We start from the raw sequence: 56262 nt of genomic DNA on the forward strand, positions 1-56262 counted from the left end.
ATCTCACAGAGTGACGAGGGTGGCGTCCGAAGGGAGCTGGAAATCCGATCCGCGAGCGAGGAAGTCCGCGACCAAAGCGGCCAGATCCTCGGCGCGGTCGCCCTGCACGTCGTGCGCCGCGTCGTGAAGAAGGACGAAGCTGCAGTCGGGCATGAGGCGGACGAAAGTGCGTCCGTTCTGGGGTGGTATGAAACCGTCCTTGTCGCCGAACACCACCAGCGTGCGAACGGAACTCTCAGGCAGGCGATCGGCGATCTTCTGCGAGTAGTCGGGGTCCGCCTGCGCGAGCCTGGAGATCAACGCGAACATCCGAGCCTGGGACTCGGGGGGACCCGGCTCGAAGACCGGTGGCCGCTCGGGGTGAACGCGAACCTTGCGCAGGGCTTCCTCGGGGGTGACGTCCACCTGTGAGGTGTCGGCACCTTCGCGGAAGGTGCCGGGTGCCTCGAGGACCAGTGAGGCCACCCGTTCCGGGTGATCGAGGGCGACGTTCAGGGCGATGTCGCCGCCGAGCGCGCTTCCGAGCAGGTGGAAGCTCTTCAGCCCGAGGTCCTGGGTCGCCTGGTAGACGGTGACGGCCAGGTCGGTGAGTGTCTGATCGCGGCCGTCGTCGGGCTCGTCGCCCCATCCGGGCAGCGCGAACAGGATGACGTCGTACGTCTCGGCGAGCCGGTCCAGCATGGGGGAGAAGCGGAAGCCCGCGGCGCTGTGGATGACGACGAGGGTGTCGCCCTCGCCGGCGCGGAAGTACCGGATGGTGTGGCCGTCGGCTTGGGCGACGCCTTCGGTGAAGGCGGCGCCGTACTGTGCGGATGCGGATGTCATGGGCCAACTTTCGAGGACGAGTTCCGTGGAATGGGTGGCCCCAGAGGGGCAGAGGGGCTTCCGGCCCGCCAGGCAGACGTGGGCCGGAAGACGTGTCGTACGGCGGTGTCAGCCCTGGAAGTGGCGCTCGATGCCGTTCCAGACCCCGTCGTAGTCCTCCTGAAGCGTCGGCAGGGTGAGGGCCGCGGCGGTCGGGATGACGGGCAGTCGGGTCTCGAACAGGAACGTGAGACCGTTGTCGATCTTGCGTGGCTCGAGCTCCGTCGTGCTGGCGGTCTCGTAGGTCTCGCGGTCGGGGCCGTGCGAGGCGAAGCAGTTGTGCAGGCTGGCGCCGCCCGGGAGGAAGCCTTCGGCCTTCGCGTCGTAGGTGCCGTGCACGAGCCCCACGAACTCGCTCATGACGTTGCGGTGGAACCACGGCGGACGGAAGGTGTTCTCGGCGACGAGCCAGCGGTCCGGGAAGATCGCGAAGTCGGCGTTCGCCGTACCGGGGATACCGCTGGGCGAGGTCAGCACGGTGTAGATCGACGGGTCCGGATGGTCGAACGAGATCGTGCCGATCACCATGAAGTTGCTCAGGTCGTACTTGTAGGGCGCGAGGCTGCCGTGCCAGCCGACGACGTCGAGCGGGGAGTGGTCGTAGTCGGCGACCCACAGGTTGCCGAGGTACTTGTTGAAGACCCGCACCTCCTCGTCCCGGTCCTCGAAGGCCGCCGTCGGGTACCGGAAGTCCCGGTGGTTGGCCAGGCCGTTGGCACCGATCGGGCCGAGCTCGGGCAGCCTGAAGATCTGGCCGTAGTTCTCCAGGACGTACCCACGAGCCACACCGTCGGGCAGCTCCACCTTGAAGCGGAGGCCGCGCGGGAGGACGAGGATCTCGCCGGGGGAGACGGCGAGGACGCCGAGTTCCGTGGCGACGCGCAGACCGCCCTGCTGCGGGACGATGAGCATCTCGCCGTCGCTGTTGACGAAGTACTCGCGGTCCATCGACCGGGCCGCGGCGTACATGTGGATGGCGACGCCCGACTGCGCGCGCACATCGCCGTTGCCGCCGAGGGTGAACAGCGACTCGACGAACGTCTTCGGCTCGGCCGGGAACTCGTAGGGATCCCAGCGCAGGCGATTGGGGGAAGGGGCGGCGTTCGCGATCGGGCTCGCGGTCAGGCCGCCGGCGTCGACCTGGCGGAACGGGGAGTGCTTGGCGGAGGGCCGGATGCGGTAGACCCAGGTACGCAGGTTGTCCTGGCGCGGTGCCGTGAACGCGGTGCCGCTCAGCTGCTCGGCGTAGAGGCCCAGCGGTGCCTTCTGCGGGCTGTTGCGGCCCTGCGGAAGGGCCCCTGGGACGGCTTCGGTGACGTGCTGGTTGCCGAAACCCGAGAGATACGCGAGGTCGCGGGTGGACGCCGGTCCGCTCATGTCGGTGAGTGATGTGTCAACAGTGGTCATGATGCCTCCATGAGATGTGGGGGCCTGGGACGGCCTCAGGTCGACTCCAGGACGCTGACGTAGTTGGCCACCGCGAGCCCGCCCATGTTGTGCACGGCGGCGCGACGGGCGCCCGGCAGCTGCATGTCACCGGCGGTGCCGGACAGTTGCATCGCGGCCATCACATGCTGGGAGACCCCGGTGGCGCCGACCGGGTGGCCCTTGCTCTTCAACCCGCCGGAGAGGTTCACCGGCAGGCTGCCGCCCCGGAAGACGGTGCCCTCGTCGAGAGCGGCACGGCCCTTCCCACGCGGTGCGATCCCGAGCACCTCGTACATCACCAGCTCGGCGATCGTGAAGCAGTCGTGCAGCTCGATCAGGTCGAGGTCACCGAGTTCCACGCCGGCCATGTCTTTCGCGCGGTTCCAGGCGGCGGCGCTGCCGGCGAACTCGACCGGGTCGCGTTTGCCGGCGGGCAGGAAGTCGTTCGCCTGGCCGAAGCCGATGAGCCGCACCGGGCTCTGGGCCGCGCTGCCGCTCGGCTCGGTCGCCAGGACGAGGGCGGCGGCGCCGTCGGAGACCGGCGAGCAGTCGGTGCGCCGCAACGGACCGGCGACGACGGGGTTCTTGGGCGAGGTCGTGGCGCAGAACTCGGGGGTGAGCTCCTTGTGGAGGTGAGCCCACGGATTGGCCAGACCGTTGCGGTGGTTCTTCGCGGCGATCTGCCCCAGAACGTCGTCCAGGGCGCCGTAGCGCTGCTGGTAGGCCTTGGCGACGTTGGCGAACAGCCCGGCGAAACCGGTACGGGACTCCTGGCCGGCGAGTTCGTAGTCGGCCCCGAGCAGGGCGGCGCCGACCTGCTCCGCCGGGGCGTGGGACATCTTCTCGGCGCCGATCACCAGGACGGTCCGAGCGGTGCCGGCGAGCAGGGACCTGACGCCGCCGTGGACGGCGGCCGAGCCGGAGGCGCAGGCGTTCTCGACCCGGGTCGCGGGTACGCCGAACAGGTCGTCGGAGATCTGGAGGGCGAGGGAAGAGGCGAAAGCGAGGGGCCAGAGGCCCGAGTTGAACTGGCCGAACCAGATCTCGTCGACGTCTCCGGCGTCGATGCCCGCGGAGACGATCGCGTCACGGGCGACGGCGACGACGAGGTCCTCGAGCGACTGGTCACGCAATGCGCCGAACCGCGTGTGACCCCAACCGGAGATGACGATGTCGGTTCCGAAGGTCTTGGCGAGAGTCATCAGGCAGCCGCCTCGTACGCGGAGCCGACGGTGAACTCGGCCTCGGTGACATCGCGGAGGTCGTCGACCGTCACCCCGCGTGCGGTCCGGGCCAGCAGCAGGCCACCCTCGACGACGTCGAAGACGGCGAGGTCGGTGACGACACGATCGACGACGCCGACACCGGTCAGCGGGAGGGTGCACTCGCGGACGATCTTGGGGGATCCGTCCTTGGCGAGGTGCGTCGTCAGGACGACCACGCGGCGAGCCCCGGCGACCAGATCCATGGCTCCGCCCATGCCCTTGACGACGGATCCCGGGATGCTCCAGTTGGCGAGGTCTCCGGAGCCCGACACCTGCATGGCGCCCAGGATCGTGAGGTCGACGTGTCCGCCGCGGATCATCGCGAAGGAGGCGGCCGAGTCGAAGACGCTGCCGCCGGGCAGCACGGTGACGGTCTGCTTGCCCGCGTTGATCAGGTCGGCGTCCTCGTCCCCTTCGTAGGGGAACGGGCCCATGCCCAGCAGGCCGTTCTCGCTCTGGAGGGTGACCTTCACACCGTCGGGGAGGTGGTTGGCGACCAGGGTGGGGATGCCGATGCCGAGGTTGACATAGGCGCCGTCTCTCAGTTCGGAGGCGGCGATGGCGGCCATCTCGTCACGCGACCATGCCATGACAGCTCCTTTTCTTCATGTCCGCTTCCTCACGTCCTCTTCTTCATGGGCGCCACGTGCTCAGGCGGACGTCTCGGTCCGCTGCCGCGTGGTGCGCTGCTCGATGTGCTTGAACCGGCTCGACGTCCGTACGACGCGTTGGACGTAGATGCTCGGCGTGACGACGTGGTCGGGATGGATCTCGCCCTCGTCGACAACCTCGTCGACCTCGGCCACGGTGACCCGGCCGGCCGTGGCGACGACCGGGTTGAAGTTGCGGGCGGTGTAGCGGTAGACGAGGTTGCCGGTGGTGTCCGCGCGGTGGGCGCGCACCAGCGCGAGGTCGGCGACCAGGCCGCGTTCGAGCACGTACTCGACTCCGTCGAAGACCTCGGTCTTCTTGCCCTCCGCGACCTTGGTACCCACTCCCGTGCGGGTGTAGAAGGCGGGGATCCCGGCTCCGCCCGCCCGGAGCCGTTCGGCCAGGGTGCCCTGCGGGTTGAATTCCACGTCGAGCACTCCGTCGAGGTACTGCTGCGCGAAGAGCTTGTTCTCGCCCACGTACGAGGCGATGACCTTGCTGACCTGGCCGCCCTCGATGAGGACGCCGAGGCCTATCCCGTCCACCCCCATGTTGTTGGAGATGACGGTGAGATCGCGGACGCCCGATGCGCGGACCGCCGCGATCAGGTCGTCGGGGATGCCGCTCAGGCCGAACCCGCCTACGGCCAGGGTCATCCCGTCGGACAGCAGATCGTGCAGCGCCTCGGTGGCGGTGGGGTGAATGACAGCCATGTCGGTTCCTTTCACGGCCGGTTCGTCGGCACAGCGGGTCGGGAACGGGGGAGTGGGGATCGGGAGACGCCCAAGGGGGCCGGGCGCGGTCGCGTGTCGACGCGGTGCGCGGAGCGCTCAGTGGCGCTCGGCGACCGGCTCGGAGGCGAGCACCTCTCCCCGCAGGCACAGCTCCTCCAGGAGTCCGAGGACCGTGCTGTGAGAGGTCGCCGTGCCGTAGACGTAACGGTCCGGCCGGACGACCGCCCACGAGATTCCCAGCCGGGAGGCCCAGTCCACGAGGGTGCCGTCGAGGTCGACCACGTCCGCCACCGCCGCGTCCCCGTTCCTGGTCGCCGTACGGCTGTTCCCGCGAGTGGTCGATCTCCTGACGACCACCTGTCGGGCCCCGAGTGCTCGGCACACGCTCTCCAGGAGGGGACCGGAGTCGTCGCCCGCGCCGGCCCCGGACTCGTCGTTCTCGATGCTCACGACGGCGAACCAGTCGCCCAGTACCTCGTCGAGGCGGACCCGGTCACCGCTCGCGTCCCTCACCCACGGCTGAGGGAACTGGGCGCCGGCCGCCACGTTCGGCGGCGACGCGATCAGTCCAGCTGACAGCGGCGGTATGACCTGCTGCCGAGTGGGGTCCGGACGCAGTCGGCGTTCCTCGCGGAGCCGGGTGTCCCGAGCCGAGGCGCGGTCGGGATCGAGCTCGCCGATGATCTTTCCGAACTCCTTGGCGAGCCCGACGACCTCGCCCACGTGCGGACGCATCTCGGCCTGGTAGGTGTCCAACACGTCTTCCGGCCAGCCGCGCTTGGCGACGGCGTCGAGTTTCCAGGCGAGTCCGGTCGCGTCCCGGATCCCGGCGCACATGCCCTGTCCGAGAAAGGGCGGCATCTGATGAGCCGCGTCACCGGCGAGCAGGATGCGTCCGCGTCGCCAGCTGTCGACGACGAGAGCGTGGAACCGGTAGACGGCGACCCGTGCGATCTCGAGAGCGTCGACATCGACGAAATGGGACAGGACCCTTCTCAGTACCGCGTGGTCTTTGAAGTCCTGCGGGTCTTCCGACGGGAGCACCTTGATCTCCCAGCGCCTGAGCGAGCCCGGTCCGATGATGAAGGTCCCCGGACGGGAGGGCTGGCAGTACTGCGTGGCCCTGGGCGGAAGCTCGGTGTCGGCGATCAGGTTGGCGTCGACGATCACCCACCACTCGTCGAAGTCGAGATCGGTGATCGTGGGTTCGACGAGTGAGCGGGTCCGGCTCCTCGCGCCGTCGCAGCCGACCAGGAACTCCGCCTCGACGTGTTCCGTCTCTCCGTCGCGCTCCAGGACGACCACGACGGAGTCCGTGTTCTCGGCCGCGTCGACGAGCGAGGTCCCCAGTCGTTGTTCGACGTTCCCGTAGCGCTCCAGCTCCCGCCTCAACCGGGCTTCGAGCCACGGCTGGTAGAAGAGGAAGTTCTGCTCCCAGCCCAGCGGGTTCGGAGGCGGGGCCGGATAGAACGTCTTGATGAGACCGCCGTCGACGCCGAGATAGTCCGATCCCGGATGAGGGATGCTCTCGTGTGCGACCTCGTCGGCGATGCCGATGGCCTGGAAGGTTCTCATCACCTCGTGATCGGCGGTGATCGCCCGGGGCAGCGGATAGACCTCGTGCGCGGGGTCCACGATCAGGACGTTCCAGCCTCTGCGCGCGAGGAGGTTGGCGAGAGTGACCCCGGTCGGGCCCATCCCCGCGATGACCGCGTCGAACCGCCTCATCGCCGCTTGTCCGCGGGCTCGTTGGTCTCGTTCTTCTTGCTCGTCGCCGCGATGCGGTGCTCAAGCGTGCCGAACACCGACTGCCCGTCGGCGGTGGCCTCCATCTCCAGCACGTCGCCGTGACGGAGCCAGGGGGTGCGTGCGGCGCCGTAGGTCTCGGTCTCCCAGTGACGCACCTCGGCGAGACACCCGAAGCCGTTCTCGGCGTCCTCGTTGGCGATCGTCCCCGCGCCGAGGATGGTGCCGGCGGCGAGGTCTCGCGTACGAGCGGCGTGGGCGATGAACTGCGGGTACGTGAAGTGCATGCCGATGCCTGAGTCGGGCTCGCCGACCATCGATCCGTTGACACTGGTCCGCACCCGGAGCTGGACGCGCTCACCGTCCCATCGGGGACCGAGTTCGTCGGGTGTCACCGCCGCGAGGGCGAAGCCGCTGGTCGGCTTCGCCTGGAGGAACCCGAAGCCCTTGGGGAGCTCCGTCTTCGTCAAGGCCCGCAGCGTGTAGTCGTTGAGCAGGACGAGCAGCTTGATGTGGGCCGCCGCCTCCTTGACGGGGGTGCCCATCGGGACGTCGTCGAGCAGGGCCGCGATCTCGGACTCGTAGTCGAGGCCGACCCCCTCGTCGGGGATGACCATCTCGTCCGACACCTTGAGGAAACGATCGGACGGACCCTGGTACATCACCGGGTCCGTGTCCCAGTTCGGCGGCATTTCAGCCCCCCGGGCGGCTCGCGCCTTGCGCATGTGGCCGAGGTAGCCGGCGCCGTCGAGGAATTGGTGGCTCCGCGGAAGCGGACTCGCCATCTCCAGGTCGGCCACCCGCAGTGCGCCGGTGACGCCGTCCGCGTCGAGGGCCTCGCTCAGCTTCCGCAGCGGCTCCTCCACCTCGGTCCAGTTCTCGAGCGCGGACTGGAGCGTCGAGGCGATCCCGGTCGCCGGAACGGCACGGGTCAGTGTGCGATCGAGGACGACGAGAGTGCCGTCACGGCCTCCTTCAACCAAACTGCCCAGCTTCACTGTGCGGTCCTTCCCCAGTCGGTCGGCTTTGTGCCCATTGAAGAGACCGGGAGCACGACTGTCAGGAGCAGTTTCCGATTATCGGAAAGCCGAAGTTCTTCACTCCTCGCGCACGTTCCCTGGCCTTTTGCATGGCTGGCCTTGACTCAGGGGGGACGGGGAGTCCACTATCCGGACTATGCCGCAGACAGGAGCCGTGGGCTCGCTCAAACGAGGAGTCGTCGTACTGAAGACTCTCGCGAGCGCCGGGCCCGGTGGGCTCGCGCTGACCCAGATCTCCGAGCGATGCGGCCTGCCCCACTCGTCCGCCCACCGGGTCCTGAGCCAGCTCCGCGAAGCTCATCTGGTGCACCAGGACTCACCCGACGGCATGTACTCACTCGGACCGCTCGCCTTCGAGCTCGGTGTCGCCGCCGCCCAGCAGTTCGACATCCGAGGCCGCAGCCGGCCCGCCCTGATCGCGCTCGCGACCGAATTGGGCGACACCGTCTTCCTCATGCTGCGCAGCGGGTCCGAAGCGGTGTGCCTGGAAGTCGAGAGCGGCCCGGCGCCCATTCAGGTCGTCACCCTGCGCATCGGCAGCCGCCGACCGCTCGGTGTGGGCGCCGCCGGTCTCGCCATCCTCGCGGCCATCGAGCAACCGGAACGCGACGACGTGCTGAGCGACGTCGTGGAAACGGTCGAGAACGACTGGGGGATCACCGAACAGACCCTCGACGAGCTCATCGTCCGGACCCGACGCCAGGGCTTTGCCCACATCGAGGACCAGATCACCGTCGGCGTCGCCGGGGTGGGCGTGCCGATCCTCGACCTGTTCGGGCAGCCGATCGGCAGCGTCGGAGTCGCGGCACCGATCAGTCGCATGCCGACGGCTCGGGTGCGCGACGTGGCCGACGCGGTGGGGCGCGCGGTCGGCCACATTCAGACGCGACTCTTCGCACACGGGTCACGAGTTCGGCCAACCAGGGGATCGTGACCTCGTTGAGCAAGCGGGCTGCCGCGTGATCCCGACGCGGCCCCTTGCGCAGACTCGACGCAGGCCCCAGGCGGGAATCCGGTGCCGAAGGTTCTGTTCCGCCGACCCCTTTGTGACGGCGACGTTCGCCCTCGCCGGCGTGGTGATCGCGGGTGCGCCGGCGTTGGAGCAGGGGGCGATGTCGGGCCGGACTGCAACGAGACACAGACCTGCCAGGATGTCACTGATGCCTCACTGCCGGTCAGTGGCGCATCGAGGTGATCTCGCTGGCGACGACCGACGGCCAGCGGGTCAGGATTCTCAGGACGCGCGCGTGCAGGTCGCCGATGTAGTCGCGGGCACGTGCGGCGGCGGCATCGCCATCGCGGCGTTCGAGGAGCTTGATCAACTCGCCGTTGATCGATGGATCGGGCATCGAGGTGTCGGCCTCGGTCATGATGAGCGCCAGGACCCGGGTGATGTCGTTCTGCAGCCGGTCGTGGACGCTGATGAGGTAGTCGTTGTCGGTCGCCGCGGCAAGAGAGGCGAAGGCCGCGGTGGCCGCCTCGACCCGCCGCATGGCCTGCTCGTCGGCCTCGTCGCTGCCGGGTTTCGCCGTGGAGAACGCGGTGATGATCTGCCGGCGCTGTTCGGCGGTGGCGTCCTGCACGCCGAGCCGGACGGTCTCGGGTCCCACGATCCGCCAGAGCGTGAACAGATCGTCGACGGACTTCAGGGTCAGCGGGGTCACCTGGTAGCCCTTGCGGGGCAGCGTCCGGACGAGCCCCTCGTGGCTGAGGCGGGTGAGCGCGTCGCGGATGGGCGAGATGCCGAAGCCGGTGCTCTCGGCGAGCGATCGTTCGGTGAGGCGCCGGCCGGGGATGATTCGGCAGGACACGATGTCGGCCCGGAGCTGTCGGTAGGCGGCGTCGCCGAGGGACACAGGTTCGGGCGAGGGCACTGACACGTTGCTCGCTCCCGGCGATCGAGAATCTCGGTGATATTCCAGGCCGATGATAGCGCTCACTGCGGGAGCACCGGGCGAGCTCCGGACGGGTACCGTGCGGATACCTCATCCCGGTTGCAGTGAGTGGTACACAGCCTCGGGCGATGGGGTGCCCCGTCGCCGACGCACGTTACCTGCCACAGGGTCCCCGTCCTTCTGCCGGCGGTCGCACGGGCGGTGCAGGGGGGCCATACCGGCGTAACCCAAACGAACGCCCTGCTACGGCGGTGGGTCTGAAGTGTCACAAACTGGGTCAGGGGGTAATCGGCGCGAATCGACGGAGCTCACGGCGTGCCAGCGACATCTTGTGGACCTCGTCCGGCCCGTCGGCGATACGCAGCATGCGGGCCTGGGCGTAGAGCTCGGCGAGGGGGAAGTCCTGGCTCACGCCACCGCCGCCGTGGGCCTGGATCGCCCGGTCGATGACCCAGGTGGCCATCCGCGGCGCGGCCACCTTGATGCCCGAGATCTCGATCGCCGCACCGCGGTTGCCGACGGTGTCCATCAGCCATGCCGTCTTCAGCACCAGCAGACGGGTCGTCTCGATGCGGATGCGTGCTTCCGCGACCCACTCCTGAAAGACGCCCTGATCGACGAGTGGCTTGCCGAAAGGGGTGCGCTGGTGGGCCCGGGTGCACATGAGGTCGAAGGCGCGTTCAGCCATACCGATCAGGCGCATGGCGTGGTGGATACGGCCGGGGCCGAGGCGTGCCTGGGCGATCGCGAAACCGCTGTGCAGTTCGCCCAGGAGGTTCTCTCGAGGGACCCATACGTCGTCGTAGACGATCTCGGCGTGTCCGCCGTGACCGCTGTCTGAGTATCCGAACACACTGGTCGATCGCAGGACCTTCACCCCGGGGGTGTCGAGCGGGACCACGACCATGCTGTGGGTGCGGTGGCGTTCTCCGTCCGGGTTCGAGCGGCCCATGACGATGGCCACCTTGCAGGCAGGGCTCATCGCGCCGCTGGACCACCACTTGCGGCCGTTGATCCGGAACCCGCCGCCGTCCTCGGTGATCCGGGTGTCGATGTTGTTGGCGTCGGAGCTGGCGACCAGGGGCTCGGTCATCGAGTAGGCGGAGCGGATGTCACCGTCGAGCAGGGGCTCGAGCCACTGCTTCCGAACCGCTGGCGTGGCGAACTGCGCGAGGATCTCCATGTTGCCGGTGTCGGGCGCGGAGCAGTTCAGCGCTTCGGGCATGATCCACGGGCTGCGGCCGGTGATCTCGGCGACATGGGCGTATTCGAGGTTGGTCAGTCCGGCGCCCGGCTCTCCGGGAAGGAACAAGTTCCACAGGTCACGGTCACGGGCGGCCTTCTTGAGCTTCGCCATGACCGGCGGGGTGTCCCATGGCCCGATCTCGGTCTTCTGCTGCGCATAGACCGGTTCCGCGGGGATGACGAACTCGTCCAGGAATCGGGTGGCTCGTAGCCTGAGCTCCCGAACCTTCTCGGTTTCCGTGAAATCCATGGTTGTTCCGTCGCGTCCTTTCGGTGGTGGGGTCGACGGTTCGCGCCCGCCTGCGGCGACTGCGGGTGGTCCCGGAGCTGCCGCCGCAGGATCTTGCCCGGTCGAGCCGGCCGAGGGTGGGCTCGCCGTCGAAGTAGCGGACCGCGACCTGATCGGGTGCGCGCTCGACGGACGCGCCGAACAACTCGAGCACGGTGTGGTTGCAAAGGATGATGCCGGCGTGGTTGTCGTATGCGATGAGCACGACCGGGCCGTGTACCCGGAAGCAGAAGGGCGCGCCCTCGTCCCATGTCCCGGTCCGGGCGAGGTGGGTGTTGTCGAGGTGATGTTTCACCTCTGCCCGGCGGTGGGCGCGCGGCTTTTCGGCGGGGCTTCCAGATCAGGGTTCGGTGAGCGCGAGGAGCGTCTCACGCCGACAGTGATACGTCAATAGTGTCGATCTGCCATATCAGGATCTCGTTTCATCGCCGGATGGGACGCGACGGCCCTGACCTGCCCGAGCGACTCGTGCCTGGTCAGCCGTCCGGTTGGGAACGGTCCACTTCTCGGCCCGCCTGGTATACCGCCCGGACGTTCCGTATCGCGGCGATGTCGTGCGCCGGGTCGCCGCCCACCGCGAGCAGGTCGGCGTCGTATCCGGGTGCGAGCCGTCCCTTGCGGTGCCCCAGCCCGCAGGATTCGGCCGCCAGCGAGGTCACGGACACGAGCGCGGCGGTGTTCGTGGCGACCTGCGAGGCGAAGTAGGCGAGGTCCCTGGGCAGGACGTCGTGCGGTTTGAACGGGGCAACCCCGGCGTCGGTGCAGCAGACGACTCGCACGCCTCGCGCGTGCATGGCCGCCATGTTCTCCCACATGGCTTCGAGGACCGCCAGCATCTCGGCGGGCATCCCGTCCATCGGTTCGAGGACGGTACATCCCACGAACACGCCCGCCTCGGCCATGGCGTCGACGGTTCTCGGATTCGGGCGCACCCCGGAGCGGGTGATGAAGGTGCAGTGTTCGATCCCGTCCACGCCGGCCGTGATCGCGTCGGCGATTCCGGACGCGCCGTGTGCGTGCGCCGTGACACGCAGGCCGAGTTCGTGCGCGGTTCGGGTGATCGCCCGCAGTTCGGCCGGGGTGTACTGCGCGCTGCCGGGGTCCGAACCGGCCGTGGTCATGCCGCCGGTGGCCATCACCTTGATCAGATCGACTCCGCGCCGGGCCCGTTCCTCCACCGCGCGGGCGGCCTGCTCGGCGCCGTCCGCCTCGCCGCCGAGATACCAGCAGTGCCCGCCGGTGCGGGTGATGGGCGGTCCCGAGGCGACGATGTGCGGGCCTCGCTCGTACTCCTCCCGCAGGCGCAGCGCGAGATACCCGCGGTCACCGAGGTCACGCACGGTGGTGACGCCCGCGCGCAGGGCCTGCCCGGCATGCGTGCGCATACGGGCCAGGACTGTCGCGTCGTCGTCGCCGAGCATCTGCGTCTCGGTGTGGCCCAGGGGGTCGAACGCCAGATGGCTGTGGGCGTCCACCAGCCCGGGCAGCAGGGTGACGTCGCCCAGATCGGTCAGGGGCACTCCGTCGGGCGGTACGGCGCCCGAGAGATCGACATCGGTGATCACCCCGTCCTCGACGAGGATCATGACGGGCCCGTCGTGCACGGTGTGTCCGTCGAAGAGGCGTTGGGCGCGGACGGCTGAGCGAGGTTTCATGGCGATGGTTCTTCCCTTCGGCAGTACGGATGTTCGGTGCTCGGTGCCGGGTGAAGCGGTCGGGGCGGACCGTGGGGAATCACGGGGGAACGGGGGCCCGTCGCCCTTGACATATCACAGCCGGGACTTCGAAACATAAGTGAGTGCTGACGAAGCCTCATGAGGAGCCGTGGCCGGACACCGGCGAAGACGGTGCAGCAAACCGTCGCCGCTACTGGCGGCGAACGCACCACATCGCGCGCGGCCGGGCAGGACTTCCGTGGCGTCGCCGAAGCCCGTCGGCCCGGCTGTGCACCTTCTGTGCCTGCGCAGCCGTCACCGGCCCCGAGTGCGAGGTTCCGGACCCGGGTCAGCGCACCTCGGCGTCGGCGGGCAGGGCGCCGGAGATGACCTCTGCGGCGAGGCGGACCTTCTCGCCGTACGGCGTAAGGAGTTCGGGAGACATGCGACTCTTCGGGCCCGAGATCGACAGCGAGGCGATCGGGCGGCCGTGCCCGGGGCGGATGGCGGCACCGACGGAGACGACGCCCTCCTCGACCTCCTCCTGGCAGACCGAGAATCCGGACTCGGCGATGCCGCGGAGCTCGGTCCGCAACCGGTCGGGGTCGGTGATCGTGTGCGGGGTGACCGCGTGCAGGCCGCCGGCGATGTACGCGTCCCTCTCCTCCTGTGGCAGAGCGGCGAGGACGGCTTTGCCGTTCGAGGTGGCGTGCAGTGGTCCCCGGGCCCCGAGGGGTGCCACGGCCCGGACCGGCTGGGGGCTGTCGATCCGTTCGACGAGGACGACTTCCCGGCCGGCGGGGACCATCAGGTGCACCGTTTCGCCCACTTCGGCACCGAGTTCCCTCATCGTCGGCAGGGCGGCGGACCGAAGCCCTCCTCGGGCGCCGACGGCGCTGCCGACGACAAAGGCGCGGACGCCGACCTGCCACCGGCCCGTGTCCGTCTGCTGCTCGATCCAGCCGGACTCCGCGAGTGTCGCCAGACTGCGCTGCACAGTGGTCTTCGGCAGGCCGAGGGTCCGGGTCAGTGCGCTCAGTCCGACCGGCTGATTGACCGCCACGGCCTCCAGGACCTGCAGTGCAGTGGTGACGCTGCGCATCGTCCTCCCCTCGTTTCCGGGTGTCTCGCTTGGTGCCCTCTTCCCGCGATCGTCCCACATCGGCCGGGGAGTGCGGCACAGACGCAGGGCTCGCCCAGGAGCCCTCGGATTCAGCCGGACCCGTCTAAACGCAGGGCCTGCGCGACAGCGCCGGCTCGCGGGATCCAGGAGGACCTGGCTCACCTGCTTGACGCTCCCGGAAGGCCGGGCCTAACGTGACCGTAGGTCCTCCAGGCGGTCTATTGGTCCGTATGGCGGACCGATCATAGGTGTGACAGGCCCGCACTCGCTGTACCCCGATCTCCCGCACTGCTCCATCTCCGGCTTCGGGCGTCCAGGCCGATCCGCGACATGGAGGGCATCGACCCGATCGCCTAGGCCTGCGCGGGATGACGCTCCGGCGTGGGCACCGGATCGCTGCCGGTCGGCCTCGAACCGGACAAGGACACCGTTGGCGACCTTGCCGACCTGGCATCGCCGGAAGGAGTCATCATGCCGAAACTGCCGGAGGCAGACCTGCGACATGCCGCGCGGTTCCGCTGCTACGTCCCCGCACCCGACGACCCGCGCGTCGCCGGCCTGCACGAGCACACGGCCCGGACGTTCGCCGAAGCCCGGCTGAGCATCCCGGTGCTCGCCGAGGTGGTACGCCAGTGGCGCGAGAGCGCAGGTGAACCGTACGTCGGCATCACCACCGACGGCCGCGTCCGTCACGGTGTCTACGAACTCGGGACGGTCCCCGATGCCGAACGTCCGCCCACCGAGGCGATGCTCCGCGCGGTCGAGGAGATCCGCCGCCGCACCACGCGGGAGCAGTGGCAGCGGCTGACCTATCCGCTGGAGGCCCCGCAGTGGCGGACCTGGAGCAACCCCGAGGTGCTGCTGTACGACAACGGCCTTCGCCTGGAGGAGGTGTCGGACCCGACCGCGGACGCGCTGCTGGGGCTGGTCAGGGCGACCCTCAGTGAGGACGGCTACGCCGTCGTACGCCATCTGATGCGGCTCAATGGTTTCCTCGGCGAGGTCACCGGCATGACCGGGGTGATGAACCCCGGCAGCTATCAGATCGCCGTCTTCGGCGAACCGTCCCCGGACCAGCCCTGGGGATGGCACCTGTACGGGCACCACGTGTGCGTCAACGCCCTCGTGGCGGGGGACCGGATGGCGATCGGTCCGGTCTTCCTCGGTGCCGAGCCGGACAGCACCGACATCGGCCCGGAGGCCGGCGTCCGGCCGCTGGGTGTCCGCGAACAGGTCGGACTGTCGTTCATCAACAGCCTGACTCCGCGACAGCTCAGTGTGGCCCGCACCTACCGGGTGGTGCGCGATCCACGGATGCCGGAGGGACGAGTGCACCCGGTGGAGGAACGTTTCCTCGCGGGCGCCTTCCAGGATAACCGCGTGATCCCGCTGGAGGGTATCTGCGCCACCGAACTGGACGGCGAGCAGCGGCAGTTGCTGCTCGCCGTCATCGAGCAGTACAGCGTCCTGCTGCCCGAAGGTCCACGGGCCGCCCGCATGCGCGAGGTGCGGGAGCATCTCCCGGAGACGTACCTGACCTGGATCGGCGGCATCGACGACGAGCAGCCGTTCTACTACCGGGTGCAGAGCCCGGTGGCGCTCGTCGAGTTCGACCACCACGCCGGCATGTATCTGACGAACCCGGTCCCGGCACGCTTCCACATCCACACCATCCTGCGGCTGCCCAATGGCAATGACTACGGCCGTCTGCTGTGGAAGTCCCCTTCCTGACAAGAACCCTGACGTCGACGTCGCCATGTTCGGTACGGGCCGGAGGTCGGCCGTGCCGACTTCCCACCTGGGGCAACGAGGCCGCAGGGTGGCCGTGTTGGAGAAGTTCCCGGCCCCTGCAACCTGCCTTGGACGAGTACGCTCGACGGCGGGATCGCCCATGTCCTGCAACACGCTGCCGACCGTCGACCCCGGCACGCCGTCCGGTGTCACGCTGGCCCCCGAGGGTGGCGCTCACCAGTCGATCACCACGCCCTCGCTGGGCATCAGCGGCCGCCGTGCCCGGCGACCCGGCCGCACATGAACGCCGCCGTCGGCACGTGACGCCGGTGCCTGTCGGCTGCGCCGGCATGCCAGGCCTGTGATTACCCTGGCTGACCTGTGGCGCCGTCCGGCACCTGCTCGCCGGAATGCGGCCGACGGGCCCGCCTCACTGTCGGTCGACCGCGGGCCCCCAAGCATCCCCAGGCCGCTTGACGCTGCTGGAATCCCGGGCCTAACTTTGCCGCAGGTCCTATATGCGGTCCACTGGTCCACATAGCGGACCGACTGATGCTCGATGAAGGGCGCAATGACAGCGACAACGGAATCCACCGCGGCCGGCCCGGCCTTCCTTGAGGGAGTGAGGGTCCTCGATGTGACGGGGGCCTTGGCCGGCCCGTACTGCACGACCATCCTGTCCGACCTCGGCGCGGACGTCCTCAAGATCGAACCGGTGGCGGGTGACCGAATGCGCACCCGACGGATGGGCCCGGACCGCAGACCCATCCCCTTCGACCTGACGCATCGCGACAAGGGAAGCCTCGCGGTCGACATGAAGTCCCCAGCGGGCGCCGAGATCGTGCGGTCGCTGGCGCGGCGCAGTGACATCCTGGTGGAGAACTTCCGGGCGGGCGCCATGGCGCGGCTCGGACTGGGCTACGAGGACCTGCGCCCGCAGTGCCCCGACCTCGTCTACTGCTCCATCTCCGGCTTCGGGCAGTTCGGACCGATGCGCGAGGCGAAGGGCATCGACCTGATCGCGCAGGCGTACAGCGGATTGATGTCGGTCACCGGGACCACTGACGGGCAGCTCGCCAAGGCCGGGTTCCCCGTGTCCGACGTGGGCACGGGCATGTGGGGCGCGATCGGCGTCCTGGCCGCCCTGCTGCGCGCACGCGCCGGTGGCGGCGGCGCGTACATCGACGTCGCGCTGGCGGACTCGGTGGCCGCCTGGTCGCTGTGGGAGGTCGCCGACTATGTGGCGACCGGCGTGGAACCGGCCCCGCTGGGCACGGCACACCGCCTGGCGGCACCCTACGAGGCGTTCACCTGCCAGGACGGCGCCACCCTCGTGCTCGGTGCGGTCGACCGGGCCTGGGAAGCCCTGTGCGCCGTTCTGGAGCTCGATCTGCGCGACGATCCACGCTTCGCCACGGAGTACGAACGCTTCCTGCACCGGGCGCCCCTGGCGGAGATCATCCAGGCGCGCTTCGCCACCGAGCCCCGGGATCACTGGATGAGCGCGCTTCGGTCTGCCGGAGTGCCGTGCGGCCCGGTCAACGGCATCGGCGACATCCTCACCGACGAGCAGTTCGCCGTACGCGGTCTGTTCGTGCACGACGAGGAGCGCTTCGCGCAGCCGACGATCGTGAACACTCCGATCGTCGCCGACGGGGCGCCGCGCGCCCGTGGCCATGCGCCCGAACTGGGCGCGGACACCGTCGTGGTCCTGGCCGAACTGGGATACGACGACGAGAGGATCGCCGCCCTGGTCGAGGAGGGTGTCGTCGGTGTGCACGATGCCGGCGCGTCCGCGTCCGGCGCCGCTCGCCTGAGGACGGAGGCGGCCACCCCGGCCGCCCGCGGCGTCGAGGCGCAGAGATGACATCAGGGAGGACGCTTTCATGACCACTGCGGCACGTATGTCAACGGTGGACTGGACGGACGGTCTCGGTCTCGCCCGGGTTCTGCACGGCGGCGCTCCGGTGGTGGCGCTGCGGCGGGACAGGGCGGCCAAGGCGCGCCTCGCACTGGTGGACAGCGACATCTTCGACGACCTGCCCGAGCTGCTCGAAGCAGCCGGGGGTGATCTGGCGGCCATCGAGGCCGGAGCCGTGATCGACGCGCCGGACGATCTGCTCCTGAGCCCGGTGGGACGGCCGGGCAAGGTCATCTGCATCGGCCAGAACTACCTCGCGCACGTGCGCGAGGGCGGCCGCGACGCGGGGCCCGCTCACCCCGACCTGTTTCCGAAGTGGCACACCTCGCTGGCGGCGCCCTTCGCCGAGCTGGCACTGCCCCCGGAGTCGGACCAGATCGACTACGAGAGCGAGCTCGCCGTGGTCATCGGCGCTCGCGCACGTCGGATCACGATCGACGACGCGGAGAGCGTCGTCTTCGGGTACACCGCGGCCAACGACGTCTCGGTCCGCGACTTCCAGTTCCACACGCAGGGGCGGATCGCCGGCAAGGCGTGGGATGGTCTCACCCCCCTCGGGCCGGTCGTGGTGCCCGCCGCCGGGCTCGGCGGCGCGCGCCCCGACCTCGCCCTCACCGGCACGCTCGACGGAGAGGTGCTCCAGGACGACCGCACCTCCCGACTCATCTTCGGGATACCCGAGTTGCTGACCTACATCACCACCGTGATGACCCTTGAACCCGGCGACGTGATCCTTACCGGCACCCCGTCCGGCGTGGGCTTCGTACGCGAGCCGAAAGTGCTCCTGCGTGACGGCTCGGAGTTCGAGGTACGCATCGAGGGGATCGGCGCGCTGCGTAACCGCTTCGTGGCCGAGAAGGCCGAATGACCGCGGCGACCGAGACCTCCTCGCCACGGATCCGCACCGATGTACGGGACGCCGTCGGCACCGTGGAGATCAGCAACCCGGCGCGGCGCAACGCGCTGTCCGTGGCGATGATGACCGAACTCGCCGTCGCGCTGAGGGCGATGGACGAGGACCCGGAGGTACGCGTGGTCGTCCTGCGCGGCGCCGGCGAACGAGCCTTCGTCTCCGGCGCGGACATCAGCGAGTTCCCGGGTCAGCAGGGCGAGACCGCACGACAGAAGGCGGACGACGCGGCCACGACGCTGTTCACGCAGCTGTCCACGCTTTCGGTGCCCGTCATCGCCCGCATCCACGGCTACTGCCTGGGAGCGGGTATGGCCCTTGCTCTCGGCGCGGACCTGCGCTGCGCGGACACCCACAGCGTCCTGGCCATCCCCGCCGCCCGCCTGGGCGTCGGGTACCCGCTGGAACAGACCGCCGCACTCGTCCAGACCGTGGGGCCGGCCGCGGCGAGCGACCTGCTGTTCACCGGACGTCGGCTCCCGGCCGCCGAGGCACACGCCATGGGCCTGGTGGACCGGGTCGTCGAACCCGACGAGCTGGGCAAGGTCGTCGACGAACTCGCTGCGACCATCGCGGCGAACGCGCCGCTGTCGGTCCGCGCCGCCAAGGCGTCCGTACAGGCCGTCCGCCGCCTGAGCGAGGGCGACGAAGCGGCAGGTAGCGCCGCGCTGGGCCGAGCGATCGAGGCCATCGTCCGCTGCCGCACCTCGAGCGACCTCCAGGAAGGCGCCCTCGCCTTCCTGGAGAAGCGGCCCCCGCGCTTCACCGGCCGCTGACATCCACTGCACGACCAACGACGGGAGCACCCGGAATGGGGACATCACTCAAGGGCCGGACCATCGTGATGTCCGGCGGCAGCCGCGGCATCGGGCTCGCCATCCTCACCGCCGCGGCCCGTCAGGGCGCCAACGCGGTGTTCCTGGCCAAGACCGACACACCCGACCCGAGGCTGCCGGGCACCGTGCACACGGCGGTCACCGAGATCGAGGCCGCCGGCGGATCCGCCGTCGCGGTGGTCGGTGATGTCCGTGAGGAGGCCGACGTCGAGCGCGCGGTCGCCACGGCGGTCGACCGGTTCGGAGGCGTCGACATCTGCGTCAACAACGCCAGCGCCCTCGATGTACGGGGCACCGAGGAACTGCCCCTCAAACGCTTCGACCTCATGCAGTCGATCAACAGCAGGGGCACGTTCCTGCTGACCCGGTCCTGCCTGCCGTACCTGAAGCACTCCGAACACGCCCACATCCTGACCCTGTCCCCACCGCTCAACCTCGACCCGCGCTGGCTCGGTGCCCACCCCGGCTACACCCTGTCCAAGTACGGCATGACACTGCTCACCCTCGGCTGGGCGGCCGAGTTCGCTCAGCACGGCATCGCCGCCAACTGCCTCTGGCCGCAGACCATGATCGCGACAGCCGCCGTGTCCAACGTCCTCGGCGGCGAGGAGGTCGCCTCCCGGTCCCGGAGCCCCGAGATCATGGCGGACGCGGCCCTCGCCATGCTCACCCGCGCGCCGCACGAACAGACCGGCCAGACCCTCGTCGACGCCGACGTCCTGGTCGAAGCCGGTGTCACGGACCTGGCACGGTACGGCGGCGGACAGAATCCGGAGCTCGACCTCTTCGTGGATCCGCCCCAGGTGGGATGACCGTCCGGGTGTGAGGGCGGAACCGGGCCGCGCGCCACTCGCGAGATCGCCGACGCTGCGCGCCCCGCCCGTACACCGCGATCGACGTGTCCGTCGAGTACGTCGGTGTTCCGCGGTGGACAGACCCGAAGCAGGCACTGTTCGGAGCGCGTGCTGCCGCGGCAGGAGCGGGGGCGTGGCCCGCGGCGGTCGGCGTGCGCGGGCCCGCCCATGCTGGTCACCGGCGGGTCATCGGCCTGTGTAGGTTGCCTTGCCGGGGCCGTCGCGGAGGAAGGAGGCGACCGCGTCGCGCAGGTCGTCGGTGGCGAACAGGGCGCCGGACACCGCCGGCACGGCGTCGTCCGCGGCCCGTACGCCGTCTCGGACCGCCGTCGCGATCAGCCTCTTGGTGGCTGCATGGGCGCAGGTGGGGCCCGCGGCGACGCGGCGCGCGTACTCCCGCGCGGCTTCCGCGAAGCCTTCGTCGGGAAGAACGCGGTTCACCACGTTCCACCGTTCCAGGGTTGCCGCCGGACAGCGCTCCCCTGTGTAGATCAGCTCACGGGCCCTGGCCGGCCCTGCGCGCTCGGCCAGGCGCTGGGGCCCTCCCATCGAGGGCGTCAGCCCTACGACGATCTCCACCAGCCCGAAGGACGCGGACTGAGCGGCCAGCAGGATGTCGCACGCCAGAGCGATCTCGAACGCCGCGGTGAGGGTCAGCCCGTGCGCGGCGAAGACCGTGGGAACCGGCAGATCCTCCAACGCCCGGGTGATCCGCAGCAGCCGCCGCCACAGTGACGCGGCATGCTGCACCGCATCCGGGCTTTCCGCGATCGCGGCGAACACCGCCACGTCGACGCCACCGGAGACGACTTTGCCCCGTGCCTCGACCAGCACCGCTCTGGCACGATCGGGACGTGCCGGATCGGTGACGGCGGCAAGCTCGTCGACGACCCGCTCCCAGGCGGTGAACACCGACTCGTCGAAGAGGTTCAGCGGCGGCTTGTCGACTACGACGACCGCGAGGTCACCGTCACTGTCGTACTCGATGCGGACCGGCGATGTCATGGGCGTCGTCCCTTCGGAGTCAGGTGTCATCGGTACCCCGGGTTGTGGTGTCCAGGCGCGCGAGGAGGTCGAACTGCGCCGCGGTACGGGGGCAGTTCGCAAGGGGCACCCTCAACCCGTATGGACGATGATTGGTCCATTGTACGGACCGTAGGTCCAGAAATGACCGGACGGAACGCTGAGCGGGACCGGTCGGGCAGGGCCCGGGGCGACGAGCGGAGATGCGGACCGCGGCCGCGCAGACGCCGTACCAGCGTCCGCGCGGCCGCGGTCTTCTTGTGGTGCCAGGGGGTGTGCGGGGCGGACAGAAGGGTTCGCCCCGTTGTCGTTCAGCGGCCGGTGACCTCGATGAAAGACGATCGCAGCGGGCCGCGCACGCTTGACTCGGGCTGTCACCTGGCCACTCAGTCATGTGCGCAGCCGGGACGCCGCCGCGCCGGCGGGTCAGGGTGTGGCGAACGACGGAGCTTCCGACCGCGCGTCGAGGCAGATGCGTGGCCGGAAGCCGACATCACGTCCGTCAGGACATGTGTGACTCGTCGCGTTCGACGTCCCGCCCGATCGAGGCCCGCAAGAAACCGGAGGCTGCCACGTCAGGCTGCCTTCACAGCTCGGGCGGCCTACCCGCCGACGGCACCGGCATCCTCGTCGAACACATCCCCGAGCGGGGGATCCGGCGGTGCTCCCCGCCCACGATCGTGTTGCGCAGGACCCCGAGGCGCTCGACCTCGACCTCTACCACGTCGCCGGGCCGCAGCAGCCAGTGTGGCGTGCGGGCGTAGCCGACTCCGGACGGGGTGCCGGTGGCCAGCAGGTCGCCGGGGCGCAGGGTGAGGGTGCGCGAGATGTGGGCCAGCGTCTCGCCCACCCGGTGGATCATCTGGCTGGTGGAGGCGTCCTGGACCGTTTCGCCGTTGACCCGGGTCCGCACCCGCAGCCCGTCCCGAAGATCACCCACCTCACCGGAGGGCACCATGGGACCGAGCGGGCCGGAGCGGTCGGCGTTCTTGCCGAGGATCCACTGGGAGGTCAGTTTCTGTGCCCGCCGCGCGGTGACGTCGTTGAACGTCGAGTAGCCGACCACCGCCGCGAGCGCCTCGGCGGGGTCCGCGTCCACCAGCGTCCTGCCCACCCAGGCCATGATCTCGCCCTCCCAGTCCAGACCGTCCTCGGTGGCGGGCACGGGGATCTCGGCCCCGCAGACCGTCAGCGACCGCGGCCACCGCGCGAACAGCGTGGGGTACTCGGGCAGTTCCTGGTCGCGGTAGGGCCCCTCGGCGGCGTGCTCGAGGTAGTTCAGCCCGACGCACAGCACCTGTGCGTCGGGCAGTACCGGCGGCACCATGCGTGCCTCACGCGTCGGCACCACCTGGCCGTTCGACGGTCGGGCCAGCCATGCTTCGGGATCGGCCCAGAACTCCCGCAAGCCGGCCACCATGGTGAGCTTCCGGCCGTCGGGTGACAGGTTCGCCACCTGTACCTCGTCTCCGTACGCGACTCCCACGACCTGCATCCGCACTCCTCGGCTCGGAAACGACTCGCTCCCACTCTAACCTTATAAAGGTTGTAACCTTTATGGTTCAATGTCGTCATGGTCACCGAGAAACGCGCCCTGCTGGCCGGTCTGAGTGCTCCGGGCGGCACGCGCGCCGAGCAACTCGCCGCGGCGATCGAGGGGCGCATGCGCGAACTGAGTCCCGGCACGTCGGTCGGCACCATCGAGGAGATCCGGCAGGAGTCCGGTCTGGCCCGCGCCACGGTCAGCGAAGCCATCCGGCTCCTGCGCGACCGTGGCGTACTGGAGATCCGCCCAGGCCGGGGCGGCGGCCTGTTCGTCGCCGACCAGAGCCCGGTGGTCCGGTTGCGGCACACGCTGCTCAGCGTCGCGGGGGAGCCGGGCACGGTCGCGGACGCCATCGAACTGCGCAACCATCTGGAGGAGTTGATCGCCATCGGCGCCGCCCGGTGCGCGGGCGCGGGCGACATCCCGGCGCTGCGGGCCTGCCTGGACGAGATGGCGGCCGCGCCGGACTGGGACGGCCTCATGCGGGCCAACTGGAAGCTGCACGAGCGCATCGCGCAGCTGTGCCCGAACTCGATGGCCCGCGCCGTCTACATCGGCACGCTCGGGCACCTCACGTCGTCCACCGCGCGCACCGCCGACCGGGACGCCGACGCCTACCGCGCGACGCGGCTGCGGATCCACGCCGAGCTGGTGGAGGCGATCGCAGCCGGGGACGAGGCCGCGGTCCGCGTGGCCGTCGCGCGTCACAACCACACCGACTGACCGCAGGGGAGCCGCCATGTCGCCGGCCGAGTACCGCAAGTACCTCTATGCACCCGACTCGCCGCGTCTTGCCTCGATCAGGGGCCTGGACGCCTACGCATACCGGGAGGCGGCCAAGGAGGACCCGTTTACCGGCGGGCTGATCCGCGGCTGGGAGCCCCTGCACCTCGCCGATTTCCGCGGCGTGACCGAGGACGGCACGCTACGGCCCGAGGTGCATACCTGGGAGCCGTCCCGCCCCGGTGAGGAGGCTCCCGTGGCCGACATGGTCGCCGCGGCGCGGGACCTGCTGGCGGAGCTGGACGAGGACGCCCGTGCCAGGCTGTCGCACCCGGTGGACGCGGTGCAGTGGCAGACCTGGGCCAACCCGGAGTTCCTGCAGTTCGACACCGGCCTCCGCCTGGAGTTCCAGCCCCCCGAGGTCCGGAAGAAGGCCCTCGCCCTGGTCGAGGCGTCGCTGAGTCCCGAGGGCTACCGCCTGGTGCACGACATGATGCTGATCAACGGCTTCCTCGGCGAGGTCGTGGGACTGGAGAGCATCCTCAACGAGTTCAGCTACAACGTCGCGCTGTACGGCGACCCGGACGCCGAAGCGCCGTGGGGCTGGCAGCTGTTCGGCCACCACTGCGCCGTCCACTGCCTGCTCGTCGAGGGGCGCATGGTCGTCAGCCCCGTCTTCCTCGGTGCCGAACCCAACGAGATCGACGACGGTCCCCGCGCCGGCACGGTGGCCCTCACCGACCGGATCCGGCTCGGCACGGATCTGATGGCCGCGCTGCCGACGGACCAGAGGGTCACCGCGACCGTGTACGAGCGGATGGTCGATCCCGCGATGCCGCCCGGCCGTATCCACCCCGGAGACGAACGGCACCTCGCCGGCGCCTTCCAGGACAACCGCGTGATCCCCGTCGAGGGCCTCCGCGCCGCTGACATGCCGGAGCGGGCCCGCGAACTGCTCCTGGACATCGCCGAGTCGTTCGTGTCGCTGCTGCCCGACGGCCCGCGCGCGGCCCGGATGCGCGAGATCCGCGAGCACCTCGACGCGACCTGGTTCAGCTGGATCGGCGGGCACGAGGTGGGCGACGTCTTCTACTACCGGCTCCAGTCGCCGGTGCTCATCGCCGAACTCGACCACCACTGCGGCGTGTTCCTGGACTACGACACTCCGAAACCGTTCCACATCCACACCGTGCTGCGTACACCGCACGGCAACGACTACGGCCGCGCCTACGTTCGCGCCTGGCAGGAACGGAACGTCTGAGCAGACGGTGGTGCACCCTCGACGCGGAGGTTTCTTCCTCTCGCTGCGCGGGGTCCTGGCAGCACCCCAGGGCTCGCGGGGAGCATGCGCGGAGGCGCTGGCACTCGGCCGCGGCCTGGTGGAAGAGGACGAGGAACCTCGCTCTGGTGAGGGCAGCCGCCGCGATGCCGGCGATCTCGGCATACGTTCGCCGCCGTACCCAGTCACCTTCGCTCACCACCATCCCGGCCGCCGGACCTGGCCAGTGTCTCGGACGGCGCGGCGCCGAAGCGTCGGCGGTAGGCGGCGGAGAAGCGGCTCAGATGGGTGAAGCCCCACCGCCCGGCCACTTCGGTGACCCCCGTGGCGCCCGTGAGGAGTTCGGCGTGGACACGGCCCAGACGGACGTTGCGCAGGTACGTCATCACCGTACCGACGACGTACGCCGGGTCCGAGATGACACCGGTGTGGGGCCTGACGGAGAACGGCGTCCAACGCACCGGCCAGGCCCCCCGCGTCCTGCCGGTCTCGGTGCTGTACGACCCCGCGCTCACCGCGACTCTGCCCGCGGCCGTCTCCGTGACCAGCGGCATCAACGCGATCCCGCACGCGGTCGAGGCCCTCTACGCGCCGGACGCCTCACCGATCATCGACCTGATGGCCGAGGAGAGGGCGTGCGCGCGCTGGCCGCCGCACTCCCGGACGTCGTCGCCGACGGCACCGGCCTGGACGCCCGCGCCCGTGCCCAGTACGGCGCCTGGCTGTGCGGCGCCTGCCTCGGGGTCACCACCATGTCCCTGCACCACAAGCTGTGCCACGCCCTCGGCGGCACCCTCGACCGGCCGCACGCCCCCACCCACACCGTGGTCCTCCCGCACGTCCTCGACTACCGGGCACCGTGGACAAACCAGGACGCGGCGCCCAAGGCGCCGGCAGCGCTGGGCCGCGCTCTCGGCACCCCCGCCGACCCGGCCACGTATCTGTGGGACCTCACCGGCCGGCTCGGCGCTCCGCGCGGAGGGCCTGGTGCCGAACGACATCATGACCGGCTCCGCGACGGCGATGCTCGACGAACTAGTCCGGGTGACCGACGCCTTGCGTCCACTGCGCGGGGCCGCGACGGAGTGATCCCCGAAGGCACACACCGTTGTCACGCCGCTGAGTGGCGGCCGTGGAAGCCGGGCGGACGCGGTCAGAGCTGGTACGGCCCGAAACGACGGGTTCCTGAGAACGGCGGATGACGCCTGACGCTCATCGTCGGCGCGGGGCAGGCGCCACCGGCCCTTCGTGCCTCACTCGGGTGGGCGCGGGCGGGCGAGCCCCAGGTCGTAGGCGAGGATGACGGCCTGGATGCGGTCGCGGGCTCCCAGCTTCGCCAGGACACGGCCGACATACGTCTTCACGGTGGACTCCGACAGCACCAGACGCTCGGCGATCTCACCGTTGGTCCAGCCCTGACCGATGGCGACGAAGATCTCGCGCTCGCGTTCGGTCAGCGAGCGAACCCTGGGGTCGTCGTCGGGTGTGCGGCTGGGCGAGGTCTGGGGCAGGTGATGGGCGTAGGCGTCCAGCAGCCGGCGGGTGAGTGCGGGGGCGATGACGGCGTCGCCTCCGGCGACCGCGCGGATCCCGGCGAGGAGTTCATCGGGTCGGGCGTCCTTGAGGAGGAACCCGCTGGCTCCGGCACGCAGGGCGGAGTGGGCGTATTCGTCGAGGTCGAAGGTGGTCAGGACGAGGACGCGGGAGCGGCCGCCGGAGGCGATGATGCGGCGGGTGGCCTCGATGCCGTCCATGCCGGGCATCCGGACGTCCATGAGGATCACGTCGGGGCGGAGTTCGGCGGCCATGCGGACGGCCTCGCCGCCGTGTTCCGCTTCACCGACGACCTCGGTGCCGGGGGAGCTCTCCAGGAGCATGCGGAAACCGAAGCGTTGCAGCGGCTGGTCGTCCACGATGAGGACGGTGGTCACTGCGTACCGCCCGCGTGGGCAGGACGGGGGAGACCGGTGATCGGGGTGAGGTCGAGGGCGACTCGCACCGCCCAGCCTCCGCCGGGAGCGGGTCCCGCGGTGACGGTCCCGTTGTACAGCGCGGCACGTTCTCTCATACCGGTCAGGCCTTGTCCTTGGTCGCGGGGGTGTTCCGGCCGGGTGGCTCCCGGACCCGGGCCGGTGTCCTGGACGTCGATGCGCAGTTCCATCTCCCGGGCGGTCACCGTCAGGTCGATCCGTGTGTCGCGACCCGCGTGTTTGAGGGCGTTGGTGAGTGCTTCCTGGACGATACGGTAGACGGTCAGCTGGACACCGCGGTCGAGGCTGTCCAGCTCGCCGCTGGTGCGGTAGACGACCTGCGGGCCGGCGGCGCGGATACGGGCGCACAGGGCGTCGATGTCCGCGAGGCGGGGCTGCGGGCTGAGCTGGGCGGTGTCGGAGGCGGCGTGGTGGTCGCGCAGGAGGCCGAGGGTGCGGCGCAGTTCACCCATTGCCTGGCGTCCGGTGTCACCGATCATGAGCAGGGCCTGCTTGCCGCGTTCGGGGGTGATGTCGGCCGCCCGTGCGCCGCCGTCGGCGAGGGTGATGATGACGGAGAGGTTGTGGCCGACGATGTCGTGCATCTCGCGGGCGACTCGGGTGCGTTCGGCGGCGGCGGCCAGTTGGCTGCGCTGGTCGCGTTCGATCTCCAGGCGGGCCGCGCGGTCGTGCAACGCCGCCAACTGGGCCCGGCGGACGCGTACGGCGAGACCCAGCGCGACCGCGGCGACGACGGTGGTGCCCAGGAAGAACAGCCCGTCCACGATCGACAGCTCGCCTCGCAGCCGCAGGGCGACCAGTCCCAGGGCGAGCCCCAACATGGCGCAGGCCACGGGCAGATGGCGCAGCCGCCCGTGCAGCGCGAGGTGGTAGAGAGCGATCAGCGCGGCCATGCCGGCGCGGAGCCAGACCCCCAGAGCGCACTCGACGAGGAACACCGTGACGATCACCGCGAACGTGGGGGCGGGCTTTCTGCGCCGCCACAGCAGGGGCAGCACCAGTCCCGCCTGCAGCGCGATCGTCCCCTGCCAGGGCAGGCGGGTGAAGTCGACGTCGAATTCCTCCGGGCGGTTGTGGGACAGCAGGTCGGGCACGCACAACAGAGGGATCAGGGCGACGACCACACCGGCGTCCAGCAGCCACGGACGATTCCGGTCGATCTGCCGCAGGCGCTGCCCGATACAGGACACCTGCCTGACCAGCGGGTGGTCCCAGATGGCCTCGATCCCTGCCGGTGACGGGTGGAAGGCTGTCCCCGGCGGGGTGATGTCGTCGGTGCTCATGGGTGCCCCCTTGTCGGTGGTGGCTCACAGCTGCCGGGCGGCACGGTGACCGGCCAGGCACCGGTACCGCACCGCCCGAAAGGGAGGGCCGCGTCACGCATCGGTGCGTACCAGACGGTACGCGGCGCCTGCCAGTGCCAGCGCGGTCCAGCCCACAAGGACCAGGAGAGCGGCGGTCGGCGAAAGGCTCGCCGCGTCGTGGGTCAGCGAGTACAGCGACTCGCCCGCGTTGCTGGGCAGGAGCTTGCTGACGTTGTCCTCCCACGAGTTGGGCAGCAGCGAGATCAGACCGGGCACCAGCATCAGTACGCCGACCAGGACGGCGATGCCGCCCGCCACGGAGCGGAACAGCGCGCCCAGCGCGGCACCGATCACACCGATCAGGCCCAGGTACAGGCCGGCGCCCAGCAGGCTGCGGACGACGCCGGAGTCGGACAGCGAGAGTTCCGCCGCGGTGCCGGACACCAGTTCGTTCCCGATCAGGAAGGCGACGACGGCGCCGATGGTGCCCAGGGCGAAGGTGGAAAGGCCGAACACCGCCGACTTCGACCACAGCACCGGCAGCCGGCGCGGGACGGCGGCGAGCGTGGAGCGGATCATGCCGGTGGAGTACTCGCCGGCGGTGACCATCACGCCCAGAATGCCGAACGCCATCTGCGCGACGGAGATACCGAACAGGGACAGGCCCAGCGCGTCGGCGTTGCTCAGGTCCCCGCCCGGGCCGCCGTCGTCGAGGCCGCTGCCGGACCCGTACTGCGCGGCGGCGATGACACCGAACGAGATCAGGAGCACCAGGCCCACGGCCAGGGTGATCCAGGTGGATCGAAGGGTCCACAGTTTGGCCCACTCCGAGCGCAGTACCCGAAGGCCGGTGACCTGGTACCGCGGGCGTGCCTGTTGTGGGGCCTCGGGCGAGGACGGGGTCGCGCTGCGGGTCTCGGTCATCGTGGTCATGCCGCCCTCCCAGGGGTGTCGATGGTGGAGGCGCCGTGGTACTCGACGGCGTCGTGGGTCAGTTCCATGAACGCCTGCTCCAGGGAGACGGTCCTGGAGCTGAGCTCGAACAGGGGGATGCCGTGCTCGGCGGCCTTGAGGCCGATGTCACGCGCGGACAGGCCGGTGACGTGCAGCTGCTCGGAGCCCACCTCGCCGGTGATCTCGACACCGGGGCCGGAGAGGACCTCCCGCAGACGGGCGGGCTGGTCGCAGGCCACGGTCACGGCGTCCCCGCCGTACTGGCGCACCAGCTCCCGCACGGTGGTGTCGGCCAGCAGACGTCCGCGTCCGACGATGATCAGGTGATCGGCGACCAGCGCCATCTCGCTCATGAGGTGGGAGGAGACGAAGACGGTACGGCCCTCCTCGGCAAGTCCGGTCAGGAGATTGCGGATCCACAGCACGCCGTCGGGGTCCAGCCCGTTGACCGGTTCGTCGAGCATGACGGTGGCAGGATCGCCCAGCAGCGCCGCGGCGATGCCCAGCCGCTGGCCCATGCCGAGGGAGAAGGCCCCGGCGCGCTTCCTGGCGACGGCCTGCAGCCCGGTCATCTCGATGACCTCCTCGACCCGGCGGCGCGGAATACCGTGGGTGTGGGCCTGCACCATCAGGTGGTCGAACGCGGACCGGCCCGGGTGGATCGACCTGGCCTCCAGAAGCGCGCCGATCTCCTGCAACGGCGCCGAATGCCGGGCATAGAGCTTGCCGTTGACCGTCACACTGCCGCTGGACGGCGCGTCCAGTCCGACGATCATGCGCATGGTGGTGGACTTGCCGGCCCCGTTCGGGCCGAGGAATCCGGTGACGGTGCCGGGCCTGACGACGAAGTCCAAGTGGTCGACCGCCGTCTTCTCGCCGTACCGCTTCGTCAGTTGCTGTGCCTCGATCATGGTCACTACCTCGCATCTGGCTACCGGCCCCTACCGGGCTTCGTCACCAGAAACGCTAGGAGTCCGGGAACCGCGAATCCTGGTACCCAGGAGAGCAATGGCACGGACGCGGTGGTACCGCGGTACCACCTGGCCTGGCACGTGCGTACCGCCCGGCCGCAGCCCGCCGCGGTCGGGACGGCCGTGTCCTGCGGGGCATGTCTGACGGTGTCGCACCGCTCCTGGTCGACACCGGCCTCCGCGTACCAGGTGGCCGGGCGGCATGACCTGCGGGCCGGACGGATGGCTCCGGCGTCATGAGGGATGCCACCGGCCCCGTGATCCGGGTCCTCCTCGCCGACGACCATCCCGTGGTCCGTGACGGGCTTGCCGCGATGCTCTCCACCCAGCCCGACCTCACGGTCGTCGGCGAAGCCGCCACCGGTGCCGAGGCACTGCACCAGACCGCATCACTCGCACCCGACGTCGTGCTGATGGACCTGCAGATGGCGTGGACGGCGCGACCGCGACCGCCGCCATCCGTGCCGCCCACCCCGAGGTGCGGGTAGTCGTCCTGACCACCTACGACACGGACGCCGACATCACCTCCGCCATCGACGCCGGCGCGGTCGTGGGCCCTGCCGGGACGTCGGGAAACGGCATGGAGAGTGGCGGGCGGCCAGGACCGCCGCATCGCGGTGCTGGGCACTGTCGGCGCACCGATGCCACTCCCATGCCTGCATCCACAGCAGGCTGCGAGACAAAATGACTCGAAAATTTCTGAGACGCCTTGCCTCATAACTGTTCTTCGATACATACTGTCTCACAGATGCAGCGCGAGAATCCCAAGGAGGAACCACATGTCCATGAACGAGAACGCCGTCGCCCTCCGCTTCGCCGACCGCGCCACCGCCTACCAGGCCCTCAGCGACCTCAAGCACCTCAGCTCCGCCACCGTCGAGGTCCGCGGCGCCGTGCTGATCGAGCGCCTGGAGGACGGCACGGTCCGCGTCCCCGAGGGTCTGGAGACCGAGGCCGGACGCAACACCGCCGTCGGCGGGCTCGTCGGATCGCTGGTCGGCATCCTCGGCGGCCCCCTCGGCGTCCTGACGGGCTGGGGCATCGGAGCGGCGATCGGCAGCGGCTACGACTACAAGCGCGCCGAGGAGGCCACGGGCACCGTCACCCTCTTCACCCAGCACATGCCGCCCGGCGGCACCCTGATCCTCGCCGAGGTCCGCGAGTCCGACCCCCAGGCCCTGGATCTGCTGGCCATGCGCTACGACGCCGTCCTGGAACGCCGCCCGTCCGACTCGGTACGCACCGAGCTCAAGGCCATGGAGGAGGCCGCCGACCACATCCGCAAGGAGGAGGCGAAGGCGAGGCGCGACCGCAAGCGCACCGAGACCGAGCAGAAGATCAAGGATGGCGTCGCACAGCTGAAGCAGAAGATCGCCGGCTAGCCGGCCCCTCGAGCGCGGGGTGACCCCCCCCCGCCCCGCATGGCGGGGGCGGGCCAAGCCGGGCCCGCCCTCGCCGCCGTCACTGTCCGGTCAGCACAGTCGCCTCGATCCCGGGGCCGGTGAATGCCGTGCCGAGTCGTCCGGCCTGGCCGGGCGGCGCACACTCAAGTCGATCCGGACCGGCCGACCACCACCACGTCCGCCGACTGTGGCAAGGCCTCGGAGAGTTCAACAGGCCACAATCAGAGCTTGCCCGCTACACGGACCGGCCGACCACCGCACCAAGATGACTACTTCATGGTTTGGTCGAATTCTTCCTGGTCAAGAGCGCGGTGGGGCAGAGGGGTGGGGTGATCCCGTTCGCGGCGCAGGCCGTCCAGGATGAGTGTGAGGTAGCGCTTCCACAGCTCGGGTGTGACGTTCCGGCTGTGCTGCGTGACGGCCCCGAGCATGAGCTGGATGAGAGGGAAGTCGGACGGTTCGATGTCATCGCGCAGTTGGCCGGCTTGCTGGGCGCGCGTGATGACAGCGCTGACTGCGGGGGTGAGGCGTTCCCGGGCAGCGGCTGCCCGGACTTTGGCATGTGTGCCTTCCAGTAGGACCTCTCGCAGCCCGCGGTCATCCGCGAAGTCCTGACCGGTGGCAAGGAAGAGCTGCACGAGGCCTTCCCACGGGTCTTCGTGGGCGAGGGCCTGTTCCGCCAGCGCGATCAAGCGCTGCAAGGTGTCTTCGAAGACCGCGTCGATCAGTTCCTCGCGGTTGGCGAAGCGGCGGTAGGCCGTGCCGACGCCGACGCCCGCATGGCGGGCGACGTCGTCGAGGGTGACATCCAGTCCCTGGCGGGCGAAAAGCTCACGGGCGGCCGCGATGATGCGCCGCCGGTTGCGTTCCGCGTCCGCCCGCAAGGGGCGTGCCGGGGGGCTCTCGGGGTGTGCGGTGGAGGCGGTTCGGCGGCTCATGACTCCTACCTTACCCGGTAACTGGAGATGACATCTCCAGTTTGATGCTACGGTGGACCCAGTAAGCGGAGATGTCTTCTCCACTTGACGCCTCGTATTCGGAGAGCCATGAGCACCCTCACCAGTGAAGAGAGCCCGCCGCAGGCAGAGCGGAGCGCGAGCCGGCATCACCACCGCTGGTTGATCCTGGCCGTCATCGCGACAGCCCAGCTGATGGTGGTCCTGGACGCCACCATCGTGAACATCGCCCTGCCCTCGACTCAGGCGGAGCTGGGCTTCTCCGACGACAGCCGCCAGTGGCTCGTCACCGCCTACTCACTGGCCTTCGGCAGCCTGCTGCTGATCGGTGGGCGTATCGCGGACCTCATCGGCCGCAAGGCCGCCCTGGTGGTCGGTCTCGTCGGCTTCGCGGGCGCGTCCGCACTGGCCGGTGCCGCGGCGAACTTCGAGGTCCTGGTGGCCGGGCGGGCGCTGCAGGGGGTCTTCGGTGCGCTGCTGGCCCCCACCGCACTGGCGCTGCTGACCACGACGTTCACCGACGCCAAGGAGCGCGCGAAGGCGTTCGGTATCTACGGTGCGGTTGCCGGCGCGGGCGGAGGGGTGGGGCTGTTGTTGGGCGGCGTCCTCACCGAGTATCTGAACTGGCGCTGGTGCCTGTACGTCAACCTGATCTTCGCTGCCGTCGCGCTGGTCGGCGCCATGGTGCTGCTGCCGCGACACCGCCGCGACACGGGCGTGAAGATCGATATACCCGGCACGGTCACCGTCACGGCAGGACTGTTCGCCCTGGTCTACGGATTCGCCCATGCCGAGACCGACGGCTGGAGCTCGACGGGCACCTGGGGCTTCCTCGTCGCCGGCGCGGCGCTGATCGCGGTGTTCGCATGGCTGCAGACCCGCGTCGCACATCCGCTGCTCCCGCTGCGGATCCTTCGGGACCGCGACCGCGGTGCCGCCTCCCTCGCCATGTTCATCTCGGCCGCCGGCATGTTCGGCTTCAACCTGTTCCTGACCTACTACCTTCAGCAGACCCTCCACTATTCGCCGGTCGAGACCGGCCTGGCATTCCTGCCCACGGTCGCCGCCGTCATGATCTCCTCGACGCTGGCCACCAGCGTTCTGACACCGCGCTTCGGCCCGAAGCCGATCGTCCCGTTCGGCATGGTCCTGGCCGCCGCGGGCCTGGTCTGGCTGACCGCGCTGGAGACCGACTCCACCTACGCTGCCCACGTCCTGCCGCCGTTGCTCGTCTTCGGCCTGGGGCTGGGCCTGGTCATGGCACCCTCGATGAGCGCCGCCACCTTTGGCATCGACCCGGCCGACGCCGGCGTCGGCTCCGCAAGCGTCAACACCATGCAGCAGGTCGGCGGCTCGATAGGCACCGCGCTGCTCAGCACCCTGGCCGCCGGCGCCGCCACCGACTACCTGGCAGGCAAGGCTCCCACCCCGGATGCGCTCGCCCAGTCCGCGCTGGAGAGCTACTCCACCGCCTACTGGTGGTCCGCCGCCTTCTTCGCGGCCGGCGCGATCCTCTGCGGCCTGCTCTTCCGCCGAGGCGTGCCCGAACACGATCCCGACGCCGCACCCACCGTCCACATGTGACCCCGCCCCCCCCCAGGACTCCACCCGAGAGGAAAGAGAGAAGTTCGTCATGAACACACCCCGCGCCTTAATCGTCGGCATGGGTATCGGCGGCCTGGCAACGGCCATGCGCCTGCGCGAGATCGACTGGGAGCCCTTACTCGTCGAACGCGCCTCGCACAGGCGTCCCGCCGGATACTTCGTCGGCCTGTTCGAGACCGGCCGCGCCACCGCGCAGCGGATGGGCGTGCTCGATGCCATCGGCAACCGGGCGGGCGCCGACGGCATCACCTACGACATCGATCGCTCGGGCCGGCGCCGTCCCGGCATGGGATACGGCGACCTGCCCGGCGAGCCCCGCCTGATCCTGCGCGGCGACATCGAGGCCGCCCTCTACGACGTCGTCGCTCCCCACATCGAGATCCGCTACGGCACCACACCGATCGCCATCGACGAACACCCCGACGCGGTGGACGTCACGCTGCGCACCACCGCGGGCGACGAGGCCACCGAGACCACCGAGCGCTTCGACCTCGTGGTGGGCGCTGACGGCCTGCGCTCCACCGTGCGCCGCCTGGCCTTCGGCCCGGACCAGGAGTTCATGCGGCCGCTCGGCCACATCATCGGCGCCACGATCCTCAAGGAACCCGTGCCCGGCTACCGGCCCCAGGACGGTGTCGTCCTGGCCGAACCCGGCCGCTCCGCATGGACCTTCCCCTTCACCGACCATCAGCCCGGCCTGCTGTTCAACTACCGCACCGACGACGAGGACGCCCAGTTCCGCCGCCCGCCCATCGAGTCACTGCGCCGCGCCTTCGGCCCCGAACCGACCGGGCCCGTGCTGGAACACCTCCTTGAGCAGTTCGAGCAGGCCGACGACTATCTCTTCGACTCCGTCCACCAGGTGGAGATGCCGACCTGGCACACCGACCGCGTCGTCCTGCTCGGCGACTCCGCATGGTGCCTGACCCTCTACTCCGGCATGGGCGCCTCAACCGCCCTGGCCGGCGCGGACCTGCTCGGCACCCTGCTGCAGCGAAGCCGCGGCAACACCGCCCGGGCCCTGCGCGAATGGGACCAGCGGCTGCGCCCCTTCATGGCCCTCCAGCAGCGCACCGGCCGTACACAGGGCCTGACGATGTTCGTCCCGCAGAGCCGTCGGGACAAGGCTGTGCGGACCTTCACCCAGGCACTGACGAGCCGTCCGGGCGGCAAGCGTGTGATGAAGACCCTGGCCGCCCGGCAGTTCAAGGAGAAGTCCATCGACATCGCCGCTGTCTGACCACGACCCCGACCGACGTCGGCTCAGTCCGTCCTCCCGGACGGCGACAGCCATCCCCCCCCACAGGAGACATGATGACCACGACGCACCCCACACTGATCAGCGCCGCCGATGAGCTCCCCGCCGACTCGTCCTACGCGACGGATTCCTGGTGGTTCACGGCCCGACTCCACGCCGGCGAGACCACCTTCTGGGTGAAGATCCACGCGATGACCCTGCAGGGCACCTGCCACAGCACCCTCGCACTGCTCCAGGAACCCGACGGCCACACCAGCGAGAAGCAGACGATCGAGGCCCTCGACGCCGTGTCGCTGTCCGCCGACTCCCTCCACATCCGGACATCGATCCTGGAGATGAGCGGGGACCTGGACGACCTGGAGATCACCGGCGCCACGGACTCCGCGTCGGTCCACCTCACCCTTCGGCGTGACGAGCAGCCCGTGCTCTACAACGGTGGCTCCGGACTCTTTCCCTTCTTCGGTGGGACCACCGGGCAGTACGCATTGCCGGGCCTGACCTCGACAGGCACCATCACCGCCGAGGGCACCACGTACCACGTCAGCGGGCGCACCTGGTTCGACCGCCAGTGGAGCACCGCGAGCACCGAGCCCCCGCGTTTCACCTGGCTCGGACTCGACCTCGGCACCGGCCGGTACCTGAGTGTCTGGGACACGACGGGCGACGGCACTTCCTGGCTCACCGAGCTCAAGGCCGACGGCACGCACACCATCACCAGTGCCCGGCGCACCGACCGCGCCAACGGCGCATGGCGGCTGACCATCCCCGACCTCGACGCGTCCCTCGAGATCACCCACCGCGGGCTGCCGGGCTCCCATGACGGCCTCTACGCCGGTGTGTGCTCCGTCGCCGGAACACTCGCAGGCGAAGACATCGCCGGACACGGCTATACGGACGTCATCGGGTAAAGCCCTCTTCACACATCCCCGGATGGACGATCCGCCCATCCGGGGATGTGGCGGACCGCCCACATGAGGAATCAGCGGATGCTGTGGTGCCTTCGCCGACGAGCGTCTGGCCGGTGAAGCCGGGTGAACCCGTTCAGGACCCCGAGCGCTCGGTAGGTCGGATCGTGGTCTTCGATGCGACCGAGACCGTGGTGGGCCGGCCTCGGCGGCCGGACGAGTGGCCCACCGACGGACGACAGGCGGGCGCGCGGCTGCGCGCCCGCCTTGGCCGACACCTCGGCGCTTGCCCAGCCGGGGTCAGGCGGTTTCGCGGGAGCCTTCCCGTTCGATGCCCAGTTGCTCGATGGCCGAGGTCATGTGTGTGTGCAGGATCTCCCGGGCCGCCGTCGCGTCTCCGCGCGCGATCGCGTCGGCGATGGGGGAGTGGGAGGTCACGGACATGGCCACGTCCCGGCGTTCGCCGGCGGCGCTCATGATCACCACACGCATCGGTCCCTCGAGTTGCCGCCAGGTCTTGAGCAGGACCGAGTTCCCGGACAGCTCGCACAACAGCAGGTGGAAGCCGAGGTCGGCCTCGACCTTCGCTGCGAGGTCCGCGCCCGATTCGAAGGCGTCGTGGAGTCGTTCCAGGGCCTTGTGCAGCGCTTCGGCCGCTTCCTGTCTGTGCGGCGACGCGATGATCTGCGCCACCGCGAGTCCTTCCAGCGCCTCCCGGACCTGGAAGAGTTCCCGCACCTCGGTCGGCGTCAGCTGGGACACGCGCAGCATGCCCCGTGCCCCCGCGGTGACGAGCCCCTCCTGCTGGAGGTGGCGAAGGGCCTCCCGTACCGTGCCGCGGCTCACCGACAGGTGCTCGGCGATCTCCACCTCTCCGAGATGGTCGCCGGGGCGGTACTGGCCGGTGGTGATGGCCGTCCGCAAGGCCACGAGCGCCCGCTCCCGGAGGGTGGTCGAGCGGGTGAGACTGGACAGCGCCTGACTGGACATGGTCGAACTCTCCTTCGACTCCATGAGTGATCAGAGTAGCCCGAATCGCTGCCGTCTGTTGACAGTCGGCAATTGCGCGTCTGATCTCCGCCGTAGGGCTTGACAGGTCTTGGCGTCGGCTTCAGCATCAACTCTCGACTGTTAACAGTCGACAGCCGACAGTGGGACCCGGGACGGTTTCCGCTCACGATCAAGGAGGATCGGCATGGCTGAGTCCAAGGCGCCGGGCCAGGCGGCGCAGGGATCGCCCGAGCGTCTGCGAGTCGCCGTCGGGTGCGGTGTGGGCGCGACCATCGAGACGTACGACTTCATCGGCTTCGGTACGGCCGCGGCCCTCTACTTCGGGGACGTGTTCTTCCCGGACTCCGACCCGCTCTCCGCCACCCTGCTGTCCTTCGCGACCCTGGGGATCGGCTTCGCGGCACGCCCGCTGGGCGGCATCATCGCCGGCCACCTCGGAGACCGCATCGGCCGCAAACCCGTACTGGTCGGGTCCCTGCTGCTCATGGGCATCGCGACCGTGCTGATCGGGTGTCTGCCCACCTATCAGATGGTCGGGATCTGGGCGCCGATCCTGCTGGTGGCCGTCCGGGTGGTCCAGGGGCTCGCCTTCGGCGCCGAGTGGGGCGGCGCCATCCTGATGACCTTCGAGCACGCCCCCTGGAAACGGCGCGGTCTGTACACGGGCATCACCCAGGCCGGCTTCCCGGTCGGTCTGCTGCTCGCCAATCTCGCCTTCCTGTTCAGCAGGCACACCCTGGACGACACCTGGGCCTGGCGTGTGCCGTTCCTGCTCAGCGCCGTCCTGATCGCCGTGGGCATCTTCATCCGGCTCAAGATCGACGAATCACCCCAGTTCGAGGCGCTCAAGGAGTCCGGCGAGGTCGTCAAGAACCCGCTGCTGGAGGTGATCCGGGAGGACTGGCGCAACGTACTGCGGGCGTTCTGTCTGCGCATCACGGAAACCGCCGGATACGCCGTGTCGGTCACCTTCGTCCTGTCCTACCTGGACGACGGCGACGCCCCCGACGTCACCAGCACCACCACGCTCACCGCTCTGGTGACCGCCGCGGCCGTAGGCATCGCCGCCACCACGCTCTGGGGGCACCTGTCGGACCGGGTCGGCCGCCGCCCGGTGTACCTGCTGGGCTGCGCGGTGAGTCTCGCCTGGGGCATCCCGCTCTTCCTGCTCGTCAACACCGAAGCCGCCGCACTCATCCTGCTCGCCTTCCTGATCAGCTACGCCGTCTGCCAGAACTCGCTGGCCGGCGTCCAAGGGGCCTGGTTCTGCGAGCTGTTCGCCACCAGGACCCGCACCGCAGGAACGTCCCTGGCCTACCAGCTGTCCGCGGTGGTCTCCGGATTCACGCCCATGATCGCCACGGCGCTCTACTCCGCCACCGGATGGACCGGCCCCGCGGTCCTCTTCACCTGCTACGGGTTGCTGGGCCTCGTGGCGACGCTGGTGACACGCGAGACATGGGGCCCGGAACAGCGCCGGGAAGCGGACAGGGCCATGACCGCTCCCACCACACCCGCCCTGCCCACCGCTCACTGACAGAGATGAGGATCAACGTGATGTCCACCCCGGCACCCGAGACGGTGGTGTCGCCGACCCGGCGTATCAGCTCCCTGAAGGACTCCGCCCACCGCATCCGTATGCACGCGCTGGACATGGGCGAGACCCAGGGCCAGGGCTACATCGGGCAGGCGCTGGGCGTGGCCGACATCCTGGCCGTCGTCTACCAGGACGTCCTCAACCACCGGCCCGCCGAGCCGGACTGGCCGCAGCGCGACCGGTTCCTGCTGTCGATCGGCCACTACGCCATCGCCCTGTACGCGGCACTCGCCGAGGCCGGCGTACTGGACGTCGGTGAACTCGCCACCTACGGCAGCGACGACTCACGCCTGCCCATGTCCGGCATGGCCTCCTACACACCCGGCATGGAGATCTCCGGCGGCTCCCTCGGCCACGGTCTCGGCGTCGCCACCGGCATGGCGCTCGGCCTCCGTCACCAAGGCAGCGACGCACGCGTCTACAACCTGCTCTCCGACGGCGAGTTGGACGAGGGCTCCACCTGGGAGGCGGCCCTCGCCTGCGCCCACCACGGCCTGGACAACGTCACCGCCATCGTCGACGTCAACGCCCTCCAGGCGGACGGCCCCACCAAGGGCGTACTGCGCACCGAGCCGGTCACGGCCAAGTGGGAGGCGTTCGGCTGGCACGCGATCCGCGTGGACGGCAACGACATCGAGGCACTCGTCGCCGCCTTCGACGACCTGCGCGGCCACCGCGGTTCACCGGCCGTGCTGATCTGCGACACCCGGATCGGATGCGGCGTACCCATGCTGGAGACCCGGGAGAAGGCGCACTTCATGCGGGTCGAGGAACACGAATGGCAACTGGCCCGTGAGCAGTTGACGGAGCGTCACTACGCGGCCGCCCAGAAGGAGGGAACCGTTCGATGAACACCAGGGCCCCGCAACGCAGGCTCACCACCTCCGCGATGATCGCCTCCATCGCCGAAGAGGGCCAGCGCACCACCAAGGCACCCTTCGGGCACGCCCTGGCCCGGCTCGCCGACGAACGCCCCGACGTGGTCGGCCTCTCCGCCGACCTGGCCAAGTACACCGACATGCACGTCTTCCGCGAGGCCCACCCCGACCGCTTCTTCCAGATGGGCATGGCGGAACAGGTGATGCTGGGCGCGGCAGCGGGCCTGGCCGAGGTCGGCCTGACGCCCTTCGCCTCCACCTACTCCGTCTTCGCCACCCGCCGCGCCTACGACTTCCTCTGCCTCGACATCGCCGAGCCGCAGCTGGGCGTCAACGTCATCGGCGCCCTGCCCGGCCTGACCACCGGCTACGGTCCCAGCCACCAGGCGACCGAAGACCTGGCCATCCTGCGCGGCATGCCCGGCCTGACCATCGTGGACCCCGCGGACTCGATCGACATCGAACAGGCCGTGCCGGCCCTGGCCGCGCACCCCGGCCCCACCTACATGCGGCTGCTGCGCGGAGCCGTCCCCACGGTCCTGGACGAGTACGACTACCGGTTCGAACTCGGCAAGGCTGCCCTGCTGCGCGGCGGACGCGACGTGCTGTTCGTCTCCACCGGCCTGATGACGGTACGGGCCCTGACCGCGGCCGAGGAACTCGCGGCCGACCACGTCGACGTCGCCGTCCTCCACGTGCCGACGATCAAACCGTTCGACCGCGAGACAGTGCTGCGGGAGACGGCGGGGGGACGCCTGGTGGTGACGTTGGAGAACCACAGCGTCGTGGGAGGCCTCGCCGAATCCGTTGCCTCCTGCCTCGCCTTCGCCCAGCAGACGGCACGCATCGTCCCGATCGGGCTGCCGGACGAATTCCTCGCCGCAGGCGCGCTGCCGACGCTCCACGACCGCTACGGCCTCTCCGTCGCGGCGATCAAGGAACGCGTCCGCGGCGAACTCTGATCCCCGTCACCTCCTCCCCTCACTCCTCAGGAGCACGCCATGGCCACCCCCTCCACCCCTCGCACCGCCGTCATCACCGGCGCGGGCTCCCGCCGCGGCATCGGACGTGCCACGGCGCACGCCCTGGCCGTTGCCGGCTACCACATCGCCGTCCTCGACCTGGACAAGGAGGCCGCGGAGGACACCGCCCGGGAAGTCGCAGCCCGGCACGGCGTGGAGGCCCTGGGCCTCGCGGCGGACATCACCGAGCCCGACGCCGTCGACGCCGCGATCGGGGAGATCGAGGCGGCACTCCCACCGATCGGCGCCCTGGTCAACAACGCGGGAATCACGTCCCCGACCCGCTTCCTCGACGTCGCGCCCGCCGAGTGGGACCGGATCTTCGAGGTCAACGTCCGCGGGAGCTTCCTGGTCACCCACCGCGTGGCTGCCGGGATGGCCGAGCGCGGGTTCGGCCGCATCGTCTTCCTGTCGTCCGTCTCGGCCGAGCGCGGAGGCGGGGTGTTCGGCGGAGTGGCCTACTCGGCGGCCAAGGCCGCCCTCCTGGGCTTCGCCCGGGCCCTCGCCCGCGAACTCGGCCCGTCCGGAATCACGGTCAACTCCGTCGCCCCCGGCCTGATCGACACCGACATCACGCAGGGGAAGCTGGACGAGGAGCGCAAGGCAGCGATGATCGCGGATGTTCCGGTCCGCCGCATCGGCGAGGTCGAGGACGTGGCCGACGTCATCGCCTTCCTGGCCCGGCCGGAGGCCGGCTACCTCACCGGCGTGACGTACGACGTCAACGGAGGGTCCCACATGCACTGACCGAGCCCCGGCCGGGACACGAAGAGGCAACATCACCAACTGGACCACTCCGACGTCGACAAGGCCCCACAGGGGATCGCCACCGCAACCCCTCGCGTCCCCGCAGCTGCTCCCTCGTCCTCTCCGGCGGCAGCCGCGTCCTCTGTCTGTTGCCGCCGTCTGAGGCCGGGAGCTCGGCTCCGCACGGCGTAAAGGCCCAGGTCTCCGGCCTGGGGCTCTACGTGCCGGAGATGTCTGCCGGTCCGTCGTTCTCGGCAGCCAGGGGGCCAGTGCGGCGTCGACCTCGCCCGCAACGGTGTCGTCCTCCAGCCGTTCGCCGAACATGGAGCGGCGGAAGAACAGGGGGCCGACGATGCGGGCCATGAGCTGCCTGGCATGTACCTGGACACCGGGGCGGAGTTCGCCGCGCAGGACGGCGGCCGTGAGCGCGTCCCTGAAGTGCTGGTCGGCTCGGCCGAACACGTCCTCGCGGATGCGCTGTGCGTTCTCGTCGCGCCCGGCTCGTTCGACGACGGTGGCCATGATGGTTGCGGAGGCCGGCTGGTTGAGCCAGTCGGCCTGCCGTTGGAGCTGGGCCGTCAACTGGTCGCGGATCGGGCTGTCGTCGAAGGCGAGAAGCGGGCGGACGCTGTCAGTGAGTGTGTCGATGAGGAGGGTCTGCTGGTCGGGCCAGTGCCGGTAGACGGTGGCGCGGCCGATTCCGGCACGTCGGGCGACAGCGGCGTGGGTGACGTTTTCGGGGCCGCCTTCGGCAAGGAGTTCGGTGGCGGCGGCCAGGGCGGCGGCGCGGCTGCGCAGGGCGCGGGGGTCGTCGTTGGTCCGGGGCATCGGGCACCTCTTCCATGAATCTCCGAGACGGTTTGACTCATACATTCCTTCGATACATACTGTCTCACAGTTGATCGGACACGCGCCTGGCCGATCGAGCACGCCAGCCGCAGATCCGCCGTGGGTCTGCCGCAGGGTCCGAGGAGACGGTTCATGCCCCAGAACGAGAACGTCATCACTCTTCGCTTCACCGACCGAGCCGCCGCCTACCAGGCGCTCAGCGGACTGAAGTACCTCAACGCCGCCAACGCCGAGGTCCGTGGCGCCGTGCTGATCGAGCGCCTGGAGGGCGGCGCGGTGCGCGTCACCGAGGGGGTGCACGGCGTGGCGGGGCGGGACGCGGGGGCCGATGTCTGCCTCGCGCAGGCCCCGACCGACGGCGCGGTCGTCCTCGCCGACGTCTGCGAAGTCGGCACCGACACCATGGACATGCTGGCGCTGTGGTACGGCGCAGTCCTGAAGCGCCTCCCGGCCGCCGACTCCGTACGCGGTGGGCTGCAAGCGGTGGCAGGGGCCGCCGACGGCATCGCGGACAGAGAAGGGGCGGGCCGGCGCGACGGCGGGCGTGCCGAAGTCGTGGGGAGGTCCTCCGACGGCGTCGCGGTGCTGAGGCGGATGAGCGCCGCGTAGCCGGGCACGGTGACTGACGGCATCGTCCAGCGTTGGTCGGTCACGCGTTCGGCAGCCAGGGCGCAAGCGCGGCGTCGACCAGGCTGACCACCAGCTCCTTCTCAAGCTGTACGCCGAGCAAGAAGCGCTGGAAGAGCAGCGGGCCGGCGATGCGGGCGATGAGGTCGGTGGCGTGATCCTCGGTACCGGGGCGGAGTTCACCGCGTTCGACGGCGGCAGCCAGCGCGCGGGTGAAGTCCTCGTCGGCCCGGCCGAAGATCTCCTCGCGGATGCGCCGTGCGTCCTCGTCTCGCTCGGCCCGCTGGATGACGGTGGCGAGGACCGACACGGCGCTCGGCTGGTTGAGCCGATGAGTCATCTGTTCCATCTGGTTCAACAGCTGGTCGCGGACGGGGCTGTCGTCGAAGGCGAGCAGCGGGCGGACGTCGTTGGCGAGTGCGTCGATGAGGAGGGTCGGCTGGTCGGGCCAGTGCCGGTAGACGGTGGCGCGGCCGATTCCGGCTCGCTGGGCGACGGTGGCGTGGGTGACGTTTTCGGGGCCGCCTTCCACGAGGAGTTCGGTGGCGGCGGCCAGGGCGGCGGCGCGACTGCGGAGGGCGCGGGGATCGTCGTTGGTCCGGGGCATCTGAAAACCTCTTCTTCGGAACCTTGTGAGACTTGTTGATTCACAATTTTCTTCGATACGTACTGTCTCACAGGTGGGGTGGGAGTCCGGCTGAGAGCCCGCACCGCGCGGCCGTCCACCGGCGTACGGAGCCGACGCCCGTCCCGGTGTCCGGGCGCGCACGCACGGCCGTTGCGGCGAACGCATGCTCCGTGCACCCAGCTCCGCCTCGCCCGGCCCTCGCCGAGGACCTCCGTCGCCCCTGTGTTCTTCCTGAGCCGCTACGGCCGCACCACCGTCGTCAGGGCCAGTGCCGTGTCCGGGGCACTCGGTCTGCTCCTTGTGATCGCCTCCGACAACGCCGCCCTCGCCGGAGCCGCCGTACTGCTGTGGGGGCTGGGTGCCTCGCTCGGCTTCCCCCTCGCGCTCTCGGCCGCCGGGGAGTCCGGCCCCGACCCGCCCGGGTCAGCCTGGTCGCCGTCATCGGCTACGTCGCCTTCCTCGTCGGGCCGCCCGGCCTCGGCTTCCTCGGCGAGCACATAGGTCTGCGCCCCGCCATGCTCGTCGTCCTCGCCTGCGTCGGCTGCGCGGCCTTCCTCGCCCCCGCGGTCGAGGCCCGGCCCCGCGTCGCCGACACGGTGTCCGTCCGCGACGCCGGCGCACCGGCCACCGCCGATGAGGCTTGACCTGGGCAGTCCGGCGTACGCACCCGGTCAGACGGTCGTGGGCAGGAGTCCGAGGAGTTCGCCGACGCCGTCGAGGGTGAGGTGCGGTGTCTGTTCCGGTGGCAGTGCCGGGTACCGGTCCGCCGGGTGGACACCGGTGGTCACCGCGATGGCGAGCGCGTCGGCGCGATGGGCCATCGTCATCTCCAGTTCCGGGTCGTCCCCGACGACGGCGAGCGCCTGCGGGGCGGTGCCGAGCCGTTTCGCCGCGCAACCGAGGCCGATCAGCGAGGGCTTGCCGACGACCTGTTCGGCGACGCCCGTGACGCTGCTGATCATGGCGCAGATGGCCCGGGACGTGCCCAGTGCCCTGCCCTCGGCGCTGGCGAAGAACACCGACTGCGAGCAGCTGTACAGGGAGGCACCGTGGAAGACGGCGTGGCAGGCGGCCTCGAGGTCGTCCATGGTGAACTCCCGATACCAGCCGGCCAGTACGGCGTCGGCTTCCGGCCTGCCCCTGGGCGCGACGATCTCGATGCCCGCGCGGCGCAGCGGCTCCTTCAGCCCTCGCCGCCGAGCACCATGACACTACGGTGGCCCTTGGCCAGCAAGTGGTCGACGGCGCTGGTGGCGGGGGTGAGCACGGCATCGTCGGGCAGGTCGAAGCCGATGCGGCGCAGTACCTGTGCGTAGCCCTCGGGTGTGCGGGTGGTGCCGTTGGTGAAGATGAGCCAGGGCAGACCGCGGGCGATGAGCGCGGCGGTGAGCTCCGGGGCGCCGCGGAGGGGAGTGAGCCCGTGGTTGCGTCGGTCGCCCAGGACGCAGCACCGCTCGGTGCAGTGGGACGTTCGTACTGACCCCGTCGACCGTGCACTGGGTGAGGGCCCCGCGCAGCCGGGTCAGTGCCTCGGCGCGGTCGCGGCCGTGGACGATCAGCTTCGCGAGCAGGGAGTCGTAGTACGGCGGTACCGTGGCGCCCGCCTGGAGGTGGGTGTCGATCCGGATGCCGTCGCCGAGTGGCCAGACCGCCTCGGTCACGGTGCCCGGACTCGGCTGGAAGCCGCGGGCCCAGTTCTCGGCGTTGATGCGGCACTCGACGGCGTGACCGGTGAACGTGACGTCCGCCTGGCCGAAGGAGAGCGGTCGGCCTTCGGCGCGGCGAGTTGCTCGGCCACGAGGTCCAGTCCGGTGATGGCCTCGGTGACCGGGTGCTCGACCTGGATGCGGGCGTTCATCTCCAGGAAGTAGAAGGTGCCCCGGTCGACGTCGACGAGGAACTCGACCGTGCCCAGTCCCCGGTACTCCAGATGCTTGCCGAGGGCCACCGCGGCGTGGTGCATCTCCTCGCGCAGTACCGGATCGAGAGCGGGCGCCGGCGCCTCCTCGATGAGCTTCTGGTAGCGGCGCTGCACCGAACAATCGCGGGTGCCGAGGTGGACGACGTTCTCGCCGTCCGCGATGAGCTGCACCTCCACGTGCCGTCCGGTCGCGACGAAGCGTTCGAGGTAGACGCGGGGGTCGCCGAAGGCGGCGCCCGCCTCGGCCACGGCCAGATCGATGGTGGCGGCCAGGTCCGCCGGATCGTGCACTTGTTTCATGCCCCGGCCGCCACCGCCGCCGACGGCCTTGATCAGCAGGGGGAAGCCGATCTCCGCGGCGAGCCGCGCCGCGTCGGTCGTGTCCGTGAGCGGCCCGCCGGGCACTACCGGCAACCCGGCCACGACGGCGTGCCGACGCGCTTCCAACTTGTCGCCCACAGCGGCGAGTTGCCGTACGGTCGGGCCGATGAACACGATGCCCGCGTCGGCGCAGGCGCGGGCCAGCCGCTGGTTCTCGGAGAGGAAGCCGTAGCCCGGGTGGACGGCGTCCACCCCGGAGGTCTTGGCTGCCGCGAGCACCGCGTCCACGTCCAGGTAGCTGGCCGAGGGCGAGGCGGGGCCGAGGCGGACCACCCGGTCGGCCAGCCTGGCCGGTACGGAGGCGAGGTCGGCGTCGGACGCGGCGAGCACCGTCTCGATGCCGAGCCGTCGGCAGGTACGCAGGATGCGCAGGGCGATCTCGCCCCGGTTGGCGATCAGAACACGTCGCAGTATCACGGTGCCGCCCCGTCGGCCGTCGTGTCGATGAACATCAGTACGGCTCCCCGCTCGGCGAAGTCGCCGTCGTCCAGGAGGATGTCCGCCACCGTGCCTACGGCACCCGCGTACACGGAGTTCATCAGCTTCATCGTCTCGACGATCCCGACGACCGTCGTCTCGGTGACCCGGTCCCCGGCTTCCACGAAAGGGCGAGCCCCGGGTTTCGGCGAGGGGTAGAAGGCGCCGGGCAAGGGTGTGCGCACCTCGGTCAGGCCCTCTCGGCCGGGCGTCTCCCGGCCGGCCGGAGCCGCGTCGTCCCGAGCCGGCCGCTCCGGCGCCTCACTGCCGTCGACCGGCACCGGCTCGGCGGTCGTGCGCGTGGACTGTGTCCACGCGCCGTCGTCGCCCCGGCGCAGCGACAGCTCGAACCGTCCGGTGCGCAGATGGAGGCGGTCGATGTCCATGCCGTCGATGATCCGCAGGATGTCCTGGACGTCCTCGCCGGTGAGGCTCACTTCGTGCCTCCGCCGGAGTTCGCGCCGCCGAACAGCGACAGCACATGATCGAACGCCCTGGCCTTGGGCCCGGCCACCGGAGCCTTCTCACGGCCGGCCCAGACCGTCTCGGGCCGGCTTTGGAGCAGGAAGATGTTCTGTCCGGGGACGAGGTTGCGGGAGATCGCCCACTCGATGTCCTGCGGGTCCCGTAGTGGGACTCGACCCGCCGGCCGAGCCGTACGAGCTCGTGGATCTCCTCGCACCGGATCGAGGAGTTTGCCGCGGCGGCCGCGCCGCAACGACACGGACCGGGCGGCGACGAGACCTGAGCACGGCGAGAGATCCGGGCTCCGTACGGCGACCTGCCACCGACCGGCACCGGCCCCACTCCAGGGTGCCTACCGCAAGTTCTACGCGGCAGGCCCCCCTGGCACGGCCGAGCGGTCTCTGCGGTACTCGCGCGGGCTGACACCGTGGCGGCTCTTGAAGGCGCGAGTGAAGTGCGAGGCGTCCTTGAAGCCGACCGCGTAGGCGATGTCCGTGACGGTTCGGCCCGTCCGGCCCGGATCGGCGAGCAGCCTGGCGGCGATGTCGAGCCGCTGTCCCTGGATCCAGCGGGACGGTGACGTGTCCTCGTTTCGGAAGATCGCATGGAGGTAGCGGACGGAGATTCCCAGCGCCTGGGCGACCATGTCGGGTGACAGGTCGGGCTCGGCGATGTGGTCGGCGATGTACCGGCGAGCGCGGCTCATATGGGCTGTTCTGGGCGCGCCGAGCCGGCCGTCGGAGTCGCTCTCGTCGTACAGGGCCGTGGCCAGCAGTTCCAGCAGCGTGGCGCCGATCCGTGTGCTCACGTCGAGGGACAGCGCGGACGCGTGGCTGCTCACGGAGCGGAAGAACGGTGCGAAGAGCGCGCCCACTCCCTGATCGCCCGGCACCGGCGTGGCCATCGCGTCTCGCGCCAGCGGGCAGTGCGCGTCGAACAGTGGACGGGGCACCTTCAGTACCAGCAGTTCGAACGGGTCGCCACAGACGATCCGGCAGGGCCGGGCGCTGTCGTAGACGGTGAAGTCGCCCGGCCGCAGGACCGCGTCCCGCCCCTGCTGAATCACCGTGACAGAGCCCCGGACGGCCAGGTTCACCAGGAAGTCGTCGTCGCCGGACCTGCGGATCAGTGCCGGCGACCGGAACACCGTGTGCGGGTCGGAGATCACCCTCGCGACGCCCAGGCCGCCCAGCGTCTGGGCCGTGACCTGCCCCAGGAAGCCGCTGGAGGAGCCCCGTGGCACGTCCATCTCGTACTCGACGAACGTTGTGCAGACCACCTCACGCCAGTAGTCCAGCTGAGCGCGCCTGTCGAGCGTCGCGGTGGAGAAGTTGAACGTCATACCGGTGCCACCTTGCTTCGCACCTCCGAAAGACCCCCCTGCGGGTGCGCTCAGGTTCAAGGAACCGTGCCGCCGCAGTCAAGCCCGGGGAGTGGGCAGGACCGTACGTTCGCAACCACACACCACCAAGGCAATGAGGCAGGGTGACATGACCACATCCGAAGAGATCATGGCGCAGTACGTCGCGACCGAGGCGCGCGTGGACCGCATGCGGGACAAGTACGCCTTGGAAGAGGGGTACATCAGCGAGGACAGCAGCCCCTGGGTGCCCTTCGTGCCGGGCGTGTTCATCAAGCACCTCACCTTCGACGTGCGCGGCAGCAGCGCCGCCAACGTGCTGTGGGTGCAGGAGGGCGGCACGCTCGGCCGCCACCGTCACCGTGGCCCGGTCTCCGGCTACGTGATCGAGGGCAGCTGGCGCTACCTGGAGTACGACTGGGTCGCGACACCCGGGGACTTCGTCCGGGAGAGCCCGGGGCGCAGTCACACCCTCTACTCCGAGCACGGCATGAAGACGATGTTCTGGCTCAACGGGCCGCTGGAGTTCCTCGACGAGGAGGACCGCGTCATGGAGACGGTCGACGTGTTCTGGTTCATCGACCACTACGAGACCTACTGCCGCGAGAACGGCTTGAAGATCAACGAACGGCTCTATCTCTGAGCAGGCCGAGGCGTACCCGGCCCCTCCCGACGACGCGTTCGTCTGCCGGGCGGGCCGGGTCCGGGCACCACCGTCTGCCGGTCCTGAACCGCCGGATCACACCCTCGTTTCCCGGCCGACAGCGCGGTCACCGCAGCCTCACCGGAAGCGTCGTCCGTCGTGGGGCGAACCGGTCGAGGCCGGTGACCCTTCATGCCCCGGCCCCGAAGTCGACCAGGACCTCTCTCGCGGGACAGCCGTGCCGCTCAAGCTGCCCTGAACCAGGTTCCCAGCGCTTCGTGTAGGCCATCGCCCGTGGTGCCCTGCCAGGCGACGTAGCAGTCGGGCCGGAGCAGCAGCGCGGTGTCGAGTTCTGGGATGGTTATGGTGTCGACTTGCGACGCCCAGGGGCCGTGGTTACTTAACGGGCTAATCGATGTATATGCGACAGGCGGTGGCGCAAGGGTGGACCGGCATGGCTCGTCGTTAGCTGTCTTCCTCGTCCAGCTCCGCCATGGGCGGATGGCCCCGGCCAAACGCACGAGCAGCACCGCAACCACGAGAGCTACCTAAGGTGGACCGTTTGTCATCGGATCGCGATCCGATGTCAGTGGCGTGCGCTTGGATGGGCCGCATGACTGTTCACGACGTTGCCGAGGCTCTTCCTGACATCCCGACGCTGCGGGACCGGTGTCGGTCGATAGCCATGCTGGAGACTGTGCTGAACCCTGACAGTGAGCGCTACTACTCATTCAGCCGGGCCTGGTCCGAGACGGAGGAGATCGCCTCCATGCGTAACGGCTCGGGGGACGAGTTCGACGTCATCTTCTCTCCGGCCGGTGCGTATGTTCGAGGCTTCGACCACGAGTCCGTGATGAGCCCATATGTCGACGACGCGCCCTGGCCAGGCGTAGTGGACTCGGTCCCCGAGGTGTTCCGCAGCTGCGTCGAAGAGCCGGCCTTCACAGACGACGGAATGCCCAGGGTGACGGCCTGCATATGGCGTGAGGCGGGAAGCGAGCACTGGCAGGCCGGAGAGATCGACTTCCCTGAAGACAACGCCGACCCTGACGGCTCGGGTTGGCTGTTCCACCTGCTGGTCGACCCATCACCGGAGGCATTCCAGAAGTTCGCGGAGGACTACTACGAGATCCCGGTCGACATCCACGCGGTGCGCCACGTATATGCCCTTCGCCCGCTGACCCAAGAGGTGGTCACCGCTTTGAACCACAAGGCATCCCTGGCGGGCATCGCCGACGCAGCCGCCGCGATCGGCTATGCCATAGCAACGGGCTCCGCTCCCTGACCTGAACCTGCTGAGAATGCTTCGCGGAGCGTCAGCAGGCGGCGGTGCGGCAGCACCGACCGGGACCTCTTCAACGCGTCGACCAGGTGCCCCCCTGCCCCCAGCCCCCTCGGTCCAACATCAATGGCAGGAACGTAGTGGTTGTCCAACTTCTCTGGCAATCGGTCCACGTTCAATGTCAGAGGACAACCACGGAGAAGGTGAAGACGTCCCGGCGGGCCGCGCTCCGAGTGATCGTGGTGCCGCCGCCGGCGCCCACGAAGTGCCCATGGCCGTACGGCCGGAGGGCACGGTATGCCTGCGGCCGGACAGCGACGTGCTCTGCGTACTCGGACTATTCGGACTTGATGGCGGTGAGCATGTTCAGCCGACTCGCGCTGCGGGCGGGCCACTGGGCTGCCAGCAGGCCGATCAGCGCCGGCAGCAGCAGGAAGAGGCCGAACCGTTCCCACGGCAGCACCAGCGCGTATCCAGCGACGTCCGTCTTCACGATCTCGCCCACGGCCCAGCCCAGGAAGGTACCGACGCCGATGCCGAGGACCGCGCCGAAGAGGGAGATGACCACGGCCTCCAGCTGGATCATCCGGGTCACGCCCCGCCGGTCGAGCCCGACGGCGCGCAGCATGCCGACCTCCCGCTGTCGTTCGAAGACCGACATGGCGAGGGTGTTCACCACTCCCAGCACCGCGATGACCAGGGAGATCGCGAGCAGCCCGTACAGAACGTTCAGCAGGGTGTCGAGGTACCCGCTGAACTCGTCGCGGATGTCCTGCCGGTCGCCGATCTTGACCCCCGGGTTCCCGGCCAGGGCCGCTGCGAGTGCCCTCTCGTTCGTGCTGCCGTCCGTCTTGACGTAGATCTTCAAGATCGACGTCTGGGCCGCGTGGGGTTCGATCACGTCCATGGAGGCGACGACCGGCAGAATCACTGTGTTGTGCTCGAACACCGCCCCGATGGTCAGCCTGCCCTTCCTGGCGTCTTCGTACTCCACCGGCAGAGCGTCCCCGACCTTCCAGCCGTGGGACCGCGCGACGTCGTCGGCGACGGCGATCTGCCCCTTCGCGAGCGTGTCCGCCGAGCCGGAGAGCACCGTGAGGCGGAAGGCCTTCTCGAAGTCCGCGGGGGTGACGCCGGAGACGTCCTGCTGGCTGCCGCCGATCTGCATCCACGCCTGCTGCTCCTGCGACACCGCCGTGACGCCCTTGACCTTGCGCAGGGCGGTGACGTCCGAGGTGTCCAGGCCCGAACCGCTGTCCGTGATCATGTAGTCGGCTTTGACCATGTCCGTGGTCACCTTGTCCACCGCGTGACCGAGGCTGGCGGCGAGCACGGTCAGGGTGCTGACCAGCGTGAGCCCTACGGCCAGCGCGGAGGCGGTGGCGCCGGTACGGCGCGGGCTGCGTACGGCGTTCTGGCCCGCGAGCTTGCCGGACACCCCGAAACCGCGCCTCAGCAGCGGCTGTACGACCGCGATCACAGGCCGGGACAGCGAGGGGATCAGCACGAGGACACCGGTCACCGCGAGGAAGGCCCCGAGCCCGACGAGCGCTTTGCCGCTGGAGTCGCCGATCCCGGCGCCGGCGACGACGCTCGCCGAGCCGGACAGTGCCATGACGCCGCCGAGCAGGTTGCGCACCAGCAGGGACCTGGTGGTGGCGGGCAGATGGGCGCTGCTGATCGCCGCGACCGGCGGGATCTTCGCGGCGCGGCGGGCGGGCAGCCAGGCGGACAACACGGTGACCAGGACACCGACGACAGCGGCGACCAGGACGGTTGTCGACGTGACGACCAGCGGCCCGTCCGGGTTCTTCGAGCCGAAGACGCCGACGGTGGAATGCGCCACGGTGGCCATGGCGGCACCGAGTCCGAGCCCGGCGGCGGCGCCGACGGCGCCGACCACCGTCGCTTCGATCAGTACGGACCGGGTGACCTGCCTGCGGGAGGCGCCGACCGCGCGCAGCAGCGCGAGTTCGCGGGTGCGCTGGGCGGCCAGCATGGTGAAGGTGTTGGCGATCAGGAAGACGCTGACGAAGGACGCCACGGCGGCGAAGGCGAGCAGGATCGCGGTGATCGTCGACGCGTCACCCGCGCCTCCCTTGGCCCTCTCCTCGGCGAGTTGCCGGCCCGTCTTGACGTCCGCGTCGTCCGGAAGCAGCTTCCTGATGGTGGAGGCCAGTTCGGTGCTCGACGTGCCCGGGTCGGCGGTGACGGTGACGTACTCGAAGAAGCCGGGCCGCAGGAAGAGCCGTTGAGCGGTCGGCGTGTCGAGCAGGACCAGACCGTCCCCCAAGGCCACCGAGGTGTCGTCGGTGGTGAAGATGCCGGAGAGCTCGTACGTCTTCGCCGGACCGTTGAGGACGACGCGTACGGTGTCACCGACGTGGTAGCCGCCCTTCTCTGCGGTGTCCTTGTCGAGCGCGACCTGCCCGGGCTCGGCGGGCCCGCTGCCGTCGGTGAACACGTAGAGCGGATCCTTGCCGTCCTTGCCCGGAGCGAAGTTCGCGCCCTGGCTGGACGAGCCACCGCCGATGAGCCTGCCGTCCTTGTCGGCGACGTCGGCGATTCCGCCGACCCGCCCGGCCGCGTCGGCGACCCCGTCGACCCGGGCGATCTCGTCGAACGTCTTCGCCCTGATGCCGGGGACCTTGTCGGAGGGGTCGTAGGAACGGATTTCGACGTCTACGTGGGCGTAGCTCTTGGCTGTCTGGCTGCGATAGGCGTTGCTGAGGGTGTCGCTGAAGACCAGGCTGCCGGAGACGAACGCGACGCCGAGCATGACGGCGAGCACGGTCATCAGCAGTCTGGCCTTGTGCGCGAGCACATTGCGCAGGGCTGTACGGAACATGGTGGTGTCTGTCCTGGTGAGGGGAGGGGAGGACGAGGGCTGATCGTGAAGTGCGTGCCGGTTCGTGAGCCCGGTTCGCTCCGGCTCAGCTCGTACGGAACCTGGGGGCGTCGAAGGACTTCATGAGATCGAGAACCCCGTCCGCGGTGGGCTCGTACATCTCGTCGACGATGCGCCCGTCGGCGAGGAAGACGACCCGGTCCGCGTAGGAGGCGGCGACCGGATCATGGGTGACCATGACGACGGTCTGGCCCAACTCCCGTACGGAGTCGCGCAGGAACCCGAGGACCTCGGCACCCGCACGCGAGTCCAGATTTCCCGTCGGCTCGTCGCCGAAGACGATGTCCGGCTTGGAGGCGAGCGCCCGGGCGACAGCGACACGCTGCTGCTGGCCGCCGGAGAGCTGGGCGGGCCGGTGACTGAGCCGGTCCGACAGGCCGACCATCTGGATGACGGTCTCCAGCCACTCCTTGTCCGGCGTCCGGCCCGCGATGTCCATCGGGAGCGTGATGTTCTCGAGCGCGGTGAGGGCCGGCAGCAGATTGAACGCCTGGAAGATGAAGCCGACCCTGTCTCGGCGGAGTTTGGTGAGCTGCCTGTCCGACAGGGACCCCAGCTCGACGTCACCAACACGGACCGAGCCGGAGGAGAAGCTGTCCAGCCCCGCCACGCAGTGCATCAGCGTGGACTTGCCGGAACCGGAGGGGCCCATGATCGCTGTGAACTGGGACTGCCCGAAGTCGACACTGACCTGGTCGAGGGCCACCACCCGCGTATCGCCCTGCCCGTAGACCTTGGACAGCTCGGTGGCGCGGGCGGCGGCGGGGGTGGCGGTGCGGGGGCCAGGGGGCGGGACGGTGGGCACGGGGGGCTACTCCGATCGAGGCAGGGGGAGCGCGGGGCGCGGGCCGCGATGCGGACGCGGATCGCCTTGGACGGTCACAGGGCCAAGGGAGTCCGGGCCCTACCCCGCAGGGAACTTCTCCATCGTCCGGTTCGCGAGGGTCCCGCGTATCGGTCGAAGAGCCGACCACCTGAGGCTGACGTGAGCAGCCGCTCTCGTCAGCCTCAGGTATGGCGTCGCGTCAGCCGGGAGGATGACGTGCGGTGGAAATCGCCCGAAGACGGGTCTGCCCTGGGCCCGTTCATCCCCGCCGGCGCAGGAGTGCCCCCATACGACAGATCGCCATGCCGTCACCGCCTCGGCCGTTCGGTCGACGCAGGCCAAGCCGAGCGGTGCAATCCTCATCCACACGTCGGCCATTCGGTCGATGCGCGGCCAACCGAGCGATGCGATCCTCATTCGAACGGCGGGCGAAGGCGTGCCCCGGGCGGTTTCGGCGTCCTGCTCGTGATGCTCGGCTCCGGACTCGTCGGAGGTTCGAGGGTCCCGCCGCTGCTGGCCGGCCGGCTCGACCAGGGCCTGCCGCCTTCGACGGTGAGCGCCCGACCGCCCCTCTCAAAGTCGGTCCGGTCGTCTCGCGGCGGGGAGGAGGGCCACGACCTCCCAGCCGTGGTCATCGCGTGGGCCGGCGCGCAGCGTGCCGCCGAGGGCGGCGACGCGTTCGGTGAGGCCGACGATGCCGAAGCCTCCGCCGCGGGCGGCGTACGGCACAGGGACGCCGCCGCGGCCGTTGTCGCCCACCGTCACCCGCAGGGTGTCGTCCGAGTGAGCGAGGCCGACGGTGACCTCGGTGGCGTCGGCGGCGTGGCGACGTACGTTCGTGAGGGCTTCCTGGACGACTCGGAAGGCGGCGGCCTGCACTTCGGGGGGCAGGGTCCCGGGCACCGGGTCGAGGTGGAGTTCGGCCTTGGGGCCGGTCGGAACACCGAACCCGTCGACCAGTTCCGCAAGGGCTGTCAAGTCGCCGAGCGGGCGGTTCCCGCCCGGCTTGAGGCGGGCCGTTTCCTCCGGGCCGCCGCGCAGGATGCCGACGGTCACGCGCATGGAGTCGAGCGCCTGGGTCGCGGCGTGCTCGATGCCCGCCAGGACCGGGTCCAGGCGGTCGGTTTCGGTGGCTGCCATCATGCGGGCCATCTGGGTCTGGACCAGGATGCCGGTGACGTGGTGGGCGACGAAGTCGTGCAGGTCGGCTGCCATGGCAAGACGTTCCGCCCGGCGGGTCTCGGCGACCGCGACGCCGCGCCTGTGGTCCAGCGAACGCAGGTAGCCACCGAGGCCGGCGAAAACGCCGGTCAGCAGCGCCATCGGCAGCGTGAACAGCAGCGCGTCCTCCACGGCGATGGCATCGTGGAAGCGCAGCGGTGCCGCTACGACTGCCCCACCTGTGAGGACGGCACACAGCAACGCCCATCGTGGTGAGCAGGTACGGACGGCGATCATCAGCAGGCAGAGCAGGACCGCCACCTCACCGGGGCCGAACGTACGTACGCGCTCGGTCGTCGTGGCTGCAACGGTCAAGGCCAGGGAAACGCCCGCAGGGACAGCGGCCCGCAGTTGGGGGGTGAGCCACGCGGGCCGACGGGCGGCGGGCCAGAGAACGGCCGCGAGGCCGAGCGACAGGAGCAGGATCACCGGCCAGAGGGCCTTGCCGTTGGCGACGGCGATGAGCACATCGGCGACGGCCAGCAGGAGCAACGTGGTGCTACCCACCGCACGCAGGTAGCTCTGCCGGCGGGTCCGCGTGGTGGTGAGGTCGTCTGTCGCAGGCAGAAGGTTCACATCGGTAACTGTAGGGAGGAGTGTTCAGCTGTGCCTGGGCCGGTCGGCCGAGGCAGACGTCAGGCGCGGGAACCGCTTCGCCGGCGGTTCCCGCGCCTGGTCATGGCATGGTGGGAGCGGTCAGTTGACGCGGACGACCTTCCAGAGCTGGTCGTCGAGGTTGGCGCTGCCCCACTGGACGACGGCCGCCCCGTTGGCGGTGGAGGACTGGGCGACGCCGGCGACGAGGGTGCTGTTCACGTTGCGGAGTTTGTAGTAGCCGCCGCCCGCGTCGGTGAGGGTCCACTTCTGTGAATCGGCGCTGGAGGCGGTGTTCTGGACGAGGGCCGCGCCCGCAGCGCTGGAGGAGCCTTGGATGTCGAGGTTGAGGTTGCTCTTGACGTTCTTGATGTTCCAGGCGCCGCCGCCGGCGGACTGGAAGGTGAAGAGCTGGCAGGTGCAGGCCGTGTTCTGCCACTGGTTGGCGGCGGTGCCGGCGGTGGTGGAGCCGGCCGGGATGTCGAGGTACCTGCCGCTGTTCTTGTTCACCAGGACGTACTGGCCGGTGCCCAGGGGCGGCAGGGCGGTCTGGGCGAGGTTCCAGCGCTGGCAGGCGCAGGTGGTGCCGCTCCACTGCACGGCGGTGGCGCCGACGGTGGTGGAGGCGCTGGGGATTTCGAGGAACTTGCCGCTGACGCGGTTGGTGATGCTGTACCCGCCGGACGGGTGGGGTGCGACGGCCCACTCGTGGTCGAGCGT

At 69.8% G+C, this 56262-nt stretch carries 52 protein-coding genes and 6 pseudogenes (1 of these 58 cut by a window edge); 23 read left to right on the plus strand and 35 right to left on the minus strand.

Features of this window, described 5'->3' with window-relative positions:
• Positions 1–3: 3 nt before the first annotated feature.
• From ALMP_RS28980 to ALMP_RS29010, 7 genes are all read right to left on the minus strand, one after another.
• Positions 4–825, minus strand: coding sequence for an alpha/beta fold hydrolase (locus ALMP_RS28980; RefSeq protein WP_264933582.1), 822 nt, complete (start codon positions 823–825; stop codon positions 4–6).
• A gap of 108 nt (positions 826–933) precedes the next feature.
• Positions 934–2271, minus strand: coding sequence for a homogentisate 1,2-dioxygenase (gene hmgA, locus ALMP_RS28985; RefSeq protein WP_264933584.1), 1338 nt, complete (start codon positions 2269–2271; stop codon positions 934–936).
• 35 nt (positions 2272–2306) lie between these two features.
• On the minus strand, positions 2307–3494 hold the full coding sequence (locus ALMP_RS28990) for an acetyl-CoA acetyltransferase (protein WP_264933586.1): 1188 nt from the start codon (positions 3492–3494) through the stop codon (positions 2307–2309).
• Complete coding sequence (locus ALMP_RS28995) at positions 3494–4147, minus strand: CoA transferase subunit B (RefSeq protein WP_264933588.1); 654 nt, start codon at positions 4145–4147, stop codon at positions 3494–3496. The genes ALMP_RS28990 and ALMP_RS28995 overlap by 1 nt, the downstream gene beginning before the upstream one ends.
• 60 nt (positions 4148–4207) lie before the next feature.
• Positions 4208–4921, minus strand: coding sequence for a CoA transferase subunit A (locus tag ALMP_RS29000; RefSeq protein ID WP_264933590.1), 714 nt, complete (start codon positions 4919–4921; stop codon positions 4208–4210).
• A gap of 117 nt (positions 4922–5038) precedes the next feature.
• Positions 5039–6670, minus strand: coding sequence for a bifunctional 3-(3-hydroxy-phenyl)propionate/3-hydroxycinnamic acid hydroxylase (locus ALMP_RS29005; RefSeq protein ID WP_264933592.1), 1632 nt, complete (start codon positions 6668–6670; stop codon positions 5039–5041).
• On the minus strand, positions 6667–7686 hold the full coding sequence (locus tag ALMP_RS29010; protein ID WP_264933593.1) for a fumarylacetoacetate hydrolase family protein: 1020 nt from the start codon (positions 7684–7686) through the stop codon (positions 6667–6669). Before ALMP_RS29010 ends, ALMP_RS29005 begins: the two co-directional genes overlap by 4 nt.
• A 196-nt stretch (positions 7687–7882) precedes the next feature.
• Between ALMP_RS29010 and ALMP_RS29015 the strand changes: the two genes are divergently transcribed.
• Positions 7883–8662 (plus strand): IclR family transcriptional regulator, encoded by a 780-nt coding sequence (locus tag ALMP_RS29015; protein WP_264933594.1) that lies wholly within the window; start codon positions 7883–7885, stop codon positions 8660–8662.
• A gap of 241 nt (positions 8663–8903) precedes the next feature.
• On the opposite strand, the gene ALMP_RS29020 is transcribed toward ALMP_RS29015, so the two are convergent.
• The 5 genes and pseudogenes from ALMP_RS29020 to ALMP_RS29035 form a co-directional block, all read right to left on the minus strand.
• Positions 8904–9608, minus strand: a complete 705-nt coding sequence (locus ALMP_RS29020; protein WP_264933595.1) for a GntR family transcriptional regulator — start codon at positions 9606–9608, stop codon at positions 8904–8906.
• A gap of 292 nt (positions 9609–9900) precedes the next feature.
• Positions 9901–11118 carry an acyl-CoA dehydrogenase family protein gene (locus ALMP_RS29025; protein WP_264933597.1) on the minus strand — a complete coding sequence of 406 codons (1218 nt, stop codon included), beginning with the start codon at positions 11116–11118 and terminating at the stop codon, positions 9901–9903.
• Positions 11119–11338: 220 nt separating this feature from the next.
• Positions 11339–11470, minus strand: a pseudogene (locus tag ALMP_RS44470) (DUF3500 domain-containing protein); the annotation flags it as partial.
• A 163-nt stretch (positions 11471–11633) separates the two neighbouring features.
• The gene (locus ALMP_RS29030; RefSeq protein ID WP_264933598.1) at positions 11634–12812 is read right to left on the minus strand and encodes an amidohydrolase family protein; all 1179 of its coding nucleotides are present in this window, start codon (positions 12810–12812) and stop codon (positions 11634–11636) included.
• Positions 12813–13161: 349 nt separating this feature from the next.
• The gene (locus tag ALMP_RS29035; RefSeq protein WP_264933601.1) at positions 13162–13914 is read right to left on the minus strand and encodes an IclR family transcriptional regulator; all 753 of its coding nucleotides are present in this window, start codon (positions 13912–13914) and stop codon (positions 13162–13164) included.
• A 492-nt stretch (positions 13915–14406) separates the two neighbouring features.
• Here ALMP_RS29035 and ALMP_RS29040 point away from each other — a divergent pair, with 492 nt between their 5' ends.
• The 6 genes from ALMP_RS29040 (at position 14407) to ALMP_RS29065 (ending at position 20145) form a co-directional block, all read left to right on the plus strand.
• Positions 14407–15666: a DUF3500 domain-containing protein gene (locus ALMP_RS29040; RefSeq protein WP_264933602.1), complete on the plus strand. Its 1260-nt coding sequence runs from the start codon at positions 14407–14409 to the stop codon at positions 15664–15666.
• A gap of 160 nt (positions 15667–15826) precedes the next feature.
• Positions 15827–15970, plus strand: a complete 144-nt coding sequence (locus ALMP_RS29045) for a hypothetical protein (RefSeq protein WP_264933603.1) — start codon at positions 15827–15829, stop codon at positions 15968–15970.
• A gap of 267 nt (positions 15971–16237) precedes the next feature.
• On the plus strand, positions 16238–17533 hold the full coding sequence (locus tag ALMP_RS29050; protein ID WP_264933604.1) for a CaiB/BaiF CoA-transferase family protein: 1296 nt from the start codon (positions 16238–16240) through the stop codon (positions 17531–17533).
• A gap of 19 nt (positions 17534–17552) precedes the next feature.
• Positions 17553–18455 carry a fumarylacetoacetate hydrolase family protein gene (locus ALMP_RS29055; RefSeq protein ID WP_264933606.1) on the plus strand — a complete coding sequence of 301 codons (903 nt, stop codon included), beginning with the start codon at positions 17553–17555 and terminating at the stop codon, positions 18453–18455.
• On the plus strand, positions 18452–19273 hold the full coding sequence (locus ALMP_RS29060) for an enoyl-CoA hydratase-related protein (protein ID WP_264933608.1): 822 nt from the start codon (positions 18452–18454) through the stop codon (positions 19271–19273). Before ALMP_RS29055 ends, ALMP_RS29060 begins: the two co-directional genes overlap by 4 nt.
• Positions 19274–19308: 35 nt before the next feature.
• Entirely contained in the window at positions 19309–20145 is an 837-nt protein-coding gene (locus ALMP_RS29065; protein ID WP_264933610.1) for an NAD(P)-dependent oxidoreductase, read from the plus strand.
• Between the two features lie 228 nt (positions 20146–20373).
• Here the strand turns inward: ALMP_RS29065 and ALMP_RS29070 are convergent, their stop codons facing one another.
• Together ALMP_RS29070 and ALMP_RS29075 are read right to left on the minus strand one after the other, a co-directional pair.
• A complete protein-coding gene (locus tag ALMP_RS29070; RefSeq protein ID WP_264933612.1) occupies positions 20374–21192 on the minus strand; it encodes an enoyl-CoA hydratase/isomerase family protein in 819 nt (272 codons plus the stop codon).
• A 604-nt stretch (positions 21193–21796) separates the two neighbouring features.
• Entirely contained in the window at positions 21797–22705 is a 909-nt protein-coding gene (locus tag ALMP_RS29075) for a fumarylacetoacetate hydrolase family protein (RefSeq protein WP_264933615.1), read from the minus strand.
• A 78-nt stretch (positions 22706–22783) separates the two neighbouring features.
• Between ALMP_RS29075 and ALMP_RS29080 the strand changes: the two genes are divergently transcribed.
• Positions 22784–23479, plus strand: coding sequence for a FadR/GntR family transcriptional regulator (locus ALMP_RS29080; RefSeq protein ID WP_264933617.1), 696 nt, complete (start codon positions 22784–22786; stop codon positions 23477–23479).
• Positions 23480–23495: 16 nt separating this feature from the next.
• Positions 23496–24740, plus strand: coding sequence for a DUF3500 domain-containing protein (locus ALMP_RS29085; protein ID WP_264933619.1), 1245 nt, complete (start codon positions 23496–23498; stop codon positions 24738–24740).
• A gap of 203 nt (positions 24741–24943) precedes the next feature.
• Here the strand turns inward: ALMP_RS29085 and ALMP_RS29090 are convergent, their stop codons facing one another.
• Positions 24944–25144 carry a helix-turn-helix domain-containing protein gene (locus tag ALMP_RS29090; protein WP_264933621.1) on the minus strand — a complete coding sequence of 67 codons (201 nt, stop codon included), beginning with the start codon at positions 25142–25144 and terminating at the stop codon, positions 24944–24946.
• On the opposite strand from ALMP_RS29090, the pseudogene ALMP_RS29095 reads away from it, so the two are divergent.
• A pseudogene (locus ALMP_RS29095) lies at positions 25140–25735 on the plus strand (iron-containing alcohol dehydrogenase); the annotation flags it as partial. The gene ALMP_RS29090 and the pseudogene ALMP_RS29095 overlap by 5 nt on opposite strands.
• Before the next feature lie 276 nt (positions 25736–26011).
• On the opposite strand, the gene ALMP_RS29100 reads toward ALMP_RS29095, so the two are convergent.
• The 4 genes from ALMP_RS29100 to ALMP_RS29115 form a co-directional block, all read right to left on the minus strand.
• Complete coding sequence (locus tag ALMP_RS29100) at positions 26012–26689, minus strand: response regulator transcription factor (protein WP_264933623.1); 678 nt, start codon at positions 26687–26689, stop codon at positions 26012–26014.
• The gene (locus ALMP_RS29105; RefSeq protein ID WP_264933625.1) at positions 26686–28032 is read right to left on the minus strand and encodes a sensor histidine kinase; all 1347 of its coding nucleotides are present in this window, start codon (positions 28030–28032) and stop codon (positions 26686–26688) included. The genes ALMP_RS29100 and ALMP_RS29105 overlap by 4 nt, the downstream gene beginning before the upstream one ends.
• A 93-nt stretch (positions 28033–28125) precedes the next feature.
• A complete protein-coding gene (locus tag ALMP_RS29110; protein WP_264933628.1) occupies positions 28126–28986 on the minus strand; it encodes an ABC transporter permease in 861 nt (286 codons plus the stop codon).
• Complete coding sequence (locus ALMP_RS29115; RefSeq protein WP_264933630.1) at positions 28983–29918, minus strand: ATP-binding cassette domain-containing protein; 936 nt, start codon at positions 29916–29918, stop codon at positions 28983–28985. Before ALMP_RS29115 ends, ALMP_RS29110 begins: the two co-directional genes overlap by 4 nt.
• A gap of 296 nt (positions 29919–30214) precedes the next feature.
• Here ALMP_RS29115 and ALMP_RS29120 point away from each other — a divergent pair.
• Both ALMP_RS29120 and ALMP_RS29125 read left to right on the plus strand, forming a co-directional pair.
• A pseudogene (locus tag ALMP_RS29120) lies at positions 30215–30525 on the plus strand (response regulator transcription factor); the annotation flags it as partial.
• A gap of 232 nt (positions 30526–30757) precedes the next feature.
• Complete coding sequence (locus ALMP_RS29125) at positions 30758–31360, plus strand: hypothetical protein (RefSeq protein WP_264933632.1); 603 nt, start codon at positions 30758–30760, stop codon at positions 31358–31360.
• 290 nt (positions 31361–31650) lie between these two features.
• Here the strand turns inward: ALMP_RS29125 and ALMP_RS29130 are convergent, their stop codons facing one another.
• The gene (locus tag ALMP_RS29130) at positions 31651–32319 is read right to left on the minus strand and encodes a TetR/AcrR family transcriptional regulator (RefSeq protein WP_264933633.1); all 669 of its coding nucleotides are present in this window, start codon (positions 32317–32319) and stop codon (positions 31651–31653) included.
• Between the two features lie 108 nt (positions 32320–32427).
• On the opposite strand from ALMP_RS29130, the gene ALMP_RS29135 reads away from it, so the two are divergent.
• The 3 genes from ALMP_RS29135 (at position 32428) to ALMP_RS29145 (ending at position 36108) form a co-directional block, all read left to right on the plus strand.
• Complete coding sequence (locus tag ALMP_RS29135; protein WP_264933634.1) at positions 32428–33921, plus strand: MFS transporter; 1494 nt, start codon at positions 32428–32430, stop codon at positions 33919–33921.
• A 49-nt stretch (positions 33922–33970) separates the two neighbouring features.
• Positions 33971–35182: an FAD-dependent monooxygenase gene (locus ALMP_RS29140; RefSeq protein WP_264933635.1), complete on the plus strand. Its 1212-nt coding sequence runs from the start codon at positions 33971–33973 to the stop codon at positions 35180–35182.
• A 71-nt stretch (positions 35183–35253) separates the two neighbouring features.
• Positions 35254–36108 carry a lipocalin-like domain-containing protein gene (locus tag ALMP_RS29145; protein WP_264933637.1) on the plus strand — a complete coding sequence of 285 codons (855 nt, stop codon included), beginning with the start codon at positions 35254–35256 and terminating at the stop codon, positions 36106–36108.
• Positions 36109–36405: 297 nt separating this feature from the next.
• On the opposite strand, the gene ALMP_RS29150 is transcribed toward ALMP_RS29145, so the two are convergent.
• Entirely contained in the window at positions 36406–37095 is a 690-nt protein-coding gene (locus ALMP_RS29150) for a GntR family transcriptional regulator (protein WP_264933639.1), read from the minus strand.
• Between the two features lie 205 nt (positions 37096–37300).
• Between ALMP_RS29150 and ALMP_RS29155 the strand changes: the two genes are divergently transcribed.
• From ALMP_RS29155 to ALMP_RS29170, 4 genes are read left to right on the plus strand one after another with little or no spacing between them, the layout of a single operon-like run.
• On the plus strand, positions 37301–38653 hold the full coding sequence (locus ALMP_RS29155; RefSeq protein ID WP_264933641.1) for an MFS transporter: 1353 nt from the start codon (positions 37301–37303) through the stop codon (positions 38651–38653).
• A 5-nt stretch (positions 38654–38658) separates the two neighbouring features.
• Positions 38659–39564 (plus strand): transketolase, encoded by a 906-nt coding sequence (locus ALMP_RS29160; RefSeq protein ID WP_264933643.1) that lies wholly within the window; start codon positions 38659–38661, stop codon positions 39562–39564.
• Positions 39561–40553: a transketolase family protein gene (locus tag ALMP_RS29165; RefSeq protein WP_264933645.1), complete on the plus strand. Its 993-nt coding sequence runs from the start codon at positions 39561–39563 to the stop codon at positions 40551–40553. Before ALMP_RS29160 ends, ALMP_RS29165 begins: the two co-directional genes overlap by 4 nt.
• A 39-nt stretch (positions 40554–40592) precedes the next feature.
• Positions 40593–41360 carry an SDR family NAD(P)-dependent oxidoreductase gene (locus tag ALMP_RS29170; RefSeq protein ID WP_264933647.1) on the plus strand — a complete coding sequence of 256 codons (768 nt, stop codon included), beginning with the start codon at positions 40593–40595 and terminating at the stop codon, positions 41358–41360.
• Positions 41361–41693: 333 nt separating this feature from the next.
• On the opposite strand, the pseudogene ALMP_RS44475 reads toward ALMP_RS29170, so the two are convergent.
• Positions 41694–42233 (minus strand): annotated as a pseudogene (locus ALMP_RS44475) (TetR/AcrR family transcriptional regulator); the annotation flags it as partial.
• 108 nt (positions 42234–42341) lie between these two features.
• On the opposite strand from ALMP_RS44475, the gene ALMP_RS29180 reads away from it, so the two are divergent.
• Positions 42342–42818 carry a hypothetical protein gene (locus ALMP_RS29180; RefSeq protein ID WP_264933651.1) on the plus strand — a complete coding sequence of 159 codons (477 nt, stop codon included), beginning with the start codon at positions 42342–42344 and terminating at the stop codon, positions 42816–42818.
• A gap of 40 nt (positions 42819–42858) precedes the next feature.
• On the opposite strand, the gene ALMP_RS29185 is transcribed toward ALMP_RS29180, so the two are convergent.
• Positions 42859–43443, minus strand: a complete 585-nt coding sequence (locus tag ALMP_RS29185; protein ID WP_264933653.1) for a TetR/AcrR family transcriptional regulator — start codon at positions 43441–43443, stop codon at positions 42859–42861.
• A 246-nt stretch (positions 43444–43689) separates the two neighbouring features.
• Between ALMP_RS29185 and ALMP_RS29190 the strand changes: the two are divergent.
• A pseudogene (locus ALMP_RS29190) lies at positions 43690–44108 on the plus strand (MFS transporter); the annotation flags it as partial.
• 27 nt (positions 44109–44135) lie between these two features.
• Here ALMP_RS29190 and ALMP_RS29195 read toward each other — a convergent pair.
• The 7 genes and pseudogenes from ALMP_RS29195 to ALMP_RS29215 form a co-directional block, all read right to left on the minus strand.
• A complete protein-coding gene (locus ALMP_RS29195; protein WP_264933655.1) occupies positions 44136–44552 on the minus strand; it encodes an HAD hydrolase-like protein in 417 nt (138 codons plus the stop codon).
• A 95-nt stretch (positions 44553–44647) separates the two neighbouring features.
• Complete coding sequence (locus tag ALMP_RS44480; protein ID WP_375803549.1) at positions 44648–44905, minus strand: hypothetical protein; 258 nt, start codon at positions 44903–44905, stop codon at positions 44648–44650.
• A gap of 61 nt (positions 44906–44966) precedes the next feature.
• Positions 44967–45125, minus strand: a pseudogene (locus ALMP_RS44485) (acetyl-CoA carboxylase biotin carboxylase subunit); the annotation flags it as partial.
• The gene (locus ALMP_RS29205; RefSeq protein WP_264933659.1) at positions 45122–46183 is read right to left on the minus strand and encodes a biotin carboxylase N-terminal domain-containing protein; all 1062 of its coding nucleotides are present in this window, start codon (positions 46181–46183) and stop codon (positions 45122–45124) included. The pseudogene ALMP_RS44485 and the gene ALMP_RS29205, both read right to left, overlap by 4 nt.
• Positions 46180–46680 (minus strand): biotin/lipoyl-containing protein, encoded by a 501-nt coding sequence (locus tag ALMP_RS29210; protein WP_264933661.1) that lies wholly within the window; start codon positions 46678–46680, stop codon positions 46180–46182. Before ALMP_RS29210 ends, ALMP_RS29205 begins: the two co-directional genes overlap by 4 nt.
• A complete protein-coding gene (locus ALMP_RS44490; protein ID WP_375803545.1) occupies positions 46677–46967 on the minus strand; it encodes a PEP/pyruvate-binding domain-containing protein in 291 nt (96 codons plus the stop codon). Before ALMP_RS44490 ends, ALMP_RS29210 begins: the two co-directional genes overlap by 4 nt.
• A gap of 105 nt (positions 46968–47072) precedes the next feature.
• The gene (locus tag ALMP_RS29215) at positions 47073–48050 is read right to left on the minus strand and encodes a helix-turn-helix domain-containing protein (protein ID WP_264933663.1); all 978 of its coding nucleotides are present in this window, start codon (positions 48048–48050) and stop codon (positions 47073–47075) included.
• A 148-nt stretch (positions 48051–48198) separates the two neighbouring features.
• On the opposite strand from ALMP_RS29215, the gene ALMP_RS29220 reads away from it, so the two are divergent.
• Entirely contained in the window at positions 48199–48711 is a 513-nt protein-coding gene (locus tag ALMP_RS29220; protein WP_264933665.1) for a 2,4'-dihydroxyacetophenone dioxygenase family protein, read from the plus strand.
• Positions 48712–48956: 245 nt separating this feature from the next.
• Here the strand turns inward: ALMP_RS29220 and ALMP_RS44495 are convergent, their stop codons facing one another.
• Positions 48957–49250, minus strand: a complete 294-nt coding sequence (locus ALMP_RS44495; RefSeq protein ID WP_375803546.1) for a hypothetical protein — start codon at positions 49248–49250, stop codon at positions 48957–48959.
• A gap of 74 nt (positions 49251–49324) precedes the next feature.
• Between ALMP_RS44495 and ALMP_RS29225 the strand changes: the two genes are divergently transcribed.
• A complete protein-coding gene (locus ALMP_RS29225; protein ID WP_264933667.1) occupies positions 49325–49996 on the plus strand; it encodes a hypothetical protein in 672 nt (223 codons plus the stop codon).
• 334 nt (positions 49997–50330) lie between these two features.
• Here the strand turns inward: ALMP_RS29225 and ALMP_RS29230 are convergent, their stop codons facing one another.
• The 4 genes from ALMP_RS29230 to ALMP_RS29245 form a co-directional block, all read right to left on the minus strand.
• On the minus strand, positions 50331–52841 hold the full coding sequence (locus ALMP_RS29230; protein WP_264933668.1) for an ABC transporter permease: 2511 nt from the start codon (positions 52839–52841) through the stop codon (positions 50331–50333).
• 85 nt (positions 52842–52926) lie between these two features.
• Entirely contained in the window at positions 52927–53706 is a 780-nt protein-coding gene (locus ALMP_RS29235; RefSeq protein ID WP_264933669.1) for an ABC transporter ATP-binding protein, read from the minus strand.
• A gap of 594 nt (positions 53707–54300) precedes the next feature.
• Positions 54301–55515: a sensor histidine kinase gene (locus tag ALMP_RS29240; RefSeq protein ID WP_264934005.1), complete on the minus strand. Its 1215-nt coding sequence runs from the start codon at positions 55513–55515 to the stop codon at positions 54301–54303.
• 129 nt (positions 55516–55644) lie between these two features.
• On the minus strand, positions 55645–56262 hold the end of the coding sequence (locus ALMP_RS29245) for an RICIN domain-containing protein (RefSeq protein ID WP_264933671.1). It continues 1440 nt past the right edge of the window; 618 of the gene's 2058 nt are visible here — the last part of the coding sequence; its start codon lies off the right edge, out of view; the stop codon is at positions 55645–55647.

The sequence above is a fragment of the Streptomyces sp. A012304 genome (assembly GCF_026008495.1).
Lineage (GTDB): Bacteria > Actinomycetota > Actinomycetes > Streptomycetales > Streptomycetaceae > Streptomyces.

Excerpts from the sequence above, each read along its gene's own strand:
- ALMP_RS29115 (WP_264933630.1), bottom strand. The coding sequence starts at position 29,918 with ATGATCGAGGCACAGCAACTGACGAAGCGGTACGGCGAGAAGACGGCG.
- ALMP_RS29005 (WP_264933592.1), bottom strand. The coding sequence starts at position 6,670 with ATGAGGCGGTTCGACGCGGTCATCGCGGGGATGGGCCCGACCGGGGTC.
- ALMP_RS29135 (WP_264933634.1), top strand. The coding sequence starts at position 32,428 with ATGAGCACCCTCACCAGTGAAGAGAGCCCGCCGCAGGCAGAGCGGAGC.
- ALMP_RS28990 (WP_264933586.1), bottom strand. The coding sequence starts at position 3,494 with ATGACTCTCGCCAAGACCTTCGGAACCGACATCGTCATCTCCGGTTGG.
- ALMP_RS29150 (WP_264933639.1), bottom strand. The coding sequence starts at position 37,095 with ATGTCCAGTCAGGCGCTGTCCAGTCTCACCCGCTCGACCACCCTCCGG.
- ALMP_RS29050 (WP_264933604.1), top strand. The coding sequence starts at position 16,238 with ATGACAGCGACAACGGAATCCACCGCGGCCGGCCCGGCCTTCCTTGAG.
- ALMP_RS29185 (WP_264933653.1), bottom strand. The coding sequence starts at position 43,443 with ATGCCCCGGACCAACGACGATCCCCGCGCCCTCCGCAGTCGCGCCGCC.
- ALMP_RS29230 (WP_264933668.1), bottom strand. The coding sequence starts at position 52,841 with ATGTTCCGTACAGCCCTGCGCAATGTGCTCGCGCACAAGGCCAGACTG.
- ALMP_RS29085 (WP_264933619.1), top strand. The coding sequence starts at position 23,496 with ATGTCGCCGGCCGAGTACCGCAAGTACCTCTATGCACCCGACTCGCCG.
- ALMP_RS28995 (WP_264933588.1), bottom strand. The coding sequence starts at position 4,147 with ATGGCATGGTCGCGTGACGAGATGGCCGCCATCGCCGCCTCCGAACTG.
- ALMP_RS29145 (WP_264933637.1), top strand. The coding sequence starts at position 35,254 with ATGATGACCACGACGCACCCCACACTGATCAGCGCCGCCGATGAGCTC.
- ALMP_RS29165 (WP_264933645.1), top strand. The coding sequence starts at position 39,561 with ATGAACACCAGGGCCCCGCAACGCAGGCTCACCACCTCCGCGATGATC.
- ALMP_RS29105 (WP_264933625.1), bottom strand. The coding sequence starts at position 28,032 with ATGAGCACCGACGACATCACCCCGCCGGGGACAGCCTTCCACCCGTCA.
- ALMP_RS29110 (WP_264933628.1), bottom strand. The coding sequence starts at position 28,986 with ATGACCACGATGACCGAGACCCGCAGCGCGACCCCGTCCTCGCCCGAG.
- ALMP_RS29170 (WP_264933647.1), top strand. The coding sequence starts at position 40,593 with ATGGCCACCCCCTCCACCCCTCGCACCGCCGTCATCACCGGCGCGGGC.
- ALMP_RS29155 (WP_264933641.1), top strand. The coding sequence starts at position 37,301 with ATGGCTGAGTCCAAGGCGCCGGGCCAGGCGGCGCAGGGATCGCCCGAG.
- ALMP_RS29160 (WP_264933643.1), top strand. The coding sequence starts at position 38,659 with ATGAGGATCAACGTGATGTCCACCCCGGCACCCGAGACGGTGGTGTCG.
- ALMP_RS29065 (WP_264933610.1), top strand. The coding sequence starts at position 19,309 with ATGGGGACATCACTCAAGGGCCGGACCATCGTGATGTCCGGCGGCAGC.
- ALMP_RS29225 (WP_264933667.1), top strand. The coding sequence starts at position 49,325 with ATGACTGTTCACGACGTTGCCGAGGCTCTTCCTGACATCCCGACGCTG.
- ALMP_RS29000 (WP_264933590.1), bottom strand. The coding sequence starts at position 4,921 with ATGGCTGTCATTCACCCCACCGCCACCGAGGCGCTGCACGATCTGCTG.
- ALMP_RS29025 (WP_264933597.1), bottom strand. The coding sequence starts at position 11,118 with ATGGATTTCACGGAAACCGAGAAGGTTCGGGAGCTCAGGCTACGAGCC.
- ALMP_RS29075 (WP_264933615.1), bottom strand. The coding sequence starts at position 22,705 with ATGCAGGTCGTGGGAGTCGCGTACGGAGACGAGGTACAGGTGGCGAAC.
- ALMP_RS29045 (WP_264933603.1), top strand. The coding sequence starts at position 15,827 with ATGTCCTGCAACACGCTGCCGACCGTCGACCCCGGCACGCCGTCCGGT.
- ALMP_RS29070 (WP_264933612.1), bottom strand. The coding sequence starts at position 21,192 with ATGACATCGCCGGTCCGCATCGAGTACGACAGTGACGGTGACCTCGCG.
- ALMP_RS29140 (WP_264933635.1), top strand. The coding sequence starts at position 33,971 with ATGAACACACCCCGCGCCTTAATCGTCGGCATGGGTATCGGCGGCCTG.
- ALMP_RS29030 (WP_264933598.1), bottom strand. The coding sequence starts at position 12,812 with ATGAAACCTCGCTCAGCCGTCCGCGCCCAACGCCTCTTCGACGGACAC.
- ALMP_RS29080 (WP_264933617.1), top strand. The coding sequence starts at position 22,784 with ATGGTCACCGAGAAACGCGCCCTGCTGGCCGGTCTGAGTGCTCCGGGC.
- ALMP_RS29040 (WP_264933602.1), top strand. The coding sequence starts at position 14,407 with ATGCCGAAACTGCCGGAGGCAGACCTGCGACATGCCGCGCGGTTCCGC.
- hmgA (WP_264933584.1), bottom strand. The coding sequence starts at position 2,271 with ATGACCACTGTTGACACATCACTCACCGACATGAGCGGACCGGCGTCC.
- ALMP_RS29180 (WP_264933651.1), top strand. The coding sequence starts at position 42,342 with ATGCCCCAGAACGAGAACGTCATCACTCTTCGCTTCACCGACCGAGCC.
- ALMP_RS29130 (WP_264933633.1), bottom strand. The coding sequence starts at position 32,319 with ATGAGCCGCCGAACCGCCTCCACCGCACACCCCGAGAGCCCCCCGGCA.
- ALMP_RS29090 (WP_264933621.1), bottom strand. The coding sequence starts at position 25,144 with ATGACGTACCTGCGCAACGTCCGTCTGGGCCGTGTCCACGCCGAACTC.
- ALMP_RS29060 (WP_264933608.1), top strand. The coding sequence starts at position 18,452 with ATGACCGCGGCGACCGAGACCTCCTCGCCACGGATCCGCACCGATGTA.
- ALMP_RS29125 (WP_264933632.1), top strand. The coding sequence starts at position 30,758 with ATGTCCATGAACGAGAACGCCGTCGCCCTCCGCTTCGCCGACCGCGCC.
- ALMP_RS29195 (WP_264933655.1), bottom strand. The coding sequence starts at position 44,552 with ATGGACGACCTCGAGGCCGCCTGCCACGCCGTCTTCCACGGTGCCTCC.
- ALMP_RS29055 (WP_264933606.1), top strand. The coding sequence starts at position 17,553 with ATGACCACTGCGGCACGTATGTCAACGGTGGACTGGACGGACGGTCTC.
- ALMP_RS29035 (WP_264933601.1), bottom strand. The coding sequence starts at position 13,914 with ATGCGCAGCGTCACCACTGCACTGCAGGTCCTGGAGGCCGTGGCGGTC.
- ALMP_RS29215 (WP_264933663.1), bottom strand. The coding sequence starts at position 48,050 with ATGACGTTCAACTTCTCCACCGCGACGCTCGACAGGCGCGCTCAGCTG.
- ALMP_RS29220 (WP_264933665.1), top strand. The coding sequence starts at position 48,199 with ATGACCACATCCGAAGAGATCATGGCGCAGTACGTCGCGACCGAGGCG.
- ALMP_RS28980 (WP_264933582.1), bottom strand. The coding sequence starts at position 825 with ATGACATCCGCATCCGCACAGTACGGCGCCGCCTTCACCGAAGGCGTC.